Origin of the sequence: Streptomyces sp. 8N114 (assembly GCF_052245835.1) — a bacterium.
Taxonomy (GTDB): Bacteria; Actinomycetota; Actinomycetes; order Streptomycetales; family Streptomycetaceae; genus Streptomyces.
Genome location: NZ_JBQQBT010000030.1, coordinates 1 through 56,326, shown reverse-complemented (window position 1 = coordinate 56,326; position 56,326 = coordinate 1). Strand labels below are relative to the sequence as shown.

The following is a 56,326-nucleotide window of genomic DNA, read 5'->3' as shown; positions in this document are numbered from 1 at the left end:
GTAGCGGCCCAGCGGCACCTGCTTGACGATGTCCTCGCGCTGTTCGTCGGTGAGCGCACGGGTCATGTCGGTGTCGACGAAACCGGGCGCGACGACGTTGCAGGTGATGTTGCGGGAGCCCAGCTCACGGGAGAGCGAGCGGGCGAAGCCCACGAGACCGGCCTTGGACGCCGCGTAGTTGGCCTGACCGGCCTGGCCCATCAGTCCGACGACCGAGGAGATCAGCACGATACGGCCCTTACGGGCGCGCAGCATGCCGCGGGAGGCGCGCTTGACCACCCGGTAGGTGCCGGTGAGGTTGGTGTCGAGGACCGAGGTGAAGTCGTCCTCGGACATCCGCAGCAGCAGCTGGTCGCGGGTGACGCCCGCGTTGGCGACGAGCACCTCGACCGCGCCCTGCTTCTCCTCGATCTCTTTGTACGCCTGCTCCACCTGCTCCGGCTCGGTGATGTCGCACTTGACGCCGAGGAAGCCCTCGGGCGGCTCTCCGGAGCGGTAGGTGACGGCGACCTTGTCGCCTGCCTCGGCGAAGGCACGGGCGATGGCGAGGCCGATGCCGCGGTTCCCTCCGGTCACGAGCACTGAGCGGCTCACTGTGTGACCACCCTTTCTGCTTCTGCTGTCGCGGTCTGTCGCAAAGAGAACCTATCCGGCGCCGCCAGGTCACGAGCACTCGGGCACGGACAGGGGCATCTGCGGCCTCCTGTGGAGTCCCTACAGAAACGCCGGTCCGCAGACCTGCAGACGGCGAGCGGTGGCGATCCGCCGTGGGCGGCCGGTGTCAGTACAGGCGCATAGACTTCCGGTGACCGTATTCAGCAACCACCACACCAGGACAGTGACGTGACACGCCTCGGCGACTCCGTACAGCGCGCCAGTGAGCTGCTGGCCCAGGACCTCTCCTCCGACACCAACGTCGAGCGGCTGCTCGCGGAGACCGGGGCGCGGCGCTATCTGGACCTGAGCGATCTGCCGGCCAAGGAGCAGGCCGAGCTGATCGGGGCGCGGTCTGTGGAACTGCTGCCGTCGGTGGAGAAGCTCGCCGAGCGGATCGAGGAGCGGGCAGCGCAGGGCAAGGGCCTGCACATCAAGCTGGGCATCGACCCGACGGCGGCGGACGTGCACCTGGGGCACGCGGTGCCGGTGATCGTGCTCAGCCGCTTCCAGCGGATGGGCCACGACGTCACGCTGATCATCGGTGACTTCACCGCCAAGATCGGCGACCCCTCGGGCCGTACGGCCGAACGCCCGCCGCTGACCGACGAGGACATCGCGCGGAACCTGTCCGGCTACCAGGAGCAGGTACGGCCCTTCTTCGACTTCGAGAAGGTGCGGTTCGCGCACAACGGCGAGTGGCTGGCCCCGGTCACGCTGCCGAAGCTGCTGGGGCTGCTGGCACAGGTGCCGGTCTCCGCGCTGCTCCAGCGCGAGGACTTCCGCAACCGGCTCTCGGAGGGCTCGGGGCTGACGATGTCCGAGCTGCTCTACCCCGTCGCCCAGGCCCTGGACTCCGTCGAGCTGGCCTGCGACGTGGAGCTGGGCGGTGTCGACCAGCTGCTCAACCTGCAGATGGGCCGCCGGGTGATGGAGGCGTACGGGCAGCAGCCGCAGCTCGTGGTCACCATGCCACTGGTGGAGGGCACGGACGGCTCGGGCGCCAAGATGTCCAAGTCCAAGGGCAACTACGTGGGCCTGGGCAGCGCACCCGACGAGGTGTTCGGCAAGATCATGTCGATCCCGGACCGGCTGATGGCCCCCTACCTGCGCGCCTGGACCGAGTGGACGGACGCGGAGATCGACCAGGTGAAGGGCCGGATCGAGGCGGGTTCGCTGCATCCGATGGACCTGAAGAAGGTCCTGGCGGGCGAGGTCGTCGCGGCGCTGCACGGAGTGCCCGCCGCGATGGCGGCCCGTGCCCACTTCGTGGCCCAGTTCTCCAAGAAGTCCTTCTCCGACGTCGAGACGCTGCCCTCCGTGGAGGTGGCCGAGCACGGCGAGGAGAGCGTCGCCGCAGTGCTGACGAAGGTCCTGGAGTTCACCCCGAGCGCCTCGGCGGCCCGCCGGATCGCGAAGCAGAACGGGCTGCGGCTGATCATCGAGAAGAGCGGTCAGGAGCAGCAGGCAGTGGTGCTCTCCGAGGCGGAGGCGCTGCGCCCGCTGGCCGAGGTCGCCCGGGACGCGGTGGCCACGCAGGAGGGCGGCGCGGCCGACGCGGTGTACCTGAAGGCGGGCCGCAAGGTCGCAGAGATCCGCGGTCTGTGAAGGTGCGCGGCGGATCGGACGGGCCATGCCGTACCCGGCTCTCCGGCCGGGGTACGCAGCCTGTCGGATCCGCCGTGCCGCCGTCGTACGCAGGGCGGCCGGTCCGGTGCGACCAGCGCCCCGATCTCGTAGCGGACGCATCCGAGGCGTACCGTGGAAAACGTCCGGATCTCCGTGCAGAGCCACGGAGAACGGCAGGTGAGCAGGTGGTGAAACGTGATGCGGAAGCAGCACCAGCCGGAGGTTTTCCGGATCACCGGCGCCCGTCAGGGGCTGCAGGATGATGTGCGCGGGAGACAGCGTCGCTATGTGATCTCCATGCTGATCCGCACGGTCGCAGTCCTGCTCACCGTGGTGCTGTGGAACGTCCAGCGTCCGCTGGCAGTGGTGGCGCTGGTGCTCGGACTGACCCTTCCGTACATCGCGGTGGTGATCGCCAACGCGGGCCGGGAGAATGCTCCTTCGGCTCCGCCGACGGTTATTCCTGATCCTCCGCACGAAGCGCTGGAAGCCTCGCGGGTGACCAAAGCGGAGGACGAAACCGCCCCGGAAGGGGCTGAGCCGGACTCGAACGAGGCCACGAGCGACCGCAGTTGATCTGGCTCTTCGCACAAAGCTCAAGAAAACCTCAGATCAATCCTGCGGTTCCGGTGCACTGCGAGCGCTCCCGCATGCCATACTTCAGGTGCGCTCCGCATCCCCCGTCGGAGCGATGGACCGACGCCGGGCGGCTCCCCCCGTGGCTGCCCGGCGTCGCTTAATGTCCGGGGCGTGCGAGAAGATGGAGGGGTGATCCCTTCCGCCTCCCCCTCCTCCGAGGGGCCCGACACCCCGATCTGCTCCGCCAAGGGCTGCCGTGAGCCGGCTGTGTGGGTGCTCGCCTGGAACAATCCGAAGCTGCACACCCCCGACCGCCGCAAGACCTGGCTGGCGTGTGAGGAACACCGCGAATACCTCTCGAAGTTCCTCGGCGTCCGCGGCTTCCTGAAGGACACCGTGCCGCTGGCCGAGTGGGAGTCGGCCCATGGCGGGTAGCGCGGCTCGCTGAGTGCGGACTGGCGCATCGCCGAGCGGCGAGCGGGGGTCGGAGGGCTCGCTGGGTGGGGCCCTCGCGTTGTTGAGCGCGCGCGATCGCCGGCTCGCCGAGCGCGGGGCGTTGACTCGCCCGGCGCGGGGCGCCTCGTTGAGCGGTCGGTCGTAAGGTCAGCCGCCGATTGCCGACATCGGGCGCTGCGGCTGGACGAACGAGGGGTCGTCGATGCCGGCGCCCGCCTTTTTGCCCCACATCGCCTTGCGCCACAGCGCCCCGACCTCCGCGTCGGAGGCGCCGCCGCGCAGTGCGGCACGCAGGTCGGACTCCTCCGTGGCGAACAGGCAGGTGCGCACCTGTCCGTCGGCCGTCAGCCGGGTGCGGTCGCAGGCCCGGCAGAACGGCCGGGTGACCGAGGCGATGACGCCGACCCGCTGCGGGCCCCCGTCCACCAGCCAGCGCTCGGCAGGGGCCGAGCCGCGTTCCTCCTGGCCCTCCGGGGTGAGGGTGAAGCGGGTGCGCAGCGACTCCAATATGTCACCAGCGGTGATCATGCCGTCGCGCTGCCAGCCGTGCTGGGCGTCGAGCGGCATCTGCTCGATGAAGCGGAGCTCATAGCCCTCTTCCAGTGCCCATTCCAGCAGGTCGGGAGCTTCTTGTTCGTTGAGCCCCGGCATCAGCACCGCGTTGACCTTCACCGGCGTCAGGCCCGCCTCCCGTGCTGCGGCCAGGCCGCGCAGCACGTCGGCATGGCGCTTGCGGCGGGTCATGCGCTGAAACGTCTCGGGGTCGAGGGTGTCCAGCGAGACGTTGACCCGGTCCAGGCCCGCCTCGCGCAGCGCCACCGCGGTGCGCTCCAGGCCGATGCCGTTGGTGGTCAGCGACATCCTGGGGCGAGGCTCCAGCTCCGCGCAGCGCGCCACGATGCTGGTCAGGCCCGGGCGCAGGAGGGGCTCGCCGCCTGTGAAGCGGACCTCGGTGACGCCGAGGTCCGTGGTGGCGATGCGGATCAGCCGGACGAGCTCGTCGTCCGTCAGCAGCTCGGGCTTGGCGAGCCACTGCAGCCCTTCTTCCGGCATGCAGTACGTGCAGCGCAGGTTGCAGCGGTCGGTCAGCGAGACGCGCAGGTCGGTGGCGACCCGGCCGTAGGTGTCGAGCAGCATGCTGACGGCCCTCCCAGGTGCGTGATCTGCTTCGCAGCGTAGGTCACGGGTGTGACATTCGACAGCGCCAATTGTTGCGCCCTCGCACCTGAGAGGGCCGCGCCCTCTGGGGGACCGCATACGCGTGAGGGCCGTTGCTTGTGGGGGCACGCGGGCGGGGCCGCCGCTTTGTGAGGCGGCACCCGCCCGCGGAGCCCTCAGTGGGCGCCGACGCCTGTCATGGAGCGCACCTCGAGCTCGGCGTACTTCGCACCGCCGGCGCCCTCATCCTTGGAGAGGAGGGAACCGATCCAGCCGAGCAGGAAGCCCAGCGGGATGGAGATGAGGCCCGGATTCTCCAGGGGGAACCAGGCGAAATCAGCGTCGGGGAACATGGAGGTCTCCTTGCCGGTGACCACCGGCGAGAAGAACACCAGGAACACCGAGGAGAGCAGTCCGCCGTAGATCGACCACAGGGCGCCCGTGGTGGTGAAGCGCTTCCAGAAGAGGCTGTACAGGAGGGTGGGCAGGTTCGCGGAAGCGGCGACCGCGAAGGCCAGGGCCACCAAGCCCGCGACATTGAGCTTGCCCGCGAAGATGCCCAGTCCGATGGCGACTCCACCGATGATGACGGCCGAGATGCGGGCCGCCTTGACCTCCTCCTTCTCGGAGGCCCTGCCCCTGCGGATGACGTTGGCGTACAGGTCGTGGGCGAAGGAGGACGACGAGGCGAGGGTCAGTCCGGCGACGACGGCGAGGATGGTGGCGAAGGCGACCGCGGAGATCATCGCCAGCAGTACGGCGCCGCCGGTCGAGTCCGCGCCGCCGCCGATCTCCTGGGCGAGCAGCGGCGCCGCCGTGTTGCCCGCCTCGTTGGAGTCGGTGATCGTCTTGGGGCTGAGCAGCGCGGCGGCGCCGAAGCCGAGCGCGATGGTCATCAGATAGAAGACGCCGATGATGCCGATGGCCCAGTTGACCGACTTCCGTGCTGCCTTGGCGGTGGGCACGGTGTAGAAGCGGATGAGGATGTGCGGCAGCCCGGCGGTGCCCAGGACGAGTGCGATACCGAGGGAGATGAAGTCGATCTTCGAGGTCGTCGTGACGCCGTATTTCAGCCCGGGTTCCAGGAACGACGCACCCTTTCCGCTGTTCTCGGCGGCAGCGCCGAGGAGGGAGGAAAGGTTGTAGTTGAACTTGTGGAACACCAGGACGGTGATGATGACGGTGCCGCCGATCAGCAGGCACGCCTTGATCATCTGCACCCAGGTGGTGCCCTTCATGCCGCCGATCGTCACGTAGAGGATCATGACGACGCCGACGAAGACGACGATCAGGTTCTTGCCCGTATCGCCGGTGATGCCCAGCAGCAGTGCGACGAGCGCGCCGGCGCCGACCATCTGGGCGAGCAGGTAGAAGATCGAGACGACGATGGTGGAGACACCGGCGGCGGTGCGTACGGGCCGCTGGCGCATCCGGTAGGCCAGTACGTCGCCCATGGTGTAGCGCCCGGAGTTGCGCAGCGGTTCGGCGACCAGGAGGAGGGCGACGAGCCAGGCCACCAGGAAGCCGATGGAGTAGAGGAATCCGTCATATCCGGACAGGGCGATGGCGCCGGCGATGCCGAGGAAGGACGCGGCCGACATGTAGTCGCCGGAGATGGCCAGCCCGTTCTGGAAGCCGGTGAACTGCCGCCCGCCGGCGTAGAAGTCGGTGGCGTCCTTGGTGCGGCGGCCCGCCCAGACGGTGACAGCCAGGGTGGCGACGACGAAGACGGAGAAGAGGGTGATGATCAGCGGGCGGTGCTCGCTCGCCCCTTCGGCGGCCAGCTGCACGGCGGGGGCCGCGAGTGCGTGGGTGGCGCTCATGCGTCGTCCTCCTTGCCGGTGAGCTCGCTCTTGTCCTTGATGAGGCGATCGGCCTGGTGGCCGATCCCTCCACCGGCGGCCCGCTGGAGGTTCTCAGCCTCCAGCCGCGTCTTGAGCGCTTCCGCCTTGGGGTCGAGCTTCGCGGCGGCGAACCGCGAGTACCACCAGGCGATCAGGAAGGTCGTCAGGAACTGCGCGAGTCCGAAGACGAAGGCGACGTTGAGGTTGCCGACGACCTTGTGGCCCATGAACCCGCCCGCGTAGTTGGAGAGCAGGACGTAGAGCAGGTACCAGACGATGAATGCGACGGTGAGCGGGAAGACAAACGAACGGTAGCCGCGCCGCAGTTCACCGAACTCGGCGCTGTGCTGCACGTCCGTGTAGTCCCGGGGCCCCGGTGGGCCGGGGTTCGCGTGCTCTGGGGCGGTGTCCACAGTGACTCCAGACGGAACGTGAGGAACGTGATGGGGGACGGTTCGGACAGAAGGTGTGACCCACGTCTCAATGGACGCACAGTGCGCGCATCGTAGATCGTGACTTGGGCGCTACAACAGGGGTCGGTAGTTGAAACGGATAGGACCGATCACGGTTGTGCACTGCCTTCGGACTTTCTTCATCAATCCATTGCAGTTACCTGGCCCACAGGGATAACTTCCGTCGTCTGTGGACAACTTCAGACGACATGGAGACCCCATGGATTCGAGACCATCCAGACGGCGGCGCGCACTCGCGGTGCCGTTGGGACTGGTACTGACCGCCTCCCTCGGCCTGGCAGGCGCGGCTGCCGCCAACGCGCAGACCACCGAGCGGGCCGCTGCCGCGGCGCCCAAGGCGAAGTCCGGCGAGAAGCTCAGCTACATCGTCAACACCGAAACCGAAGGCGGTACCGTCGAACGGGTCAAGAACGAAATACGCGAGGCTGACGGCAAGGTCGTCGCCACGTACCGGAAAATAGGCGTCATCGTCGCGCACTCCAGCAACCCGGAGTTCGGCAAGACGCTGCGTGCGGTCGACGGCGTCGACTCGGCGGGCGCCACCCGCACCGCCCCGCTGAAGGCCGCCACCACCACCGAGGTGGGCAAGCCCCACTTCGTCAAGGAGCCCAAGGCGAAGTCCACCCTGGCGAAGGCGAAGGCCAAGGAGCAGGAGCCGCTGGAATCCCTCCAGTGGGACAAGCGGGCCATCAAGGCCGACAAGGCGGCCAAGGTCGACGAGGGCAGCAGGAAGGTCACCGTCGGCGTCATCGACACCGGCGTGGACGACACCCACCCGGACCTGAAGCCGAACTTCTCCGCGACGCAGTCCGCGAACTGCGTCGGCGGCAAGGCCGACACCACACCCGGCGCCTGGCGGCCGTACAACCCTGACGGGGACTACCACGGCACTCACGTCGCGGGCATCATCGCCGCCCCTCGCAACGGCGTCGGCATCGCGGGCACCGCTCCCGGTGTGAAGATCGCGTCCCTCAAGGTGAGCGAGCCGGAGACCGCGCTGTTCTACAGCGAGGCCGTCGTCTGCGCGATGGTCTACGCGGCCGACCACGGCATCAAGGTCACCAACAACAGCTACTACGTCGACCCGTGGCTGTACAACTGCGACGACCAGGCCGACCAGAAGGCCATTGCCGAGTCGGTGCAGCGTGCCATCAGGTACGCGCAGGGCAAGGGCGTCACTACGGTCAGCTCTGCGGGCAACTCCTCGCACGACCTGGCGGCATCGGAGATCATGGACGACACCAGCCCGGACGACAGCACTCCGGTCAAGCGCACCATCGATCCGGCCACCTGCCCGGACGTGCCGACCATGCTGAACGGCGCCACCTCGGTCTCGTCGACCGGTCCGGAGAATCTGAAGTCGTACTACTCCAACTACGGCCGGGACCAGATCGACGTCACCGCCCCAGGGGGTGACCGGTCGTTCCAGACGCCGGAGGAGCCCGCCAAGGACGGTGGCGTGCTGTCCACCATGCCGAACGGCGAGTACGCCTACCTCCAGGGCACCTCGATGGCCGGACCGCAGGTCGCGGGCGTGGCGGCGCTGCTCAAGAGCAAGCACCCCAAGTCCAGCCCCCAGGAGATCTCCTGGCTGCTGAAGGCGCAGGCGCAGACCCTGCCGTGCCCGGAGAAGTACGACCCGGGCAACCGCGGCACCTACGCCGCGAAGTGCACCGGTGTGAAGGGCAACAACAGCTTCTACGGCCATGGGCTCGTGGACGCGCTGGCGGCCGTCACGAAGTGATGACCGCGCCGATTGCCCACTGCTGCGAAGCTTGGGCAGTCTGCTCCCCCAGCCTCCGGCCGGGAGGTGCTCCCAGGGGCGCAGGGTGGGCAAGCGCAGCCTCACATGCCGGGTACGAAGAGGCGCCGGACGCGCCCTAGGGAAGTGGCGAGGAGCCGGACCGCACATCCTGCGGTCCGGCTCCTTCCGTTGCGGGCCGCGCTGTGACGGCCGTCGGCCGCCATCCCGGACCGCGGAAGACGCGGCCCGCCCGCTCGCGCCAGCTGCGCGCCGTGCGGAGGTCGCGGGCGATGGCCGCGTACTCGTGGGTGGCGACGCGCAGCGGGTTGTAGGTGTTGATGTTCTTCGTCAGCCCGAAGACGCACGCGTCGGTCTCCGGTACGAACGAGCCGAAGAGCCGGTCCCAGACGATCAGGATGCCGCCGAAGTTGCGGTCCAGATAGCCGCCTTGGGACGCGTGGTGGACCCGGTGGTGCGAGGGCGTGTTGAAGACGAACTCGATCGGCCTGGGCAGCTTCCCGATCCGCTCGGTGTGGATCCAGAACTGGTAGACGAGGTTGGCGGAGGAGCAGAACGCGAGGGCCGCCGGATGGACGCCGCAAGCGATCACCGGGACGTAGAACGGCCACACGGTCCAGGTCGTCCACGGCTGGCGCAGCGCCGTGGTGAGGTTGAACTTCTCGCTGGAGTGGTGCACGACATGGCAGGCCCACAGGATGCGGATCACATGGTGGCCACGGTGCGACCAGTAGTAGAAGAAGTCCTGCGCGAGCAGCATCAGGGGCAAGGTCCACCAGAGGATCGGCACGCGCAGCGGGGTGAGTTCGTAGATCGCCGCGTAGATCGCGACGATCGGTATCTTCCACAGCGCGTCGAACACCAGGCTGCCGAGCCCCATGGTGATGCTGGCCGCGGCGTCCTTCACCTCGTAACCGGCGGAGTCTTCGTCCGGATGCAACCGGTAGCTCACCATTTCGATGACGGTGAGCAGGACGAAGGCGGGGATGGACCAGAGGACGACATCGGGCAGGCTAGACGGCATGTCAGCAAGGTAAAGCCGGTGACGGCGCCGCGCCAGGGGTTGTTACCGCCCGGTATGAAGTTCTTGCCTCACCACACCCGTACGCTCCCTCCCGGGGCGAAGGCCGGGCTGGTGGCGTCGGCCGGGACCTGGGTCAGCGGCTCGGCGATCTCGGCGACCGTGGGGCCGACCCGGGCGGCGATCGCGTCGAGGAACTCCAGGTCGAACCCGTACACCCGGGCCGCGTTGCCGCCCACCATGGCGGCGACCTCCTCCGGCGGCAGCCCCGCGAAGGCGATCCGCAGCCCCTCCCGCGAGTAGGGCTGGGTGCCCTCGTCATGGGGGTAGTCGCTGCCCCACATGATCTTGTCGCGGCCGATGCGCTCCCGCAGCGGCACCTCGTGCGGCCGCATGAAGCTGGCCCCGACATAGCAGTTCTCGCGCCATACCGCGCTGGGGCGCTGCCCCATGGCCTCGGCGAGGCCCGCACCGAACTTGGACTCGGCGGTGGCCGCCGACCGGCCCGCCGCGGAGACCAGCCGCTGATGGTAGTAGTCCAGCATCTCCAGCACGCCGGGGATCCATCCGGACCCCTGCTCGGTCAGCACCAGCCGCAGCGAGGGATGGCGGCGGAAGGCCCCGCCGAAGATCAGATGCCACAGGGCGCGGTGCGAGAACCACGTCGTCTCCACCATGAACACCGCGCGTGCGGCGGGCTCGTCCCCCAGCGGCGGAGAGGCCGAGCCGCCGTGGTGGTTGACGGGAACGTCCAGTTCCGCGCAGACGGCCCACAGCGGGTCGTAGACCTCGGAGTACAGCTCGGGGATACCGGAACCCGGCGGTACGCCCGGCAGCAGTACGCCGCCTGTCAGGCCAGCCTCACGGGTCCGGCGCACCTCACGTACGGCCTCGTCGACGTCGTTGAGGAGAATCTGTGCGACACCGGCCCGCTGTCCCGGCGCCTCGGCGCAGAAGTCGGCGAGCCAGCGATTGTGGGCGCGCAGCCCCGCCCAGCGCCGGTCCAGCTCCTCCGGGGTGGGGACGGGCGCCATCAGGGAGGCGGACGGGAAGAACGGCGGGATGGTGTTGGGGAAGACGACTTCGGCGACGATGCCGTCCGCCTCCATCTCGGCCAGCCGCCGCCCGGAGTTCCAGTTGCGGTCGGCGGTGTCGGCGAGCAGGTCCTCGTACGGGTTGACGTAGTCGGCCGCCCAGGCGTCGAAGTCGTCGTGGTGGCGCTTGGGCAGATAGGGCTTGTAGTCGAGCAGGTCGGCGCCTGCGTGGCAGTCGGCAGAGATGACGGTGTAGCGGCCGGCGGCGCTGTGGTCGGTGCGGGTGCTCATTGCGCGTCCACCCCCGTGAACGGGAAGTCGGCTCCGGTCAGCCAGTGCCGGCCCGTCTCGCGGGCGCGGCGCCAGGACTCCTCCACCGGCCCCTGGTCGGCGGGCTGGCCCAGCTCGGCGGGGGTGGGGCCGATCCGGTGGGCGAGCGGCGCGAGGGCCGCGGTGTCGAAGCCGAAGACCTCGGCCGCCGCCTGGCCCAGCATCCGGCGCGTCTCGGCCACCGGAATGTCGTGGAAGGTGTCGCGCAGCCACTCCCGGGTGCGGGGCCAGGTGCCCTCGGGGTGTGGGAAGTCGCTGCCCCACAGGATGTTGTCGACGCCGATCTCGTAGCGCTGGGCCAGCTCGCGCCGCTTGGTGTTGGTGGCGCAGACGAAGATCTGCCGGTCGAGGTACTCGTGCGGCGGGCGCTGGAGCTCGGCGAACGGGGAGAGCTTCTTGCCGCCGTGCGCGCCCAGGTAGAGCCGGTCCATGAACCACAGCAGATTGGGCAGCCACCAGCAGCCGGACTCGGCGACGCCGAACCGCAGCCCCGGGTGCCGCTCGAACGCGCCGGACCACAGCAGGAACCACAGCGGGCGCGCGGGCCACCAGGTGACTTCGCTGACGTAGATGCCCAGATGATCGCCGTACTCGTGGCGGGGTGCCGCACCCGAATGAGTGACGACCGGCATGGCCGTCTCCGCCGCTGCCGCCCACACTGGGTCGTAACGCCGGTCGTGGTAGGGCGCCTTGTCGACCCACATGGACGGGATCATCAGCGCCCCCAGTCCGGATTCTCGCGCGCGGTGGATCTCGGCGACAACGCGTTTCACCTCACCGGTGACCGGTAAGAGGGCGACGCCGCAGTGCCGTTCGGGATGTACGGAGCAGAACTCGGCCAGCCAGCGGTTGTGTGCCTGTGCGCCGGCCATGCCCAGCTCCGGGTCCTGGTCACCGCTCAGGCCCAGGCCGACGCCGAAGGGCGCGGCGGTACCGCTGTCGACGGCGTCGGCGTCGGGGAAGACCACCTCACCGGCCACCCCGTCGCCGTCGAGCTCCTTGACGCGCTGCGCCGCATCCCAGCCGCCGCGCAGCCCTTCCTCGTTCTCCTCGAACCACTTGCGGGCAAACGTCTCGTTCCGGATGCCGAGGCGGGTGGACTCCTCGATCCGCGCGTCCCGCTGGGCGAGGAAGTCGTCGAACTCCCGGTGATACTTGCTCTCCAGGTAGGGCCGGTACTGCTCGGTGGGCAGTCCGGCGTGGCAGTCGGAGGAGATGATCAGGTACGGGTCGTCGTGGGGTGCACGCATGGCTGGGCCCTCCTCATCCAATACGCTGCGACCCTCCAGGGGACAACCCCCGGACCCCCGGCCGGTCACAACTCGAGCACGCTGCGACCCTCCAGGGGACAACCCCCGGACCCCCGGCCGGTCACAGCTCGAGCACTAATCCAGTACGAAGCTCTCCAGGTAGCCCGGGTCGGTGCGCTCCAGCATGGAGCGGGCACGGGCGCGGATCTGGGCGTCGCTGTGCTCGCTGGGAGGGAGCATCCAGAAGCTGTCGTTCCGGATGCCCGCCACGACGAGTTCGGCGACGTCTTCGACGGGTGTGAAGCGCACCTGCTGCCCGGACTCGCGCATGGCCGCCTCCCACTGGCCGAGCGTGCGGTAGGGGGTCTTGCGCGGGCGGGTCTTGGCGTAACGCGTGGGGCGGTTGCGGTACGACTCCCACAGGCCGGTGCGCAGCATGTGCGGGCCCGGGAAGAGCACCGAGGCGCCGACCGCGGCCGACTCGGCGCGCAGGTGTGCGTAGAGCGACTCGGTCATGGTGACCACGGCGGACTTGGTCACCGCGTACACCGAAGCGGTCGGCAGTGGCGCGATACCGCCGTCACTCGATGAGGTGTTGACGACGTGGCCGGGCTCGCCGGACTCCAGCATGCGGGGCAGGAAGGCCCGGATGCCGTGGAAGACGCCCCAGACGTTGACCGCGAACGCCCACTTCCAGTCGTTGAGTTCGTGCTCCCACATCCGGCCCTCGGCCCCGGAGCCGACGCCCGCGTTGTTGCACAGCACATGGACGCCGCCGAACGTCGCCCAGGCGGCCTCGGCCAGCGCCTCGACGGAGTCGGGTTCGCTGACGTCGGTGAGATGTGCCAGCACCCGCGCCCCGTCGGCGCGCAGTTCACCGGCGGCCTTCTCCAGCGGGCCGCGCTCCACGTCGGCGAGCACGACGCACAGCCCCTCGGCGGCGAACCGGCGCGCCAGGGCGAGACCGATTCCACTGGCGGCACCGGTGACGACGGCCGTCTGCCCTGGTTGCAGCCGCATCAGGAGCTCCCCTCTGACGCCACGCCGGCCGGCTGTGGTGGGGCGTCGAGCACCTGCGCCGCGTCGTCGTAGCGCTGGTGCACGTAGGGCAACAGGGCCTGGGCGCTGACGTGTTCGGCGACACGGCCGCGCTGGTCGCTGGTTTTCTCGCCGAGGGTGATCTCGACCAGCCGCCGCACGGGCAGATCGGCGACCGGGTCGTACGGCGACTCGCGCAGGACGACCTCGCCGGTGACGGACTCCAGCTTGCGGACCTTCTCGTGGCGCAGGCAGTGCACGAGGACGGGGTCGATGTCGAATCCGGTGCCGTCCACACCGGGGAGGAACTTGAAGTAGAAGTCCAGCTTCTCGCCCGGCTCGGGCGGCGGCAGCGCGGGGCCCACCGTGCCGGTCACTTCGACGAAGGTGATGCCGTGCCGGGCGAGCCTTGCCCGGAGCGAACCGTCCGGACTGCGCTCGATCGTGACCTCGCCGAGTTTCTTGGGCTCGCCGAAGACCTCCCGGCCCCCGATGAGCGCCCGCTCATGGGTCATCGGCATCACCAGCGGATACCAGCCGTCGGCGCCGGAGTGCCGGGCCGCCACGGCGACCGAGCCGGCGCCGAGCGGGTAGCCGGGCAGGTCGACCTGGCTGATGTTGGCCCGTACCAGGGGGCGTTCGGCGGGTTCGAGGGGCGGCGGGAGGACGGCGGCCACCACATCGGGGTCGGTCTCCCAGACGGCCACCACGCCTGTGGACCAGATGTCAGGGAGTTGGGCGCCGGCTTCTCTCGCCCGCCTGATCTCGGTCTCGTCGCGCGGGCCGTACCGGACACGTGCCATCTGCGACACCTCCAAGGGACAGTGCTGTAACACCGTTACAGCAGACTCCGCGAAGGGTGAAGACACACGGACCGTCCAGAATGGGGGATCATGACCGGTCTGAACCGCGAGGCGGTGCTGGACGCCGCCGCGGCACTGGTGCGGCAGCACGGCCCGCAGGCGCTCACCATGCGCAAGCTCGCCGCCGAGCTCGGCACCGCGGTGACCTCCATCTACTGGCACGTGGGCAACCGCGAGTCGCTGCTGGAGGCCCTTGTCGAGCGCACCGTACGGGAGTTGGGCGAGATCCAGCCGCGCGGCCGGACCCCGCAGGCCCGCACGGTCTCCATCGCGCGGACGCTGCGGCGCGAACTGCGGGCCCGCCCGCATCTGATCGCGATGGTCCACGAACGGGGCCTGACGGAACGGATGTTCCTGTCCGCACAGCGGGCGCTCGTGAGGGAAGCGCACGCCGCCGGGCTGCGCGGGGCGCGCGCTGCGGAGGCGGTACGCGCCGTGCAGTTCTCGGTCATCGGTCATGTGCTGGTCGAACGCAACCGGGAACGCGCGCCCCTGCAGTATCCCGGCGAACCGGAACTGTGGGAGAGCGACCGGGAGACGGACGACGCGGCGCTGGTACGCGCGCTGGCCACGCCACCGGACGCGGAGAAGGTCTTCACGGCTACGCTGCGGGCGCTGGTCGACGGCCTGCTCGGAGTGCCCGATTCGCCCCCACAGCAGGGGGTTTGACGCTCCTCCGTACTGCCCTGCTCCGAGCTCTGGGCGGATGGCCGGGCGAGCCCCGTCGTCCGCACCGGCGCGGGCGCGGCGTAAGGCACTGTCAGTACCGCCCCGTATTCTCTGTGACCATGCTCGAAGACCAGACGGCACGCATGGACGGGACGTCCACGCGCATTCCCGCGCAGCCCGCCGCCGACGCACAGCCGCCGCTCAGCTGGCCCGCCGGATACCCGGACGGCTATGCGGTGGTGGACGTGGAGACCACGGGCCTCGCGCGGGACGACCGGATAGTGTCCGCAGCCGTCTACCACCTGGACGCACGCGGCGAGGTCCAGGACCACTGGTACACGCCGGTCAACCCGCAGCGCGACCCCGGCCCCACCTGGATCCACGGGCTGACGTCCGAGGCGCTCGCCGACGCGCCGCTCTTCGAGGAGATCGCCGAGGAGTTCGCCGCCCGTCTGGCCGACCGCGTCCTGGTCGCGCACAACGCCATCTTCGACTGGTCGATGATCGCGCGGGAGTACGCGCGGGCCAAGAGCGAGGCCCCGGTGCGCCAGCGGCTGTGCACCATCGCGCTGTCCAAGGAGCTGTCGCTGCCGCTGCCCAACCACAAGCTGGAGTCCCTCGCCGCGCACTACGGCGTGGTCCAGCAGCGGGCGCACCACGCGCTGGACGACGCTCGGGTGCTGGCCGAGGCGTTCCGCCCCAGCCTTCATCTGGCGGCGCGGCAGCAGGTACGGCTGCCGCTGCTGGCGTGCCAGCCGCTCAGCGAGTGGACCGACGCGGTGGTGCCGCGCCGGGCCGGCGGCGGGGCGGGCGCCGGATCCGGGTACGGCTCGTACGGCCGCGGGTACGGCACCTGGCGCCCCTCGCGCAAGCGCCCCGCCTGCCCGTACCCGAACCCGGGGCGGTACGAACCGGAGGGGCGGCTGGTGCAGGGGATGCGGGTGGCCATCTCCGGGGACACCTCCGTGGACCGGGAACTGCTGGAGGACCGTGCCATCGAGGCGGGGCTGCACATCGCGACCAGCGTCTCGCGGCTCACCAGCCTGCTGGTCACCAACGACCCGGACTCCCCTGCGTCGAAGGTGGTGAAGGCCCGCTCCTACGGCACGCCCGTCATCGACGAGGCCGCCTTCACCCAGCTTCTCCAGGACGTGGCCCCCGCGCCGGAGGGCTGAAGGGCGCGGGGTACCGTCGGTAGACGTGTACCGCTTCCTGTTGTCCCGGCAGTGGGTGATCCTCACCCTGCTCGGCCTTGTGCTGATCCCCACCATGATCAAGCTGGGCTTCTGGCAGCTGCACCGCCATGAGGACCGGGTGGCGCGCAACGAGGAAGTGGCCGCGAGCCTGGCGGCACCCACCGTGCCGGTCACCGAACTGACCGGGAAGGGCCGGGAGCCCGCCGACGACGACAAATTCCGTACGGTCACCGCGCGCGGGACGTTCGACACCGCGCACGAGGTCGTCGTCCGGCACCGTACGGGCCCGGACCGCGACACCATCGGCTACTTCGTCGTCACCCCGCTCGTCCTGAAGGACGGCTCGGCAATCCTCGTCAACCGCGGCTGGATCCGCGCCGACCGCGATCTGACCGCCTTCCCCAAGGTGCCCGCGCCGCCGCAGGGCCGGGTCGGCGTCGTCGGGCGGCTGATGCCCGACGAGACCACCGAGGCCAGCGGCATCAAGGACACCAAGGGCCTGCCCGACCGCCAGGTCATGATGATCAACAGCCACAAGCAGGCCGAAGAGGCGGGTCGGCCGCTGCTGAGCGGCTTCATCCAAATGGTCAAGACCTCCCCCAAGCCCGCGGGCAAACAGCCCGAGGTGCTGCCCGAGCCCGACCACAGCGGCATCGGCCCGCACATGGCCTACGCCGTCCAGTGGTGGCTGTTCACCGCCGCGGTACCCGTCGGCTGGGTCATCCTCGTCCGCCGCGAGGCCGCGGAGCGGCGGGGTTCGTCGGACGTGGTGGCTGAGGCCGCCTGATTTTCCGCCGGACCCTCGCCCTCGTGGTTGCTCGCCATTGCGGCGGAAAGGGTTACGAGGGCTCCGCCCCCGTAACCCCATCGCGCGGGCTTCCGCCCCCACACCCCCGTCGCGGCGGACAGATGTGGCTGATGGCTCTGCCTCCGCGCCCCAGGGGGCGAAGCCCGAACGGGGGCCGGGGCAAAGCCCGACCGGGGGATCGGGGGCGGAGCCCCCGAACTTTTCCCGCCGCGACGGCGAGCAACCACGAGGGCGAGGGTCCGGCGGAATAGGCGGACTCCGCAACCACAGCGTCCGCAGCCGTCAGGCAAACTGCAGGGCATGGACCTTGGACTATCAGAGCGCGTCTATGTCATCACCGGCGGCACCCGGGGGCTCGGGTTCGCCACTGCTGCTCAACTGCTCGCCGAGGGGGCACGTGTCGTCGTGACCGGCCGGTCGGAGAAGTCGGCCGAGGAGGCGGCGGCGCAGCTCGGGGTGGAGGCGTCGGGAGCCGAAGGCCGGGCGCTCGGCGTTGCCGCTGACAACGCCGACCCGGAGACCCCGGGGCGGGTGATCGCGGCGGCCCGGGAGCGGTTCGGGCGATTCGACGGCATCCTCGTCAGCGTCGGCGGCCCGCAGGCGGGCGTGCCCGCGGACCAGCTCACCGACGAGCAGTGGCAGACGGCCTTCGACAATGTCTTCCTCGGCGCCGTTCGGCTGGCGCGCGCGGCGGCGGGCGAGCTTGGCGAGGGCGGGGTGATCGGCTTCGTACTCTCCGGCTCCGTACGCGAACCGATCCCCGGGCTGACCCTCTCCAACGGACTGCGCCCCGGCCTGGCGGGGTTCGCCAAGACCCTCGCAGGCGAGCTGGGCCCGCGCGGCATCCGGGTGCTGGGGCTGATGCCCGGCCGGATCGGGACCGAGCGGATGCAGTACCTCGACTCCCTCTCCGGCGACGGGGACGCCGCCCGCGAACGCAATTCTGCGGGCATCCCGCTGCGCCGCTACGGCACCCCGGAGGAGTTCGGCCGCACGGCGGCCTTCGTGCTCTCCCCCGCCGCCTCGTATCTGACCGGGGTGATGCTTCCGGTGGACGGCGGGGCACTGCACGGCCTCTGATCGCGGCGCCGGCCGCCGGTTTCCTCGGCCGTCAGCTCACGCGCTCCGCGCGGTGGCGGGCGGCGCGCATTCTGACCTCGGCCGGGAGGGCTTCCAGTCCGGCCGAGGTCACCGCATGGGCGATTGCCTCACGGCGGAGCTGGTGCACGGCGGGTCCCGGCTTGGCGTACGCGGCCAGCACCAGTCCGATACGGGCCCTGGGCTGGTGGCGCCGCCCCGTCAGCACGACACGCGCCCGGTCGATACCCGGCTGCGATTCCGCCTCGGCCCCGATGACGTCCTCCACGGCACGCCCGCGCAGCACCGCGCCCTCGCCGTCCCGGCTGTCGACCAGTACCTCGTTCAGTCGCTGCTGCCGCAACTGCGCCAGTAGCCACCACATGCACAGAAGGAAGAGCGCAGCCAGGACGGCGAGGGCTACCGGCCACCACCAGCCCTCGTCGGTCCACCGGGTGCGGTCGGCATCGCTGAGCACCACGTCCCGGGGCCGGTCCCACGGCCAGCCGGACGGCATGGTGACCCCCCAGCGGCGGGGCAGGTCCAGCCCCGCGAAGAGCACGGCCAGGCCGAGCGCGAGCAGCGCCAGCCCGATCAGCGCGGTCAGCACCCGGTTCACGGTCCGCAGCATCGCCCTCGCCTCACCGTCGTTTCGCCGGCCGTCGTACGTGTACGGACAGATCGGGCCGACTGGCCAGGCCCAGCTGTCCGATGCCTTCGCGCAGCGCGCCGTCCAGGTCGCTGCGTACCTCGTCCAGGTCGCGGAAGTGCGCTGCCGCCCGGGCGCGGACCTTGCGGCGGGTGACGGTGACCCGCACCGACTGCACGCCCGAGATCTCCATCGCCCTGTCCCGCAGCACCAGCGCCGCAGCCGACCGCTCCAGCCCGGCGCGCACCTGCGGAACATCCGGCCGCATCATCAGCAGCGACCGCTTCCCAGGCGTGAGGGCCAGCACCAGCAGCCACAGCCCGAGCACGGCGACCACCGCGGCGCCCGCCAGCATGTAGGTGTCATCGAGCCGTCGGCCTGCCAGCTCGTCGGTGAGGGTGCGGCGCCAGACCATGCCCGGACGGTCGGCGCGAACGGAGGCCACGTCGTACAGCAGAATGCCGACCCCGGCGAAAAGCAACAGTGCGACGATTCCGGCCGGCATCCTGCGTACCGACCAGAACCGCCCCGCCTTCCCCTCGCCCGGCCCGCCGTCCGCGCCGGGGGGCGCCGCCTCGGCCCTGGGGTGCTCGGGGGTGGGCGGCTCCGGTGGCTCGGGAGTCCCGGGGGTCTGGGGGGTCTCAGGGGTCTCGGGGGTCTCAGGGGTCTCGGGGGTCTCAGGGGTCTCGGGGGTCTCGGGGGTCTGGGAGGGCTTCTCCATCGTGGAGCCCGGTCCGTGCCCATGCCCCTGCTTCCGCGCGGCCGGGCGGGGGTCGCCGGTATCGCTTTCCCGGGTCACGTCACCCTCCCGGAGCTGTCGCCCTTCAACTGCGCCGAGTGGAGGCGTTCGATGTCCAGGGCCACGTCCGGTACGTCCATGCCGACCAGTTCACCCACCCGCGAGATCACGCGCCGGCGCACCGCGCCGCACTGCGCGCCGATGTCCGAGGGGTAGCCCAGCTCCAGCCCGATCCGCACCCGTGCCGTCCGCTCCCGGACCGTGACCCCCGTACGTCGGACCGGCCGGCGCACGGGCGGCCCGCCCGTCGGCCGGCCGTCCTCTTCCCGGGCCCCGCGCAGCGCCTCCCGCGCCGCCTGGGCCGCGACCTTGGCGACCACGCGGTCGGCGATCCGGATCGCCCCGCGCTCACCCGCGGAAACCTGCGTATCCGTCACGGAGTCACCTGCGGCGCTCGCTGCCCCGGCCACGGAAGAACTCCCCCGCGTCCATATCCCCGTCGAAGAATCTGCCCACCAGGAAGCCGACGGCCCCCAGCGCCGCCACCAGCACGAAGGCTCCGAAACCGCCGAAGTACCCGGCGAAGCCCAGCGCCAGGCCGGCGATCAAGCCGACAAAGGCCATGCTCATCGTGCGCTCCTTCGCTCGGCACCGCGGCGGGGCGCGCGGCGCGCGATCACTTCGCCAGGGGCGCCGCTAGCGCTCACCGCGGCGCTGCTGTTCATTGCGTTGCTCACTGCAAGTGCTCATTGCACGGTCAAGTTCTCATTGCAGGCGGGGGCGTTCCTGCTCCTCTTCTTCCTCTTCCTCCTCGTCCGGCAGCTTGACGTCGCTCACCGCGATGTTGACCTCGACCACCTCGAGGCTCGTCATCCGCTCGACGGCCGAGATCACGTTCTCCCGCACGGAGCGCGCCACGTCCGAGATCGACACGCCGTAGTCGATGACGATCTCCAGATCGAGCGCCGTCTGTACCTCGCCGACCTCGGCCTTGACGCCGCGGGTGACGGACCGGCCGCCGCCGGGCACCCGGTCGCGGACGGCGCCGAACGTACGGGCCATGCCGCCGCCCATCGCATGGACGCCGACCACGTCGCGGGCCGCCATGCCCGCGATCTTCTCGACCACACCGTCGGAGATGGTGGTGCGGCCGCGGGAGCCCGCGGGCGCCAGCCCGCCGATCCGGCGCGGCTGCTCGGTCGTGCCACCGGCGGGCTGGTTGGCCGTGCGCGCGGTGCGGCTGTCGGAGCGGGCGGACGAACTGGTCTCGGACATCTCTGCGCCCCTTTCGGAGGTTCGAAGCGGCCTGCCGCTCCGCTGCTCACCGTAAGCACGACCCGGTGTGCACCGCTCGCGCAGATCCGGGGCGCGCCGCCGACCGGGTGACAACGGCCCCCGTACGCAGTGCGGTGCGCGAGGGGGCACCGCCGACGCGGCAGGTTCTCCTTGCGGCAAGCAGCAGGATGCGGAAAGGGAGTGCGCACCATGACGGCGGAACGGCTGACCCAGGCGGTACGCCAACAGCTCGGTCTGGGGCGGCTCCTGCCGCTGGGCGAGGCGACGGACGGCGCCTGGGTGACGGAGGAGGCAGCGCTCGCCGTACTCGGCCGGTCGGTACGGCCGGTACCGGGCGTACGACTGAGCGCGATGCGGGTGGAGCTCACCACTCCGCGGGCTGCCGTCGAACCCGCCGTCCCCCCGCCGCCCAGCGCCATGCCGCCCGGTCCGCTGACGCTGACCGCCGAACTGGCGGCCCCCGCCGACCGGCCCGTACCCGCTGCCGCTGACGATGTACGACGCACGCTGCTGGCCGCCGCCGAGCAAGAGCTGGGGCTCGCGCTGGAGAGCGTGGATCTGCGGGTCACCGAGCTCGTGGAGGCGGGGATCACCGACTCGGCCGAGGGCGGCGGGCCCAGGCCCGGACGGGCACCGGAGGCGGAGGAAGCCCGGATGTCGGGCTCGGCCGGCTCCGCCGGGGCAGCCCACCGTGCCGCCGCCGACCGCGTCACCCGCGCCGTGCTCGCCGTGGACGGTGTGGCCCGGCTCGCCCCCGTGACAGGCCCGGCCCTCTCCCGCGTCGCCGCCGGTCCGGCGGTCAGCGCCGTCAAGATCGAGGGCGACCCGGAAGAAGGCCGCTGTCACGTCCTGCTCCAATTGGGGCTCTCGCCCACCCGCCGCGCCCTCGACACGGCTCGCGCCGCCGGAGCCGCAGCGCGCGACGCGCTCGGCGCCTCCGGCAAGGTGACCGTCGCCATCGTGGTGACCGCCATCGACCGAGTGTGACCCCGCGCGGCGGCGGATCTTGCGTACCCGGCATGAAGGGCTGCGCCCCGTCAGGGGCGCGGGGAACTGCGCGACCAGCCATAACCAGCCCGCAGCCCGCAAGCGTCCGGCAGGGGCACCCCGTACCCGGAACAACGGAGGGGCGAACCAAAAGGCGCCGGGCAAGCCTCAATCGCCGAACCCCGCGAGGTCGCGGAGACGGCGGGCCTGGGCGGCCCGCTCCGCGGCGCGCTGTTCCTCGTACGTACGCGTACCGGCTCCGGCGAGCAGCGCCTTGGTCTCGACCACCGCGTTGCGGGGAGCGGCGAGGAGGGCTGCGGTCAGATCGGTGACGGCGCCGTCGAGCTCCTCGGCGGGCACGACCAGATTGGCGAGCCCGACGCGCTCGGCCTCCTCGGCGTGGACGAAGCGGCCGGTGGCGCATATCTCGAGAGCGCGCGCATAGCCGACCAGTCCCACCAGGGGGTGGGTACCGGTCAGGTCGGGTACCAGTCCGAGGCTGGTCTCCCGCATGGCGAACTGCACGTCCTGCGCACACACCCGCAGGTCACAGGCGAGTGCGAGCTGGAACCCGGCGCCGATGGCATGGCCCTGGACTGCTGCGATGCTGATCAGGTCGGGGCGGCGCCACCAGGTGAACGCCTGCTGGTACTCCGCGATGGCGGCGTCCAGTTGCTCGTCGGTGTCACGCGCGAGCTCCAGGAAGGACCGCTCGCCCTCGAAGCCGTCCGGCTCGAACGCCTGGCGGTCGAGCCCCGCGGAGAAGGACTTGCCTTCGCCGCGCAGCACGACGACCCGGACCGTCCCCGGCAGCACGCGTCCCGCCTCGGCCAGTGCTCGCCACATGGCGGGCGTCTGCGCATTGCGCTTGGCCGGGTTGGTGAGGGTGACCGCGGCCACCTCACCGTCGGCGGCGACGTGCACGCCGTCCTGGTTGAGCAGGGTCATCGAGGTTCCTCCGGTGGTTACCCAGCAGTATGTCCAACCGAAGAGTAACCACCGGAGGGAACGCCCGAAAGCCTCCTCAGGAGGAGCTCGACTTCTTGCCTCGGGTCGCTCCGCCGCGTCCGCGCAGGTTCACACCCGACTCGCTGAGCATCCGGTGCACAAACCCGTAGGAACGGCCCGTCTCTTCGGCCAGCGCCCTGATGCTCGCTCCGGAGTCGTACTTTTTCTTGAGGTCTGCCGCGAGCTTTTCGCGCGCGGCGCCGGTCACCCGGCTGCCCTTCTTCAGAGTCTCGGCCACCCGTGCCTCCTCATGGGAAGTGCGCTCTGTGACTCTCATGATCACCCCTCCCCCCACTTCTGGCCACCCATTCGGCAAGGTCTTCGTGAGCAGCTTGGGAACTTGTGCACACCACGCTTGCCCTGGAGCAATCGATTCCGTCCTCATGCAGATGCACGTGCACGACCCATACCGAGCCGGAACAATGGGGAAACCCGCAGGTCAGCAGCGTGCCCGCGAAATGAGCGCGGCCCGTCGACGGCTCCTGCCACGAAGACCCGGCGCAGCCGCGGGGCCGCGCCGGGGTACGAGCCGCACTCACTCAGATGAAGGATCAACCGTCGGCCGAATGATCCATCTCAGATGGATCAAGCAAGGGCGACGAGGTCCGCGTACTCCTCGCCCCACAGGTCCTCGACACCGTCCGGCAGCATGATGATGCGCTCCGGCTGGAGCGCCTCGACGGCGCCCTCGTCGTGGGTGACCAGCACGACGGCGCCGGTGAAGGTGTGCAGGGCTCCGAGGATCTCCTCGCGGCTGGCCGGGTCGAGGTTGTTGGTCGGCTCGTCCAGCAGCAGCACATTGGCCGAGGAGACCACGAGGGTGGCCAGGGCCAGCCGGGTCTTCTCGCCGCCGGAGAGCACCCCGGCGGGCTTGTCGACGTCGTCGCCGGAGAAGAGGAAGGAGCCCAGCGTCTTACGGATGGCGACCAGGTCCATGTCGGGCGCTGCCGAGCGCATGTTCTCCAGCACCGTGCGGTCCGGGTCCAGCGTCTCGTGCTCCTGCGCGTAGTAGCCGAGCTTGAGGCCGTGGCCGGGGACGACCTTGCCGGTGTCGGGCTCCTCGATGCCGGCCAGCAGCCGCAGCAGCGTCGTCTTGCCCGCGCCGTTGAGGCCGAGGATGACGACGCGTGAGCCGCGGTCGATTGCCAGGTCGACGCCGGTGAAGATCTCCAGCGAGCCGTAGGACTTGGACAGGTCCTCGGCCATCAGCGGCGTCCTGCCGCAGGGCGCCGGGTCGGGGAAGCGCAGCTTGGCGACCTTGTCGGCCTGGCGCTCGCCCTCCAGCCCGGACAGCAGCTTCTCGGCGCGGCGCGCCATGTTCTTGGCGGCCACCGCCTTGGTGGCCTTGGCGCGCATCTTGTCGGCCTGCGAGTTGAGCGCGGCTGCCTTCTTCTCGGCGTTGGCCCGCTCCCGGCGGCGCCGCTTCTCGTCGTCCTCGCGCTGGGTGAGGTACTGCTTCCAGCCCATGTTGTAGATGTCGATGGCCGATCGGTTGGCGTCCAGGCAGAACACCTTGTTGACCACCGTCTCCACGAGATCGGCGTCGTGGGAGATGACGATGAGACCGCCGCGGTAGGTCTTGAGGAAGTCGCGCAGCCACACGATCGAGTCGGCGTCCAGGTGGTTGGTCGGCTCGTCCAGCAGCAGGATGTCGGCGTCCGAGAAGAGGATGCGGGCCAGCTCGACGCGGCGCCGCTGACCGCCGGAGAGGGTGCGCAGCGGCTGGCCGAGCACCCGGTCGGGCAGGCCGAGGCTCGCGGCGATGGTGGCGGCCTCCGCCTCGGCCGCGTAACCGCCCTTGGTGAGGAACTCGGTCTCCAGGCGCTCGTACTTCTTCATCGCCTTCTCGCGGGTGGCGCCCTTGCCGTTCGCGATGCGCTCCTCGTTCTCCTGCATCCTGCGCAGCACCACGTCCAGACCGCGTGCGGAGAGGATGCGGTCGCGGGCGAGCACATCGAGGTCGCCGGTGCGCGGGTCCTGCGGGAGGTAGCCGACCTCGCCGCTGCTGGTGATGGTGCCGGCCGCGGGCGTGCCCTCGCCCGCGAGGCATTTGGTGAGGGTGGTCTTGCCGGCGCCGTTGCGGCCCACGAGGCCGATGCGGTCGCCCCTGGCGACGCGGAAGGTGGCCGACTCGATGAGGACGCGGGCTCCGGCGCGCAGCTCAAGACCGGTGGCGGTGATCACTGGAGAACTCCAAGGCAGGACTGTGGACGTGCGTACGGCAGAAGTGCGGAAGCGGCGTACGCACGCCTAATGCACGAGGAGATGAGGCATGAGAGCCAGTCTACCGGCGGCGGGCAAACGCTTTTCCGGTCTGCGGCCGGACGCTCGACAGCACCGGCAGCACGCCTGGGGGGACGCCGGCCGGCGACGCCCGTCACTCCCCGCCGGTGTGCACCTGGAAGGCGGCCCGCCGTACGGCCTTGGCCAGCGCGGGGTCCGGATGGGCCGCGGCGAGTGCGACGAGGACCTGGACGGTGCGCGGGTGGCCGGTGGCGCGGACCTCTTCCAGCAGCTTGGGCACCGAGCCCTGTACGGCGGTGCCCAGGTGGTCGACCAGCAGCCGCTCCTCGCCGTGGTCGGTGACGGCCGCCGCGGTGTCCACCCACAGCCAGGTCGCCTCCTGCCGGGTGAGGACGCCGGGTGCCCCGCCCGCCAGATCCTCCGGGTCCGTGCCCGCCTGCTCGGCCAGCCACAGCAGCGCGTACGGCCGCAGGGTGGGCTCCTCCGCGGCCTCCTGTACGGCATCCTCCGCGGGCGCGCCCACCACTCGCAGCGCCTCGAAGGCGAGCCCGCGGATGAGCGCGTCCTCGCCCCGGGCCGCCTCCAGAAGTTCGGTGACGGCCGGTCCGGTGGGGCGCGCGGCGAGCCAGGCGCGGTACTCGTCGCGGGCCGGGCCTGGGGTCATCCGGGCGCAGCCACGCAGCATCTCCTCGGCGGACTGCTCGATGTTCCCGGCCGGGCTCTGCGCCGCGACGCAGATCTGCTCCAGCTTGGTCCACACCGCCCAGTTGCCGAGCGGTGTCAGGACGGCGGAGCCCTGCCGTACGCCGGTCTCCTCGGCGGGATCCTCGTCCGGGCAGCGGGTCAGCGCCCCCACCGCGGAGAGCCCGTCCAGTGCCCAGTCGAGCAGCCCCGGCAGGGCGACGCCGACCATCGCGCGGCTCGTCGCGTGCTGGTTGGCGTGCCGCTCGGCCCGCAACTCGGCGATGCGCTGGGCGAGCAGGTCATGCAGCAGCGAGAAGGTGACGGGGCCGCCGGAAAGGTGCATCACGGAGAGGAACTGCGGCACCGCCTCGACGATCTCCGCCACCAGGCTCTGCTCGTGCGGCAGCGGCGCGGGGTGGGCCAGCGACCAGGCGTCGAAGAGGGCGACCCAGCCACGCAGCACGGCGCTGTCGTCACGGTCCCAGGCCCGCAGCCGCCAGCCGGCGCGGGCGGTGTCCCCGTGGAGTTCGATCAGGCCGGCCAGCTTGGCCCGGTCCCAGTGGGTGCGTACCAGCGGGACGGTCATCCGCAGCGCTTCGGCCGCCTGTTCCGCCTCGGGGCCGGGCTGCGGAGAGCGGCCGGTCTCGGCAGCCCAGCGGGCCACGCGGACGGCGTCTGCGAGGCAGGCACGCGCGTGCCGGGCAAGCTGGTCGCGGGGCAGCACACCGTCCGGGGGCGGTGGCGTCCTGGCGGAGCGCCTGGTCGTCACAGTGCGCCGGGCGGCGGCGACGGGCTGTCGGGGGACGAGGCGGAGCCTGTTGTCCCCCGGGGTACGGGACGTCGTCACAGGAGCAGTCTTCACGCTGTGCCGTTGAAACCCAAACCTGGGGTGCCGTTTCCGGTCGTTCACCTTCTCCGGCCAGGTGTATACGGGCGCTTGAAAAGGGCTCAGCGTGACATGGCCTCACATGGTCGCCCGTATGGCGGCCTCACATGAAGGGCGTGATGAAGCGGCGCAGCTTCTCCTCGTAGCCGTGCGGGTCGGCGTTCCACATCGCGGCGTGCGGGGCGTGCGGGATCTTGTGGAGGGAGACGAGTTTCGGGCGGTGCGCGGCCAGTGCGCGGGAGCTGTCCCAGGAGGCGATGGTGTCCGCGGGGCCGTGCACCAGCAGGGTGGGCACGGCCAGCTTCGCGGGGTCGACCAGCGTGGCGTCGCGCCCCTCGGGCAGTCCGGCCCGGCCCTGGACGGCGCGGACCACCAGCGGCAGCAGCGCACGGGGGGTGCCCCGGGAGAGCGCCAGCGCCCGCACGGTGTGCGACCAGTCGAGCACCGGCGAGTCCAGCACGAGCCCTGCCACCCGGTCCCGCAGCGGGGAGTTGGCGGCGGCGTGCAGGGCCATGGTGGCGCCGCTGGACCAGCCGTGCAGGATCAGCCGTTGGGCGCCGTGCTGGACGGCGTAACGGATGGCGGCGTCCAGGTCCCGCCATTCGGAGCTGCCCAGGTGGCCGATGCCGTCGAGCGGCGGGGGCGCGCCGGTGTCGCCCCGGTAGGCGATGTCGAGCACCGGGACGCTGTAGCGCCGGTAGAACGGGAGCAGCGTCAGCGGATGCTCGCGGGTGGCGCCGAGGCCGTGCACGGTGATGACCCAGGCGTTGCGGTCGCCGGGCACGAACCAGGCGGGCAGCGGCCCGAGTTCGCCGGGGATCTCGACGTCGGTGTACTCAGCGCCGAGGGCCTCGCCGGGGTTGCCGACGTACACCTGCGGGGTGAGGCGGACGGTGGCACCGGCGCTGAGCCGGCCCCGGTCGATACGGCGCAGTTCCCGTACGACGGCGTGCGGACGGGGCTCCGCGGCCGTCGCATCCTCCAGCACCGGCCCGACGACGGCGTGGATGCCGCGCCCGGTCAGTCCGTAGACACCGGGCAGCCGGGCGGCCAGGGAGCGGGTGATGGCGATCCGGCCCTCGTCGTGGGAGTGCACGGTCAGCCGGGTGCCCTCGAACCCCGCGGTGGCCCTGCTGCCGCCGTCGCTCCGGGGACGCGGCGGGCGCAGCGCTGCGTCGGCGGCGTACCGTCCGGCCGCCAGGGTGGCCGCGCCGGTACCGAGCACGGAGGTGGCGGCCAGTGCTGCCGCGGTTCGCAGACGCATCCTTGTCAGTGTTGACACGATCGGGCGTGCGAAACCAGCGGAGCGGGCCGGGAGGGTGACGCCTGGTCGGCGGAGCCGGGGCCCGGCGGCGGGTCGTACCGGCGCGTCGGCCGGCACGGCAACTGGCTGGGCGCCGCGTCGTGTTGGCGGCCGGGAGACATCTGGCGTCGGCACCCGGACGTGCCTTGCTTGGCCCCGAGGAGCCCTCGGCCTACGGTGTGATCTGGCCCACACAACAGGCTTCAGGGGGCGACACTTCGATGCCTGCCTCAGTTCACCTTCCGTTCACTCGCCGTCTTTACGTTCACGACGTCATTGCCCCTCGAACTGATTGTGCCTGGTGAATGGAACACATCACGCTTCTCATCGGGATCGTGATCGTCACGGCCTTGGTGTTCGACTTCACGAACGGCTTCCACGACACGGCCAACGCCATGGCCACAACCATCTCCACCGGGGCACTGGCTCCTCGGGCGGCGGTGGCCATGTCCGCGGTCCTCAACCTCCTCGGGGCCTTCCTGTCCATCGAGGTGGCCAAGACCATATCTTCAGGAATCATCGATGAAGGTTCCGGCATCCAGCCCGAAGTGATCTTCGCGGGGCTGGTGGGCGCGATCATCTGGAACCTGCTGACCTGGCTCGCCGGGCTGCCCTCCAGCTCCTCGCACGCGCTGATGGGCGGACTGATCGGCGCGACGCTCGCTGCCGTCGGCACGGGCGCGGTCAACGGCGACGTCGTCGTCATGAAGGTCCTCATCCCGGCGCTCGCCGCGCCCCTGGTCGCGGGCATCGCCTCCGTGTGCGCCACCCGGCTGACCTACCGGGTCGCCCGGCACGCCGACGAGGAGCGCACCGCGAAGGGCTACCGCGCCGGGCAGATCACCTCGGCCGCGCTGGTCTCCCTCGCCCACGGCACCAACGACGCGCAGAAGACCATGGGTGTCATCACGCTGGCCCTGGTCACCGGCGGCGCCCTGGCGCCCGGCTCCGACCCGCCGGTGTGGGTCATCGCCGCCGCCGGGCTCGCCATCGCACTGGGCACCTACCTCGGCGGCTGGCGCATCATCCGCACGATGGGCAAGGGCATCACCGACATCCAGCCCCCGCAGGGCTTCGCAGCCCAGACCAGCGCGGCGGCCACCATCCTGGCCTCCTCGCACATCGGCTTCTCCCTCTCCACCACGCACGTGTGCTCCGGCGCCGTGATGGGTTCAGGGCTCGGCCGCAAGGGCGGCGTCGTGCGGTGGGGAACGGCGGGCCGCATGGTCATCGGCTGGGCGCTGACCCTCCCCGCAGCCGGCGGCGTCGCGGCCGGGGCCGCGCTGCTGGCCCAGCAGGGCGACTGGGGCGTCACGACAGTCGCCGTCCTCGCCCTCGTGCTCTGCGGCGCCATCTGGCTCCGCTCCCGGCGCGCGCCGGTGGACCACACCAACGTCAACGAGGTCGAGCCCGCCTCGGCCCCGGAGACAACGGGGATCCCGAGCCCGGCCGGAGAGCCGGAGCCCGCGGGGCCCGAGTCCGAGCCCGTCGGGGTGGTCACCACCGCCATTCGGGCCGTCTCTCCGCCCCCGCCGCCGGCGGGAGTGAGCTCCGCCGCCTCGGCCGCCTCCGCCGCCTCCGCCGAGGAGACGAAGGCGGCCGAGACCCCGCATCCGACCGGCCGCCCCGCTTCGGCGAGCAGCCTCCGCTAGGCAGAAGGGACGACCGCATGAACATCGACTGGGCCGCACTCGGCCAGGTCTTCGGCGTCAGCCTGGTGGCGACGGTGGGACTCGTCGGCGTCTTCACCCTCGGCATCGTCGCCGGCTCGCCCCGCACCGCGGGCTCCGCGCCTTCGCCGCTGGCCCGCACCGGTGCGTACGTCTGCTACGCCCTGTGCGTGGCGGCAGTGGCGTACGGGATCTATCTGATCGCGGCGTAGCCGTTCCACGACGGGGGTTCGCCCCCGGTCTCCGACGCCAGGAACCATGTGTGGGGCTTCGCCTCCCGACCCCCGGCTCCACAGGGGGTGTAGGGGCGAAGCCCTCACGCTTTTTCCCGCCGCGACGGCCGTAACCAGCACGTTCGAGTTGCCCCCCGCAGGGGCGACGTGGTGGACTGCCGGGTGCCAAACGGCGGCATGGGGAGGAAGCCGGTGCGAATCCGGCGCGGTCCCGCCACTGTCACCGGGGAGCGCCTCCCTCAACGAAGCCACGGCCCACGCGGGCTGGAAGGCGGGGGCGGTGTGGATCCGGGAGCCAGGAGACTCTCGCCGCCGGTCGAGTCGAGCCAGGGCGAGGACCCTGAGTGAGGACACCGCCATGCGTGGCCCCGTCGCCATAGCTGTTGCTGCCGTATCTCTTGCCGAGGTGCCTGCTGCCTTCCCCTTGGAGCATCCCCGGGGACTCCGGCCGGGAGCACCCCCGACTGCCGCCGTCGTGGATGCGTGTGCCGGAACCGTCGTCTGATGCGGGCCCGTGACGTCCATGTCCGCGGCACTCTGCTGGGGTTCGCCGCCGACGCGCTGCTCGGTGATCCGCGGCGCGGCCACCCGGTCGCTGCCTTCGGGCGGGCGGCCGCCGCACTGGAGCGCCGAATGTGGCGCGACCACCGGGGCGCGGGGGCGCTCTATGTCGCTCTCTGCGCGGGGGGCGCGGTCGCCGCGGCGGGCGCGCTGAAGACGGTCGGTGCCGCACCCGGCCCCTCCCCCGCCGCGGGCCGCTCCCCGGCGCCCGGCATCGCGCTGACGGCCGTCACCGCGTGGGCCGTGCTCGGGGGTACGTCGCTGACCCGCGAGGCACGGGCCGTGGGCGCCGCGCTGGAGGCGGGAGACCTGGAGCTGGCACGCGAACGGCTGCCCGCGCTGTGCGGGCGCGACCCGCAGCGGCTGGGCGCGCCGGAAGTGGCCCGCGCCGTGGTCGAGTCGGTCGCGGAGAACACCTCCGACGCCGTGGTGGGAGCACTGGTGTGGGGGGCGCTGGCGGGCGTTCCGGGGCTGGTGGGCTTCCGCGCGGTCAACACGCTGGACGCGATGGTCGGGCACACCTCCCCGCGGCACCGCCGGTTCGGCTGGGCCGCCGCGCGGCTGGACGACGTGGCGGGCTGGCCGGGGGCACGGCTGACCGCCGTACTGGCCGCGTTCGCCGGGCCGGACCCGCGCGGTGCCGTACGCGCCTGGCGCGCCGACGCGCACCGCCACCCCAGCCCCAACGCGGGCCCCGTAGAGGCGTCGTTCGCGGGCGCACTGGGCGTGCGGCTGGGCGGGACGCTGTCGTACGGGGGGCGGGTGGAGCACCGGCCCGTCCTCAACGCGCCCGGCCGGGCCGTCCGAACGGCGGACATCGAGCGCGCTGTGCGGCTGTCGCGGCGGGTAGGACTGTTGGCGCTGGCCACAAGTTGTCTGGTGGGCACGGCAGTACGCCGCTTCGGGCGTGGCCGCGGGGAGGGAGGGGTGCGGTGAGCGCGCGTACGGGAGGCGGACTGCTGGTCGCCGGGACGACCTCGGACGCCGGCAAGAGCGTGGTGACGGCGGGCATCTGCCGCTGGCTGGCCCGCAAGGGGATGCGGGTGGCGCCGTTCAAGGCGCAGAACATGTCGCTGAACTCGTTCGTCACCCTCGACGGCGCCGAGATCGGCCGCGCGCAGGCCATGCAGGCGGCTGCCGCGCGGGTCGAGCCGAGCGCGCTGATGAACCCGGTGCTGCTGAAGCCGGGCAGCGACCGCACCAGCCAGGTCGTACTGCTGGGCAAGGCGGTCGGCGAGATGTCGGCACGGGGATACTTCGGCCGCCACACGGAAGGCGACGACAGCGGCTGTGGCGACGGCGTACGGCACGGGCGGCGCGAGGAGCTGCTGGAGACGGTCGCGGGCTGTCTCGAGGAGCTGCGGCGCAGCCATGACGCGGTCATCTGCGAGGGCGCGGGCAGCCCTGCGGAGATCAATCTGCGGCGCAGCGACATCGTCAACATGGGGCTGGCGCGCGCCTGTCGGCTGCCGGTGCTGGTGGTCGGCGACATCGACCGGGGCGGGGTGTTCGCCTCGCTCTTCGGTACGACGGCACTGCTGGCCCCCGAGGACCAGGCGCTGCTGGCAGGCTACATGGTCAACAAGTTCCGCGGCGACGTCACACTGCTGGAGCCCGGCCTGGAGATGCTGCACGGGCTGACCGGGCGGCCCACGCTGGGCGTACTGCCGTTCCAGCACGGGCTGGGCATCGACGAGGAGGACGGGCTGAGGGTCTCGCTGCGCGGCACCGTACGCGAGTCCACTGTCGCGCCCCCCTACGGGGCGGATGTGCTGCGGGTCGCCGTGCTGCCGGTGCCGTTGATGTCCAACTTCACCGATGTGGACGCACTGGCTGCCGAACCCGGTGTGGTGGTGCGGTTCTGCGACCGGCCGGAGGAACTGGCCGACGCCGACCTGGTGGTGGTGCCGGGCACCCGGGGCACGGTCAAGGCGCTGGAGTGGATACGTGAACGGGGCCTGGCCGGAGCGCTGGCGCGGCGTGCGGCCGAGGGGCGGCCCGTGCTGGGTGTCTGCGGCGGCTACCAACTGCTGGGCGAGCAGATCGAGGACGAGGTCGAGTCACGTGCGGGTGTGGTGGACGGACTCTCACTGCTGCCGGTGCGGGTGCGGTTCGACCGGGACAAGACGCTGGCCCGGCCGCACGGGATCGCGCTGGGTGAGCCGGTGGAGGGCTACGAGATCCACCACGGGGTGGCGGACGTGCACGGTGGTGAGCCGTTCCTGAGCGGCCCCGAGGGTGCTCCGCTGGACGGCTGCCGGGTGGGGAGCGTGTGGGGCACCCACTGGCACGGCTCGCTGGAGTCGGACGGCTTCCGCCGCGCCTTCCTGCGCCGGGTGGCCGCCGACGCGGGCCGCGCCTTCGAACCGGCGCCCGACACCCGGTTCGCCGCACTGCGCGAGGAACAGCTCGACCGGCTGGGCGACCTGATCGAGGAGCACGCGGATACGGCGGCGCTGCTGCGGCTCATCGAGGACGGCGTGCCCGAGGGGCTGCCGTTCGTACCGCCGGGGGCGCCGTCGTGACCGGCCCGCGGTCCGCCGCCTCTGATCCACCCAAGCCACTCGAAGGAGTGACAGTCGCGTGACGACCCCCTATCCCTTCACCGCCCTCGTCGGCCAGGCGGACCTCCAGCTCTCCCTGCTGCTGAACGCCGTCTCCCCCGCCATCGGCGGCGTCCTGGTACGGGGCGAGAAAGGAACGGCGAAGAGCACGGCCGTCAGAGCACTCACAGCGCTGCTGCCCGGCGTCGAGGTCGTGCCGGGCTGCCGCTTCTCCTGTGCCCCCGCCGCACCCGACCCCGCCTGCCCGGACGGCCCGCACGAGGGCGCCGGGGCTGTGGAGTCCCGCCCCGCGCGCATGGTGGAGCTGCCCGTCGGTGCCTCCGAGGACCGGCTGGTGGGCGCACTGGACATCGAGCGGGCGCTCTCGGAGGGAGTGAAGGCGTTCGAGCCGGGGCTGCTGGCGGACGCGCACCGGGGCGTGCTGTACGTGGACGAAGTCAACTTGCTCCATGACCACTTGGTCGACCTGCTGCTGGACGCCGCCGCCATGGGTGCCTCCTATGTGGAGCGAGAGGGCGTCTCCGTACGGCACGCCTCGCGGTTCCTGCTGGTCGGGACGATGAACCCGGAGGAGGGCGAGCTGCGCCCGCAGTTGCTCGACCGGTTCGGGCTGACGGTCGAGGTGGCCGCATCCCGCGAGACGGACGAGCGGGTGGAGGTCGTACGGCGGCGGCTCGCCTACGACGACGACCCGGAGGGCTTCGCGGCGCGCTGGGCGGACGACGAGCGGAAACTGCGTGAGCGGATTGCCGCAGCGCGGGAACTGCTGCCCCGGGTACGGCTCGGTGACGCGGCGCTCCGGCAGATCGCCGCGACCTGCGCGGCGTTCGAGGTGGACGGCATGCGCGCCGACCTCGTGATGGCCCGTACGGCGACGGCGATGGCCGCCTGGGCGGGGCGTACCGAGGTGGAGTCGGCGGACGTACGGCAGGCCGCGCTGCTGGCCCTCCCGCACCGTCGGCGGAGGGCGCCCTTCGACGCCCCCGGCCTCGACGAGGACAAGCTGGACCAGACGCTGGAGGAGAACAGCGGCCAGGACGAGGGCGGCCCGGACCCGGAGGGGCCGGACGACAACGGGCCCGACGACGACGGACCTGACGGCGGCCCGGAGGGCGGCGGGCTGCCGTCGCAGGGCGCTCCGCAGGACGATGCCCCGCACGAAGGTGCCCCGCACGAGCCCTTCCTCCCCGAGCAGACCGACCGGTCGGTCCCCGAAACCCCCTCCCCCGGTCAGCCCGAGCCCGACCCGCAGGCCCCCGCTGCCGCCCATCAACCCACCGCTCCCTCCGGCGAGCCGTTCAAGGCGCGCACGCTCACCGTCCCCGGGCTCGGCGAGGGCGCGGCCGGGCGGCGCTCGCGGGCCCGCACGGCGCACGGCCGTACGACAGGGGCGCGCCGCCCGCAGGGGGCGCTGGGCAGGCTGCATCTGGCGGCGACGGTGCAGGCGGCGGCTCCGTACCAGCACGCGCGTGGCCGTCGCGGCAGTGGCCTGGTGGTGCGCAGGGACGATCTGCGGGAGGCCGTGCGGGAGGGCCGCGAGGGCAATCTGGTGCTGTTCGTGGTGGACGCCTCCGGTTCCATGGCGGCGCGGCAGCGGATGAGTGCCGTCAAGGGCGCGGTGCTGTCGCTGCTGCTGGACGCCTATCAACGGCGGGACAAGGTCGGCATGGTGACCTTCCGGCGCGGCGAGGCGGAGGTGGTGCTGCCGCCCACCTCGTCGGTGGACGCGGCGGCGGCCCGGCTGGAGTCGCTGCCGACCGGGGGGCGTACTCCGCTGGCGGCGGGGCTGTTGCGGGCACGCGAGGTGCTGCGGGTCGAGCGGCTGCGGGACCCGGCGCGGCGGCCGCTGCTGGTCACCGTCACGGACGGGCGCGCCACCGGCGGCGCGGAGCCGCTGGTACGGGCCCGGCAGGCGGCGCGGCTGCTGGCGGCGGACGGTGCCGCTTCGGTGGTCGTGGACTGCGAGGCGGGGCACGTGCGGCTCGGGCTGGCCCGCGAGCTGGCCGCCGAGCTGGGCGGCAGCGCCGTCACGCTGGACGAGCTGCGCGCCGACGCCGTCACCGAACTCGTCCGGCGGACAACGGACTCACACAACTCGCGCGCTGCACAGCAGGCAGCCGGGCAGGCAGGGAGGGCGGCGTAATGCCGAAGGGACAGCCGAGCGTCGTACCGCAGGACGGTCTCACCACTCGTCAGCGGCGCAACAGGCCGCTGGTTGCGGTCCATACGGGTATCGGCAAGGGCAAGTCGACGGCCGCGTTCGGGCTGGCGCTGCGCGCGTGGAACCAGGGCTGGCCGATCGGGGTGTTCCAGTTCGTCAAGTCCGCCAAGTGGAAGGTCGGCGAGGAGCGCGCGCTCAAGGTGCTCGGCGACTCCGGCGAGGGCGGCAGCGTGACCTGGCACAAGATGGGCGAGGGCTGGTCGTGGATCCAGCGCAACGTCCAGGACGGTGAGCTGAGCAGCGAGGCGGCGGCCCGCGAGGGCTGGGAGCAGGTCAAGCGCGATCTTGCCGCGGAGACCTACCGGCTGCTGGTGCTGGACGAGTTCGCCTACCCGATGCACTGGGGCTGGGTGGACGTGCAGGAGGTGGTCGCCGTACTGCGGGAGAGGCCCGGTAGCCAGCATGTGGTCATCACCGGACGGAACGCACCGCAGCAGCTGATCGACGCGGCCGATCTGGTCACCGAGATGTCCAAGGTCAAGCACCCGATGGACGCGGGCCAGAAGGGACAGAAGGGCATCGAGTGGTGACGACTGCCACCGGTGCGCACGACTGGAGGGACGCCGCGTGATCCGGGTACCGCGGCTGGTGGTCGCCGCGCCGTCCTCCGGGAGCGGCAAGACGACGGTGGCGACGGGGCTGATGGCCGCCTTCGCCGACCGCGGGCTGACCGTCTCCCCGCACAAGGTCGGCCCCGACTACATCGATCCCGGCTACCACGCGCTGGCGACCGGCCGTCCGGGCCGCAATCTGGACGCGTATCTGTGCGGTCCCGAGCGGATCGCACCGCTGCTGGGCCACGCCGCACAGGGGGCGGATCTCGCGGTGGTCGAGGGCGTGATGGGGCTGTACGACGGTGCTGCCGGGCAGGGCGAGCTGGCGTCGACCGCACACGTCGCCAAGCTGTTGCGCGCCCCGGTGGTGCTGGTGGTGGACGCCTCGTCGCAGTCGCGCTCGGTGGCCGCGCTCGTGCACGGTTTCGCCTCCTGGGACCCTCAGGTGCGGGTCGCAGGCGTGGTCCTCAACAAGGTGGGCTCCGACCGCCACGAGGAGTTGCTGCGCGAGGCGCTGGACGGCTCGGGGGTGCCGGTGCTGGGCGCGCTGCGCCGTACGAAGGTGGTGCGGGCGCCCTCCCGGCATCTGGGTCTGGTGCCGGTGGCCGAACGGCGCGCGGAGGCCGTGGAGTCGGTGGCGGCGCTGGCGGAACGGGTGCGCGAGGGGTGCGACCTGGAGGCGCTGCTGGCGCTGGCGCGGCAGGCTCCGCCGCTGCCGGAGGAGTTGTGGGACCCGGCCGCCGAGGTGGGTGCGGAGCCGGTGGCCCGGGCGCCGCGGGTGGCGCTGGCCGGCGGTGAGGCGTTCACCTTCTCGTACGCCGAGCACGCGGAGCTGTTGCGGGCTGCGGGCGCGGAGGTCGTCGGATTCGACCCACTGCGGGACGAGGCGCTGCCGCACGGCACGGCGGGGCTCGTGATCGGCGGCGGCTTTCCGGAGGTATACGCTCCGGAGTTGGCCGAAAATCGACCCCTGCGGCAGCAGATCGCGGCCTTCGAAGGGCCGGTCGCGGCCGAGTGCGCCGGGCTGCTGTATCTGGCCCGGGAGTTGGACGGCAAGCCGATGTGCGGCGTGCTCGACGCGCACGGGCGGATGGCGGAGCGGCTGACGCTGGGCTACCGCGAGGCGGTGGCCGTCGCGGACAGCGTGCTCGCCGAGACGGGCACCCGGGTGCGGGGACACGAGTTCCACCGCACGGAACTGCTGCCGGGCGCGGGGCAGGTACCCGCCTGGGGACTGGTGCGGCCCGAGCGGCGCCCGGACGGGTTCGTCCAGGGCAATGTGCACGCCTCCTATCTGCATGTGCACTGGGCGGCGGCGCCGCGGATGGCGGCCCGGTTCGTGGCCCGCTGCGCGGCACGGTGGGAAACGGGAAACGGAGCCGGGGGCCAAGCGGGCGACGGAGCGGGGAACGCAGCATGAGCCCGTTCGGCGCCGGCACGGGGCCGGGACCCCGCCTGGTCACCGTCGGCGTGGGCACCTGCGCCGGTGTGACGTCCGAAGAGGTGCTGGATCTGGTGCGGAGCGTGCTGACCGCCGCGGGGCTCGCAGAAGGCGAAGCGGCGGCGCTGGCGACCGTCCAGGCGCGGGCCGAGGAGCCGGGACTGCTGACGGCGGCACGGAAGCTGGGCCTGCCGCTGATCGCCTACGACGCACGGACACTGGCCCGCGTACGGGTGCCGCACCCCTCGGACTTCGCCCGTACGGCAATCGGCACGCCCTCCGTCGCCGAGGCGGCGGCGCTGCTGGCCTGCGGCGGAGGCAGCCAGGGAGGCAGCGGATCGGCCGTGCGGGGAGGGGCGCCGATGCTGCTGGTGCCGAAGACCAAGGCGCGAGCGACGGCCGGGGCTCCGGTGCGCGTCACCGCCGCCGTGGCCGCCGTCGTCGTGCCGGGGGCCGTGGCCGCCGTCGCCGTGCCGGGGAGAGAGCCGTGAGCGCAGACGGAACCGCCCTGGGCGACGCCCTGCGGCACCATGGGGACGCGGAAGTACGGGGCGCCGGAAGCGGGTTGACCGATCTCGCCGTCAACGTCCGTACCGGCACTCCCCCGGCGTGGCTGCGGGAGCGGCTGGCGGCCTCGCTGACGACGCTGGCCGCCTACCCGGACAGCACTCCGGCGCGCAGTGCGGTGGCCGAGCGGCACGGGCTGCCGGAGGACCAGGTGCTGCTGACTGCGGGCGCGGCAGAGGCGTTCGTCCTGCTCGCACGGGCCCTCTCCGCGCGCCGACCGGTCGTGGTGCACCCGCAGTTCACCGAACCGGAGGCCGCGCTGCGGGATGCGGGGCACCGGGTGGAGCGGGTACTGCTGCGGCCCAGGAACGGCTTCCGGCTGGAGACGGATTCCGTACCGCCCGAGGCAGACCTGGTGGTGGTGGGCAACCCCACCAACCCGACCTCCGTGCTGCACCCCGCAGCGGCCCTGGCCGGGCTCGCCCGTGCGGGGCGCACGCTGGTCGTAGACGAGGCGTTCGTGGACGCGGTACCGGACGAGCGGGAGTCGCTGGTCCCGCTGTTGGGGCAACTGCCCGGACGGACGGTCGTACTGCGCAGCCTCACCAAGACCTGGGGGCTGGCCGGACTGCGCGTCGGCTATGTGCTGAGCGATCCTGAGACGGTGCGTGCACTGGCACACCAGCAGCCGCTGTGGCCCGTCTCGGCCCCGGCGCTGGTGGCGGCCCAGGCGTGCAGCAGGCCGGAGGCACTGGCCGAAGCCCAGCAGGCGGCCCGGCAGTTCGCGGCGGACCGCGGCTATCTGCGGGACCGGCTGGCGCCGCTGCGCGCGGCCGGTCTGCGCGAGGCGACGCCCACGCCGGAGGGACCCTTCCTGCTGGTGGAGCACCCGCACGCGGCGACGCTGCGCGAGCGCCTGCGCGAACTTGGCTTCGCCGTACGGCGCGGGGACACCTTCCCCGGGCTCGGCCAGAAGTGGCTCCGGATGGCGGTACGGGACCGGGCGACGACCGACCGGTTCATGGAAGCCCTGCACAAGGCACTGGAGACGCTGGACGTTACGGGCGAGAACTGAGCGGAACCGCCGCTCCTTGCCCCAGAAGGAGGACTGGATGACTGCCGCCCTGCTGAACCACAGCACCGTGCTGACCGACCATGTCTTCGCCGTACCACTGGACCACTCCCGTCCGGACGGCGAACAGATCGAGGTGTTCGCGCGTGAGGTGGTCGCGGCCGGCCGGGAGGGCGCGGAGCTGCCATGGCTGCTGTTCCTCCAGGGCGGGCCCGGAAGCGGTTCACCCCGCCCGATCGGACAGGACGCCTGGCTCGGCGTCGCGCTGCGCCACTACCGGGTGCTGCTCCTCGACCAGCGCGGCACCGGCCGCTCCACGCCCGCCAACCGGCAGTCCCTCGAGGCGCGCGGCACAGCGGCACAACAGGCCGCGTATCTGGCGCACTTCCGCGCGGACGCGATCGTGCGTGACGCGGAGCTCGTACGCAGGCGGCTGCTGGGCGAGGGCACACAGTGGTCGACGCTGGGGCAGAGCTTCGGCGGCTTCTGCACGCTGACCTATCTCTCGTTCGCGCCCGAGGGCATCCGGGAGGCGTTCGTAACGGGCGGACTGCCGGGACTGCGCACCCGGGTGGAGGACATCTACCGCACGGCCTACCCCCGGGTCGCCCGCAAGAACGCGGCACACTATGCGCGCTGTCCGCAGGACGTGGCGACGGTGCAGCAGATCGCCGAACACCTCGCGGAGCACAGGGTGCGGCTGCCGGACGGGAGCCCGCTGACGGTGGAGCGGTTCCAGTACCTCGGCATGCTGTTGGGGCAGGGCGCGGGCTCCCAGAAGCTGCACTATCTGCTGGAGAGCCCATGGATCCGGTCAGCTGCCGGGCCGGAGCTCTCGGACACCTTCCTGGAGGGCGTACGGGCGCAGGTCTCGCTGGCGTCCAACCCGCTCTTCGCCGCGCTGCTGGAACCGATCTACGCACAGCGCTCGGTCAGCACCGAGGGCACCCGGTGGGCAGCGCAACGGTTGCGGGGCGAGTTCCCGGAGTTCGACGCGGAGCAAGCGCTGGAGGCGGGCCGACCGGTGCTGTTCACCGGCGAGATGATCTACCCCTCGATGTTCGACCTCGACCCGGCGCTGGTGCCGCTCCGCGAAGCGGCGCATCTGCTGGCCGAACGGGGCGACTGGCCCGACCTGTACGACACGGAACGACTGGCCGGCAACGAGGTACCGGTCTACGCGGCCGTCTACGACGACGACATGTATGTCGACCGCGACCACTCACTCGCCACCGCACACACGGTGCCCCGTATCCGCACCTGGGTCACCGGTGAGTGGGAGCACGACGCCCTGCGCGTCAGCGACGGCCAGGTGCTGGAGCACCTCTTCGCGATGGCACGCGGCGAGGTGTGAGGAACCCTGGTGACCGGTCAACACGTCGGCTTCAGCCGCGCTCCCGGCGCGCCGAGCGCCACTGCCGTACGGCGCTCTCCACGTCGAAGGGGACGAGGCGATGGGGTGGGCCCTCCAGGGGGTGGCGGATGGCCTCGTCGATCTTCGCGTTGATCTCCGTCAGGATCGAGTGCACCTCGGCCTCGGACCGCGCCTTGGCCGCGCGGTCCCGGGCTTCCTGTGCCTCCTTGCGGAGCGCGAGGGAGGGCGGCAGGTAGGAGAGGTTCTCGTCGCGCATCTTGCGCTCGACCCACCACTGTTCGGTGTACGGCTTGTCGAGGCCGGGGAGCGGTTTCCCGGCGCCGGGGAGGTCTGCGAATTCGCCGCGCTCCTCGGCCTCACGGATCTGCCGGTCCGCCCAGCTCTCGAAGCTGACTCCTGGGGGCTTGCGTTCGGTCACGGCACGTCCTCCGTGCGGTGTGCGGGCACGTCGCACGTCCCATCGTCACATGCCGCTCCGCCGTGCGGTCCGGGTGCGCCGGATCCGGCCGCCACCACCTGCACGGGTCCGCCCGCCGCCGCGTACGCCTGCTCCAGCGCCTGGGTGAACACCTCGGCGGGCTGGCCGCCGGAGACACCGAAGCGGCGGTCCAGCACGAAGAACGGCACTCCGGTGGCGCCGAGGGCTGCCGCCTCGCGCTCGTCGCTGCGTACGTCCGCGGCGTAGGCGTCCTCGTCGGCCAGGACGCGGCGTACCTCCGCCTCGTCCAGCCCGGCGCCGGTGGCGACGGAGACGACGGTCTCCGGGTCGCCGAGGGGCAGCAGCTCGGCGAAGTTGGCACGGTAGAGGGCGTCCAGCAGCGCGGTGTGCACGGCCGGGCCCTGCCGCTTGGCGTGGTGCAGCAGTCGGTGCAGTGCGAAGGTGGAGCCGTTCATCAGTCGGCCGGACGCGTAGCCGAGACCCTCGCCGTGCGCGGTCTCGGCAACCCGTGCCTCGGCGGCCTCGGCCTGCTCGGGCGTCAGACCGTACTTGTCCGCCAGGAGCCTGGTGACCGGCAGCCCGGTCGGCGCGCCCGCATCCGGATCGAGCTCGAAGGAGCGGTGGACCACCTCCACCTCGTCCCGGTGGGCGAAGGCCGCCAGGCCCTTCTCGAAGCGGGCCTTGCCTATGTAGCACCAGGGGCAGGCGATGTCCGACCAGATCTCTACGCGCATGTCCGGTCGAACCGCTGCCGCGCACCGGCTATTCCCCGTCGGCCGGCGTGCCCGTGACGCCGCGCACCGTTCCCTTGACGCCGGGTGTCCCGGCCGTCCCGTGCGCCGTCTCCACCACGCCTCGGGCGACGCCGAGTTCGACGGCGTCCTGGGGGCGCAGCCGCAGCTCCTCGGCGGTCTGCGGCACCTGCTCGGAGCCGCGCTTGAGGATCGCGGCGGCCAGCTCGGGGGCGATGACGGAGAAGTAGCTGTCCGGGGTGACCCACAGCCTGCCGGGAGCTGCCATCGCGAGGGCGCCGCCCGAGCCGCCCTCGCCGATCAGCAGCGAGGTGACCGGCACGGTGGCCTCCGCGACGGCGGCGAACACCTCGGAAATGGCGGGCCCCGCACCGCTGCGCTCGTCCTCCGGCCCGTTGGCGGCACCGGGCGTGTCGATCAGGGTCAGGACGGGGATGTGCAGCCGCCCGGCCATCCGGATGAGCCGCGCGACGGTGCGGTAGCCGGCCGGCCGGGTCGGGGTGCCGCACTGTGCCGCGTAGGCGACCGTACGTCCGTCGTGCAGCCCGAACCCGCACAGCACGCCCTCGTCGGCGCCCGAGCAGCGGTCGCCGCTGATCTCCTGGCGGTCCGCGAAGTAGGCGTCCAGGTAGGCGGCGGCGCGCGGTCGGCCCGCGGCGCGGGCGCGCGCGACGGCTTCCGTACCGCTGTCGGGCAGCCGGCCGCAGGCGGTCGGACCGGGCAGCGCGTACGGCACCGGTGCGGGCGCCGGCCTGGCTCGACCGGTGCCCGGCCCGGCAAGCAGGGCGAGCCAGCGGGCGAGGGTGGTCGGGAGTTCCGCTTCCGGCACGATCCGGTCGAGGTGGCCGGCCGCGTGCTGGGCCTCCACGGTGTACGCGGCGGGGTCGGCGCCGCGGGGCCGTACGCGCGAGCCGGCGAACGCGGCCTGGGCGCCGGGCAGGGCGAGCACCACATCGGCGCCCGCGGCGAGGGTGGCCCAGCCGCCGCCGGTCGTCGGGTCGCGGACGACCGCGAGCTGCGGCAGTCCGGCAGCACGGGTCAGCGCGGTCTGCCGGGCCACGCGCTGGAGCTGTACGAGGGCGCGCATGCCCTCCTGCATCCGGCTGCCTCCGGTGGCCACCAGCGTCACGAGAGGCAGCCGCCCCGCGCGTGCCCGGACGTGGGCCGCCTCGATGCGGTCGCCCGTGCGCTCCCCCAGCGAGCCGCCGAGGTAGCCGAACTCGAAGCAGAGCAGTACGGCCTCGACGCCGCCGAGCCGGCCCGTGCCGTACACCACGGATTCGTGCTCCCCCGTACGCTGCTGCGCCCTCGCGCGCATCTCGTCGTATCCGGGCCAGCCCAACGGCCCGTCCGCCGCGGGGCGGCCCTCCGGGCCCCTCGGGGGGTGAAGCTCCGTAAAATCCCCCGCCACCTGGGCGAGCAGCGAACGCGCGGTGATCCTCATGCATCCAGGCTGCGCTACGGAGGCTGCCATGCGCACCAGTGCGTGCCCAGGAACGCTTGCGTACCCAGCACGGGGGCTGCGCTTGCCCACCCTGCGCCCCTGGCGCAGACTGCCCAAGCTTGCGGGGTACCAAGTAAGGGGCGCAAGGAACTGCGCGACCAGCCACAACACAACCCGCAGCCTGCGAAGCACAGACAGGGGCACCCCCTCCCCAGCAGGTCAGCGCACCACGCGGCCCCGCAGTACGACATGGCTCGGCGCTTCCAGCACGCGAACATCGGCACGCGGATCGGCCTCGTAGACAACGAGGTCCGCGGGGGCGCCCTCGGCCAGGCCGGGCCGACCAAGCCACCCGCGGGCACCCCAGGTGCCCGCGGAGAGCGCGTCCAGCACCGGTATCCCCGCCTTGACCAGTTCGCCGATCTCCTGGCCGACGAGTCCGTGTGCGAGGGAGCCGCCCGCATCGGTACCGGTGAAGACGGGGATGCCCGCCTCCCAGGCGGCCCGCACGGTGTCGTAGCGGCGGGCGTGCAGCTCGCGCATATGCGCTGCCCAGCGCGGGAACTTGGCCTCGCCGCCCGCGGCGAGGTCCGGGAAGGTGGCGATGTTGACCAGGGTGGGCACGATGGCGACGCCGCGCTCGGCGAAGAGCGGAATGGTCTCCTCGGTCAGCCCGGTGGCGTGCTCGATGCAGTCGATACCCGCCTCCACCAGGTCCTGCAGCGACTCCTCCGCGAAGCAGTGCGCGGTGACGCGGGCGCCCTCCTCGTGGGCCGCCGCGATGGCTTCCTCGACCGCCCAGCGGGGCCAGCAGGAGCTCAGATCGCCCTTGTCGCGGTCGATCCAGTCGCCGACGAGCTTGACCCAGCCGTCGCCGCGCCGTGCCTCACGGCGTACGTACGCGGTCAGGTCGCCGGGCTCGATCTCGTGGGCGTAGTTACGGATGTAGCGGCGTGTACGGGCGATATGGCGGCCGGCCCGGATGATGCGGGGCAGATCGTCCCGGTGGTCGATCCAGCGGGTGTCGGAGGCCGACCCGGCGTCGCGCAGCAGCAGAGCGCCCGCTTCCCGGTCGGTGAGCGCCTGCTTCTCGCTGGTCGAGTCGTCGACGGGGCCGTGCGCATCCAGTCCGACATGGCAGTGCGCGTCCACCAGGCCCGGCAGCACCCAGCCGGTCAGCACGGCGGGCTCGGCACCGCCGCGGGGCCCGGACGGCCGCTCGTAGGTGACGTGTCCGTCCACCACCCACAGCTCGTCCCGTACCTCCTCGGGCCCGACCAGCACCCGCCCCTTGATATACAGACTCGCGCACTCGCTCATGCCCGCACTGTACGAGTGCCCGCCATGGCGGCGTCCAGGGCGCATCCCCGGGCCGGCGGACCTGCGGACGGCTGCCGCGTGAACATTGCCGGGACCGAAAGCGAAGAAAGAGATCCACGAAAAGGCAGACAGGCCCTAAGCTCCGGCTTTACGATGCAATCCAGACCGCATTTCCGGTACAGGTGCCCGTATTCTTCTGCCCGCTCTTCGCCAGCTCAAACGCTAAGATTTCGTTAGCTTCATCGCAGCTTCAGCGGACTAATCACCGGCAGATCTCGCGGACGTTATCGGACTGTGACGCACCCAACAAGTCGCCTGCTATACCGGGACATATCCCCTTAAGCAGGGGCGCAACACGGCGATCCAGCGCGCCCGCTCGCCCGCGCGCGATAACACAGGACCATCCCTTCGCGTAACCCCTCACCCCCGTGCAGTTTCGGATTCTGCTGGGTAAGTTGAATTCACATGACCGCCGCACAAGCAGACCATGCACGTGCCCATAGAGGATTTCTCGAAATGCCGGAGGGACTGAAGCTCGACACACCCCGTGTGGACGACGGAGCCGCGATCTGGCGCATCGCCCGCGACTCGAAGACCCTCGACCTGAACTCCTCGTACAGCTACCTGCTGTGGTGCCGCGACTTCGCCGCCACCTCGGTCGTCGCCCGCAACGACGCCGGCGAGCCGGTCGGCTTCATCACCGGCTACGTACGACCCGAGCAGTCGCGCACCCTCCTCGTCTGGCAGGTCGCCGTGGACGAGGCCGCCCGCGGTCGCGGACTCGCCGCCGCGATGCTGGACGGACTGACGCTCCGCGTTGCCGAGGAGTACGGCATCGACACCGTCGAGACCACGGTCACCCCGGACAACACCCCCTCCAACCGGCTGTTCACCTCCTACGCGCAGCGCCATTCGGCCGCGGTCGCGCAGGACGTGCTGTTCGACGCCGCTCTCTTCCCGGAGGACGGCCACTTGCCGGAAGTGCTGTACCGGATCGGCCCGGTCGTGTTTCCCGGCGCATCGAAGCGCTGACGTATACGGCCGCACACCTGCGGGTAGGCACCGTCGCCGACCGCCCATCCGCCCATAACCAGACTTTCTTCTCACGCGACTCACTCCCTGGAGCAAGCTGTGACCATCACCCAGCCGGACCTCAGCGTCTTCGAAACCGTGGAGTCGGAGGTTCGCAGCTACTGCCGTGGCTGGCCGACCATCTTCGACCGGGCGCAGGGCGCGCACATGTACGACGAGGACGGCCACACCTACCTCGACTTCTTCGCCGGAGCAGGCACTCTCAACTACGGCCACAACAACCCCGTGCTCAAACGCGCCCTGCTGGACTACCTCGAGCGCGACGGCGTGGTGCACGGACTGGACATGTCCACCAGCGCGAAGCGCTCGTTCCTGGAGACGTTCCAGGAACTGGTCCTCAAGCCCCGCGACATGAACCACAAGGTGATGTTCCCGGGGCCGACCGGCACCAACGCCGTTGAAGCGGCGCTGAAGCTGGCCCGTAAGGTCAAGGGCCGCGAGTCGATCGTCTCGTTCACCAACGCCTTCCACGGCATGTCGCTGGGCTCGCTCGCCGTCACCGGCAACGCCTTCAAGCGCGCCGGCGCCGGCATCCCGCTGGTGCACGGCACCCCGATGCCGTTCGACGACTACCTCAACGGCACCACCGAGGACTTCGTCTGGTTCGAGCGGCTGCTGGAGGACCAGGGCTCCGGTCTCAACAAGCCCGCGGCCGTCATCGTCGAGACGGTGCAGGGCGAGGGCGGCATCAACGTCGCCCGCGCCGAGTGGCTGCGCGCCCTCGCCGACCTGTGCGAGCGGCACGACATGCTGCTGATCGTCGACGACATCCAGATGGGCTGCGGCCGCACCGGCGCCTTCTTCTCCTTCGAGGAGGCGGGCATCAAGCCGGACATCATCACGCTGTCGAAGTCCATCGGCGGCTACGGGATGCCGCTGGCGCTCACCCTGTTCAAGCCGGAGCTGGACATCTGGGAGCCGGGCGAGCACAACGGCACCTTCCGCGGCAACAACCCGGCCTTCGTCACCGCGACCGCGGCGCTCCAGACCTACTGGGCCGACGGTCAGATGGAGAAGCAGACGGTCTCCCGCGGTGAGCAGGTCGAGGCCGTGCTCAAGGCGATCGCCGAGGAGCACTCCGAGGAGGTCGCCGACCACCGCGGCCGTGGCCTGGTGTGGGGCCTGGAGTTCCACAACAAGAGCCGCGCCACCGCCATCGCCCGGCGCGCCTTCGAGCTGGGGCTGCTCATCGAGACCTCGGGTCCGGAGAGCGAGGTCGTCAAACTGCTGCCCTCGCTGACCATCACCCCCGAGGAACTGGACGAGGGGCTGCGCATCCTGGCGCGGGCTGTCCGCGAGACCGTCTGACCCGAACAACATGGCCCGTCCCGGCTTTTCCCGCCGGGACGGGCCATGTCCGTAATGAGCAAGGGCCGTGATGGCCACAGTTGGAACGGACTTCGTCCGAAATGGACAACAAAAAGCCCCTTCCATAAGGAACACAGAGAAAGGCACCATCGCACCGTGATCGTTCGTTCCTTCAAGGACATCGAGAACACCGACCGACACGTCAAGGCGGCGTCGGGCACCTGGGAGAGCAAGCGCATCGTTCTCGCTAAGGAGAAGGTGGGCTTCTCCCTGCACGAAACGGTCCTCTACGCGGGCACCGAGACCTCGATGTGGTACGCCAACCACATAGAGGCCGTGCTGTGCGTCGAGGGCGAGGCGGAACTGACCAACGACGAGACCGGCGAGAAGCACTGGATCACTCCCGGCACGATGTATCTGCTCGACGGGCACGAGAAGCACACGATGCGCCCGAAGACCGACTTCCGGTGCGTGTGCGTCTTCAACCCGCCGGTCACCGGCCGCGAGGATCACGACGAGAACGGCGTCTATCCGCTGCTCACCGAGCCCGACGACGACTGAGCCGAAGGCTGAGCGGCGACGCGCCGCAGCACCGCCGCGCCGAAGCGTCGACGTGCTGACACGCTGAGGCAGCAAGCCCTTCGTGACTGGGGACCGTTCGCCGGTCCACTTCGGCCGTCCCGGCCGTTTCGCCAACTGAACAGGGCCGTACGAGAGGAGAGGAAGGCACATCCATGACCACCGCACCCGAGCGCACCGCCGACCTGTACCCGACTCGCGGAACCACCGAGGTGGCCATCCCGCGGATGGACCCCGTCGTGTGGTCCGAACCGGGTACGCCGGGGCCCATCGAGGCCGCGGATCTGGCGGGCTTCGAGCGGGACGGGTTCCTCGCCATCGACCAGCTCATCGGACCGGACGAGGTCGATGTGCTGCGCGCGGAACTGGAACGGCTCACCTCGGCTCCGGAGATGCGTGCCGACGAACGCTCGATCGTCGAGCCGAAGTCGCAGGAGATCCGGTCCGTGTTCGAGGTGCACAAGATCAGCGAGGTCTTCGCACGGCTGGTGCGCGACCCGCGCATCGTGGGCAGGGCACGGCAGATCCTGGGCTCGGACGTCTATGTCCACCAGTCCCGGATCAACGTCAAGCCGGGCTTCGGCGCCACGGGGTTCTACTGGCATTCAGACTTCGAGACCTGGCACGCGGAGGACGGTCTGCCCCGGATGCGGACCGTGTCGGTCTCGATCGCGCTGACGGAGAACTACCACACCAACGGCGGCTTGATGATCATGCCGGGGTCGCACAAGACCTTCCTCGGCTGCGCAGGCGCGACGCCGAAGGACAACTACAAGAAGTCGCTGCAGATGCAGGACGCAGGGACCCCGACCGACGAGTCCCTGACCAAGTTCGCCGAAGCACACGGCATCAAGCTGTTCACCGGAAAGCCGGGCTCGGCAACCTGGTTCGACTGCAACTGCATGCACGGAAGCGGTGACAACATCACTCCGTTCCCGCGGAGCAACGTGTTCATCGTCTTCAACAGCGTCGAGAACCAGGCGGAGGAACCCTTCGCCGCGCCGGTCCGCCGCCCCGAGTTCATCGGAGCGCGGGACTTCACGCCTGTGAAGTGACCCTGCCGGTGACCTGCTGATGCGGGGGCGGGCGCACACAGTCCCGCCCCCGTGTCGTACGTGCTCAGCCCGCCAGCAGGTTGAGCAGCCGGTCCACGTCCTCCTCGGTGTTGTAGAGGTGGAAGGCCGCACGCAGATTGCCTTCCCGGTCCGACACCGCCACCCCGGCCGCCGCCAGCCTGCCCACGGCATGCCCCAGACCGGGCACCGCGACGATCGCCGAGTCCCCCGGCACCGGTTCGTACCCGCGGCCCAGCCCCGCGATCCCCTTGCGGAACCGTGCGGCAAGCGCCCTGTCGTGCGCCCCGACCGCCTCCGGCCCGCCCAGCTCCTCGACCAGTTCGAGGGAGCGCACGGCACCCAGATACGGCAGGAACCCCACCGACTCCTGATACGCCCGCGCATCCGGAGCGAGCCGTGCGATGGGGCCGTAGCAGTCGTCCCAGGGCGAGGCCCCCGCCACCCATCCCGCATGCAGCGGCAGCAGCGCCCGTTCCCGCTGCGCCTCGGGCGAGACGACCAGGAACGAGACACCGCGCGGGCACAGCAGCCACTTGAACGCGGCGCACACCACGTAGTCGTAGTCGTCGGCGCTGAAGGGCAGCCAGCCCGCCGCCTGCGTCGCATCGAGCAGGACCCGCGCACCGGCGGCACGGGCGGCGGCCCGGACGGCGGGCAGATCGGCGATCCGGCCGTCCGCCGACTGCACGGCGCTGAGGGCCACCAGCGTGGTGGAGGGTTCCACCGCCGCCGGGAGCTGGCCGAGGGGCACGGTGCGCAGGGTGATGTCGTCGCGCACCGTGAACGGGTTGACCACGGAGCTGAAGTCGCCCTCCGGCGCCAGGACTTCGGCACCGGAGGGGAGGGAGGCGGCAATCAGTCCGGTGTGCGTGGCCACCGCGCTGCCCGCCGCCACCCGGGCCGTGGACGTGCCGGCGATCCGCGCGAACGCCGCGCGTGCCTTGTCGACCTCCGCGTAGTAGGCCGCCTGGTCGATGCGGCCTACGGACATCCCGGTGACGGCCTCGGTGATCTCCGCTGCCGCGCGGGCGGGGAGCAGGCCGTGGGAGGCGGTGTTGAAGTAGGTGACCTCGGGCTTGAACTCGGCGGCGAGCACGCGTTGATCCATCACGCCAGTGTCGCGGGGCGGCTGCCACCGGTCCACCGGGTTACGTCACCCCCGGATGCCGTCCACCCTGCGCGGCAGACCCAGCGGGTTGCCGTCCCGCAGCTCGGGCGGGAGCAGGGCCTCCGGCGTGTCCTGGAAGGCGACCGGCCGCAGCCAGCGCTCGATGGCGGTGGCCCCCACGGAGGTGGAGGTCGACGTGGTGGCCGGGTACGGCCCCCCGTGATGCTGGGCCGGAGCGACGGCGACCCCGGTGGGCCACCCGTTCACCAGCACCCTCCCCGCGACCGCGGTGAGCCGCGCGACCAGCGAGGCCGCGCCCTCGTCGCCCGCCGCCTCGCCCGCACCGAGGTGCACGGTGGCGGTGAGGCTGCCGGGTACCCGCGCCAGCACGGCTTCGGCCTCCGCCTCGTCCGCGTACCGGACGGCGACGGTCACCGGGCCGAAGCACTCCTCCAGCAACAGCTCGTGCTCCTCGCCCAGTTCACCGGCCGCGACGGTGAACACCCCGGGGCGCACGGTCCGCTCGTCGTCGCCGGCCCCGGCGACGACCGGCGCCTCGACCCGTTGCAGCGCCGCCCGTGCGGTGACGCCCGCCAGGAACGCGTCCCGCATCCGGTCGTCCAGCAGATGGCCGGGGGCCGTGCCGCGCAGGGTCTCGGAAAGTTTGTCGAGCATCCGGTCGCCGTCCTGGCCCTCCGGGACGAGGACGAGGCCGGGCTTCACGCAGAACTGGCCGGTGCCCAGGGTCATGGAGCCGCCGAGTCCCTCGCCGATCTGCTCGGCGCGCTCGGCGACGGCCTCGCGCGTGATCACCACCGGGTTGAGGGAGCCGAGCTCACCGTGGAACGGGATGGGCCGGGGCCGGGCGGCAGCCGCGTCGAAGAGGGCGCGGCCGCCCTTGACCGAGCCGGTGAACCCGGCTGCCGACACCAGCGGGTGCCGCACCAGTTCGACGCCCGCCTCGAATCCGTACACGACGGAGACGACATCCTCGGGCACTCCCGAGTCCACGGCGGCGGCCCGCAGCGCGGCTCCGCACAGCGCTGAGGTGGCGGGGTGGTCGGGGTGCGCCTTGACCACGACGGGGCAGCCGGCGGCGAGCGCGCTGGCGGTGTCGCCGCCGGGAACGGAGAAGGCCAGCGGGAAGTTGGAGGCGGCGTAGACGGCGACGACGCCGATCGGCAGCTTGTAGCGGCGCAGATCGGGGCGGGGCGGGGTGAGCGTGGGGTCGGCGTGGTCGATGACGATGTCGAGGTAGCCGCCGTCCTCGATCTCGTCGGCGAAGGCCCGCAGCTGTCCTGTCGTACGGGCGAGTTCGCCGGTCAGCCGGGGGGTGCCCAGGGCGCTCTCGGCGTCGGCTGTCGCCACGATCCGCTCGCCGTCGGCTTCGAGGCGCTTCGCGGCGGCGCGCAGGAAGGCCGCGCGGACCACGCGGTCGGCGAGTGCGGGAAGCGCCTCGTGCGCGGCCCGTACGGCGCTGTCCACGTCGGCCGCCGTGGCCTCGTCGGCGACCTGTTCCCGCTGCTTTCCGGTACGGGGGTCGACGCTCCACACTGGTACTGCTGCTGCCACCGGGGTCCTCCTGGTCCTGCGGATCTGCTCTCCTGCAGGCGTCCCGCACGGCCCTCTCGGCCTGCGGAGCCGTCTTGTTCGGTATGCTGAACAATATCCCTGTAGGTGAATTCCTTTGGGACTGTAGGTCTGCGCGAACAGAGGGGTCAAGGTCGATGTCGGGTACCGAGGCGGGGGGTTCGCAGGTCAAGTCGGCCGTGCGGACGGTGGAGCTGCTGGAGTTCTTCGCGGGGCGGCCCGGGATGCATACGCTGGCCGCCGTCCAGGAGGCGGTCGGCTATCCCAAGTCGAGCCTCTACATGCTGCTGCGCACACTGGTCGATCTCGGCTGGGTGGAGACGGACGCCACCGGCACCCGGTACGGGATCGGGGTGCGGGCGCTGCTGGTGGGGACGTCGTACATCGACGGTGACGAGGTGGTGGCCGCGGCCAAGCCCACTTTGGACCGGCTCTCGGACGACACCACGGAGACCATCCACCTGGCGCGGCTGGACGGCACCAACGTCGTCTACCTCGCCACCCGCCAGTCGCAGCACTATCTGCGCCCGTTCACCCGCGTCGGGCGGCGGCTGCCCGCGCACTCGACCTCGCTGGGCAAGGCGCTGCTGGCGACGTACTCGGACGAGCAGGTGCGCACAATGCTGCCCGAGACGCTGGCCCAGCTCACCGAGCACACCCTCACCGACCGGGAGCAGCTGATCGAGGAGCTGCAACTGGTGCGCGAGCAGGGGTACGCCGTGGACCGCGAGGAGAACACGCTGGGGCTGCGCTGCTTCGGCGTCGCCGTCCCGTACCGCACCCCGGCCCGGGACGCCATCAGCTGCTCGGTGCCGGTGGCCCGGCTGACGCCCGCACACGAGCAGATGATCAAGGACGCGCTGTTCGACGCGCGGGACCGGCTGATGCACGCCACGCGCACGCTCTGACCCTCCGCCGCACGGCGGCATCTCCCCCCTCCCTGAGGGCGGAAGCCTCCGCCGCGCGGCGGAGGTGGTTCGTCGCAGGGCAGGACGTCCGTACCCGGGTGCGGCCGGGAGCGTGTTCTCCATGGAGAGAACGAGAAAGATCCTCGCGCCGCTCACCGTGGCCGCCTGCCTGCCCTACCTCACCTTGAAGGTGCTCTGGCTCTCGGGGAGCCACATCGGCATCCCCGAGGGCAGCCGCCTGCTCGACGGCGGCGCCACGCTGTGGATCGTCAACGCGCTGACCGTCGCCATGGACGGTGCCGTCATCCTGCTGGTGCTGACCCTCACCCGTCCCTGGGGACGACGGGTCCCCGGCCCGCTGCTGGCCCTGCCCATGTGGATCGCCTGCGGCCTGCTCGGCCCGATCGTGGTCGCCTTCCCGCTGCAGACCGTGTACACGGTACTGACGGGAGATTCGGCCGCCGGCGGGGGCGGTGACGGTGGAGCCGACGAGCTGCTGGACAGCTGGGTGTGGACGCTCGTCTACACCGGCTTCCTGGCGCAGGCCATCACCTTGAGCGTGCTGTCCGTGCTGTATGTGCGTGACCGCTGGGGCCCGTTGCTGCGCTCACCGCTCCACCCCCGGGCGGACGGCACGGGGGCCGCGGCGAGATGGGGGCTCGCCGGAGCGTCGCTCGTGGTGCTGCCCGCTCTGGTGGCACACACGCTGTGGGCTGCCGGCTCGGAGGCCGGCTTGACCGCGGAGCACTCCGGCAACGCCAGCCGGATCACGGACGCCACATTCGTGCTGTACGTGGTCATCGCCTTCGTCGGAGTCGGACGGCTGCTGCCCCGGGGCAGCCGGAAGGGGCACTCGGATGCACGGCTGTGGCCGACGCTTACCGCGGCCTGGGTCGGTTCGGGAGTGCTCGCGTGCTGGGGCGGCTGGCTGCTCATGGGGGCGCTCTCCAGCGGATCGCTGGGCGAGAATGCAACCGCCACGATGTTGCTCGCCTACGCTTGCCAGGCACTCGCCGGGCTGCTTCTCGCGGCGCTGGGCGCGCAGCAACTGCGCCGCCGGGCGCGAGTGCCGGCGTCCCGCCCTGTGCCCGGTGCGGCAGTGCGGCAGAACGCCTGAGCAGGTACACACAGCGGGGGGACGGCATGACAGAACGGCTGCCGGGCCGCGGCAGGGTGCGGACCCTGGCGCTGCGCTGGGTGCATCTGCTCCAGGGCGGTGCGCTGCTGATGCCGTTCTACCTGCTGGTGAATGTCGGTATCGGCGTCGTACGTCCCGACATGTCCCAGTTCCTCAACACCCGGCCCGGCCCGCAGTTCCTGGCGTACGGGCTCTCCCTCCCGCTGGTCGCGGCTGCCGGGCTGATCCCGGTGCTGCGGGCGCTGGAGTCCGCCGCAGCCCGCACCCTGTGCGAACTGCCCGGCGGCACGCTCGCCCTGGGACCCGCCGACTCGTGGGCGGCCCGGCGCCGCTCTGCGGTCTGGTTCACGCTGCACGTGGGCCTCGGCGGGCTGCTGAGCGGGGCTTCGCTGGCGGTACCGCCGATGGCCGTCGTCCTGCTGGCCTTCCCGCTCTTCCCGGCCCTGCGCGGCAAGCACTGGGCCTGGCCGTGGGACCACGCGGGCAGCGCACTGTGGACGGCCCCGGTGGCCGGATTCGCGCTGCTGGCGGCCTTGGTGGCGGCCGTGTACGGAGCCGGGGCGCTGCTGGCGCGCTGTGCGCCCGTGCTGCTGGGCCCTACGCCTGCCGACCGGCTCGCCGCCGCCGAGCGCCGCGCCGCCGACCTGGCGGTCCGCAACCGGCTGGCGCGCGAGCTGCACGACTCGGTCGGGCACGCGCTCAGCGCGGTCTCGCTCCAGGCGGGCGCCGCACGCCGGGTGCTGGACGGCGACCCGGAGTTCGTACGGCAAGCGCTGGCCGCGATCGAGGAGACCAGCCGGGACGCCGTTGCGGAGCTGGACGCGGTGCTCGGAGTGCTGCGGGAGGGGGAGAGCGCCCCGGCGACCGGCCCCAGCCTGGCGGCAGACCTGGACGCCCTGGTCGCCCGCACCCGCGCCACCGGCACCGAGGTCCGGCTGCGGGTGGACGAAGCGCTCGGCCCGCTCGCACTGCTGGACGCTCAGGTGTCCGCCGAGTCCTTCCGCGTGGTGCAGGAAGGGCTGAGCAACGCGCTGCGGCACGCGCCCGGCGCCGCCGTGGACGTCCGGCTGGAGCGGCAACGCTCCCCGCAGGGCGAGCTGCTCGCGGTCACGGTCGAGAACGCGGCGAGCGGGGCAGCAGTCACCCGGGCCTCGGGCGGGCGGGGCCTCGCCGGGATCGCCGAACGTGCCGCGCTGCTGGGCGGCACCGCACGAGCGGGCGGCGAGGACGGCGTATGGCGGCTGACGGCCCGCCTGCCGCTGGCCCCGGCAGAACGAGAGGCCAGCAGGCCGCAAAGAGCGGTACGGGAAAGCACGAGACAGGAGAGCACCCCATGACAGCGGCGCCCTTGCGGGTCCTTCTCGCGGACGACGAGCGCATGGTCCGTACGGCACTGCGCGCGATCCTGGCGAGCGAGCCCGGGATCGAGCTGGTGGGCGAGGCGGCGGACGGCGACGAGGCGGTCTCCGCGGTACGCGAGCTGCGCCCGGACGTGGTGCTGATGGATGTCCGCATGCCGCGTGTCGACGGCATCCGCGCCACGGAGCATCTGGTGCGGACGATGGGCGAGGAGGCGCCGCGCATCCTGATCCTGACCACATTCGAGAACGACAGCTATGTCTACGACGCGCTGCGGGCCGGCGCGCACGGATTCCTGCTGAAGCGTGCGACGGCCGAGGATCTGATCGCCGGTGTCCGGCTGGTGACGCGCGGCGAGTCGCTGCTGTTCCCCGCCGCCGTCCGCGCCCTGGCCGCCCATCACGCGCGGGACCGCCGCGCCGAGACGCTCACCGCGCGGCTCACCGACCGGGAGGCAGCGGTTCTGCGGCTGATGGCCCAGGGGCTGACCAATGCGGAGATCGCCAAGCAGCTCGCCGTCAGCATGGCGACCGCGAAGACGCACGTCGCCGGCGTGCTGGCCAAGCTGGGCGCCCGGGACCGCACCCAGGCGGTCATCCTGGCGTACGAGAACGGTGTCGTCACCCCGGGCTGAGCGGGCCGTCGTCCGGGCGGGAAGCCGTCACCGGGTGCGGAGCCGTCACCGGGCAGGGAGATGAAAATGTCCTGAGAAGTCCCTCCGGCGGGAACCCGCGCCGACACCGGCCGCGTTCTCATGCGGGATGAACAGGACGATCAGGCGTGCGGGCACCGTCACGCTGCTGCTGGTGATGGCACTGCTGCTGCGGCTCACCTGGATGCAGCTGGCGGACGGCCAAGCCCTCGCGGACAGCGAACAGAACCCACGGAACACGATCGAGCAGTACGCGCAGCCGTTCGGGGACATCTACGTGGGCGGCGAGCCGGTCACCGGCTCCGAACGCTCCAAGGACGGCGGTGATCTGCGCTATCAGCGCACCTACACCGACGGCCCGCTCCACGCGCCCGTCACGGGCTTCGCCTCGCAGGTGCGGGGTGCGACCCAGCTCGAGGGCATCTATCAGGACGTGCTCGACGGCACCGACGACCGGCTCAAGAACCCGCTGGACCTGCTGACCGGGAAGCAGGCCAAGCCGGGCAACGTCCTCACCACCATCGACCCGCGCGTGCAGCGCGCCGGGTTCGACGCGCTGGGCGACAAGAAGGGCGCAGCGGTGGCGATCGACCCGGACAGCGGCGAGATCCTCGGCGCCGTCAGCACTCCCTCGTTCGACCCCTCGACGATCAGCGGCAGCGGCGCGGACGACGCCGCTGCCTGGAAGAAGCTGACGGCGCGCAGCGGCAGCGAGAAGACCGACGACCAGCCCACGCTGAACCGCGCGCTGCGCCAGGCCGTGCCGCCGGGCTCGACGTTCAAGCTGGTGGTGGCCGCGGCGGCGCTGGAGGACGGGCGGTACTCGTCGGTGGACGAGCCGACCGACAGCCCCGACCCGTACACCCTCAAGGGCACCTCCACGGTCCTGGAGAACGAGAACAGGTCGGCGCCCTGCGAGAACGCCTCCTTGCGGACGGCGCTGCGCTACTCGTGCAACAACGTCTTCGCCAAGCTGGCGACCGACCTGGGCGCCGGGAAGCTCCGCGAGCAGGCCGAGAAGTTCGGCTTCAACGACAAGAAGCAGGACGTACCCGTCCGCGCCGCCAAGAGCAACTTCCCCGCCAAGATGGACGAGGCGCAGACCGGACTGTCCGGCATCGGGCAGTTCGACGTCACCGCGACACCGCTCCAGATGGCGATGGTCTCGCAGGCCATCGCACACGACGGCGAGCTCGTCGACCCGCACATGGTCTCCCGGGTGCAGGACGCGAGCGGACACACCCTCCAGTCGTACGAGGACCCCGGCTCGCACCGCGTGATGAGCGAGCGCACCGCCCAACAGCTGCGATCCGCGATGGAGACGGTGGTGGACAAGGGCACCGGCAGCAACGCGAAGATCGACGGCATCACGGTGGGCGGCAAGACCGGAACGGCCCAGCACGGCGTCGACAACAGCGGTACGCCGTACGCCTGGTTCACCTCCTACGGCGAGACGGACTCCGGCAAGAAGGTCGCCGTCGCAGTCGTGGTGGAGGACTCGGACGCGGCCCGCGCCGAGGTCAGCGGCAACGGGCTGGCGGCCCCCATCGCCAAGAAGATGATGGAGGCGGCGCTGCGGTGAGGCTGCCGCCGGGCTTGGGCTTGTCCGGCGGAACTTGCCGCGTCCCTCCCGTGTGCCGGCTAGGGGGTGCCCCTGCCCGACGCCCGCAGGCTGCGGGCACGTTGTGGCTGGTGGGGGCACCTCCCGGCCGGAGTCCCCCAGCCC

Annotated in this window: 53 protein-coding genes and 1 riboswitch (1 of these 54 cut by a window edge); of the genes, 28 read left to right on the top strand and 25 right to left on the bottom strand. The window is 71.5% G+C overall.

Annotation, left to right across the window (positions count from 1 at the left end; genetic code table 11):
• Positions 1-594, bottom strand: partial view of a 3-oxoacyl-[acyl-carrier-protein] reductase gene (fabG, locus tag ACTWQF_RS33295; RefSeq protein WP_443283474.1) — the 5' portion only. It extends 111 nt beyond the left edge of the window; the window shows 594 of its 705 coding nt (coding positions 1-594); its start codon is at positions 592-594; its stop codon lies beyond the left edge, outside the window.
• Positions 595-843: 249 nt separating this feature from the next.
• Between fabG and tyrS the strand changes: the two genes are divergently transcribed.
• The 3 genes from tyrS (at position 844) to ACTWQF_RS33280 (ending at position 3,297) form a co-directional block, all read left to right on the top strand.
• Complete coding sequence (gene tyrS / locus ACTWQF_RS33290; protein WP_443283473.1) at positions 844-2,262, top strand: tyrosine--tRNA ligase; 1,419 nt, start codon at positions 844-846, stop codon at positions 2,260-2,262.
• A gap of 219 nt (positions 2,263-2,481) precedes the next feature.
• A complete protein-coding gene (locus ACTWQF_RS33285) occupies positions 2,482-2,859 on the top strand; it encodes a DUF3099 domain-containing protein (protein ID WP_443283499.1) in 378 nt (125 codons plus the stop codon).
• A gap of 192 nt (positions 2,860-3,051) precedes the next feature.
• Positions 3,052-3,297 carry a hypothetical protein gene (locus ACTWQF_RS33280; protein WP_443283498.1) on the top strand — a complete coding sequence of 82 codons (246 nt, stop codon included), beginning with the start codon at positions 3,052-3,054 and terminating at the stop codon, positions 3,295-3,297.
• Between the two features lie 168 nt (positions 3,298-3,465).
• Here ACTWQF_RS33280 and moaA read toward each other — a convergent pair whose 3' ends face one another.
• The 3 genes from moaA to ACTWQF_RS33265 form a co-directional block, all read right to left on the bottom strand.
• Positions 3,466-4,455 carry a GTP 3',8-cyclase MoaA gene (gene moaA, locus ACTWQF_RS33275; RefSeq protein ID WP_443283472.1) on the bottom strand — a complete coding sequence of 330 codons (990 nt, stop codon included), beginning with the start codon at positions 4,453-4,455 and terminating at the stop codon, positions 3,466-3,468.
• A 197-nt stretch (positions 4,456-4,652) separates the two neighbouring features.
• Complete coding sequence (locus ACTWQF_RS33270; RefSeq protein ID WP_443283471.1) at positions 4,653-6,299, bottom strand: solute symporter family protein; 1,647 nt, start codon at positions 6,297-6,299, stop codon at positions 4,653-4,655.
• Positions 6,296-6,733: a DUF485 domain-containing protein gene (locus tag ACTWQF_RS33265; RefSeq protein ID WP_443283470.1), complete on the bottom strand. Its 438-nt coding sequence runs from the start codon at positions 6,731-6,733 to the stop codon at positions 6,296-6,298. The genes ACTWQF_RS33270 and ACTWQF_RS33265 overlap by 4 nt, the downstream gene beginning before the upstream one ends.
• Positions 6,734-6,992: 259 nt before the next feature.
• Here ACTWQF_RS33265 and ACTWQF_RS33260 point away from each other — a divergent pair, with 259 nt between their 5' ends.
• A complete protein-coding gene (locus ACTWQF_RS33260; protein ID WP_443283469.1) occupies positions 6,993-8,537 on the top strand; it encodes a S8 family peptidase in 1,545 nt (514 codons plus the stop codon).
• A 136-nt stretch (positions 8,538-8,673) separates the two neighbouring features.
• Here the strand turns inward: ACTWQF_RS33260 and ACTWQF_RS33255 are convergent, their stop codons facing one another.
• The 5 genes from ACTWQF_RS33255 to ACTWQF_RS33235 form a co-directional block, all read right to left on the bottom strand.
• The gene (locus ACTWQF_RS33255) at positions 8,674-9,579 is read right to left on the bottom strand and encodes a sterol desaturase family protein (protein WP_443283468.1); all 906 of its coding nucleotides are present in this window, start codon (positions 9,577-9,579) and stop codon (positions 8,674-8,676) included.
• A 68-nt stretch (positions 9,580-9,647) separates the two neighbouring features.
• A complete protein-coding gene (locus ACTWQF_RS33250) occupies positions 9,648-10,901 on the bottom strand; it encodes an amidohydrolase family protein (protein WP_443283467.1) in 1,254 nt (417 codons plus the stop codon).
• Entirely contained in the window at positions 10,898-12,190 is a 1,293-nt protein-coding gene (locus tag ACTWQF_RS33245; RefSeq protein WP_443283466.1) for an amidohydrolase family protein, read from the bottom strand. The genes ACTWQF_RS33250 and ACTWQF_RS33245 overlap by 4 nt, the downstream gene beginning before the upstream one ends.
• A 135-nt stretch (positions 12,191-12,325) precedes the next feature.
• Complete coding sequence (locus ACTWQF_RS33240; protein WP_443283465.1) at positions 12,326-13,210, bottom strand: SDR family NAD(P)-dependent oxidoreductase; 885 nt, start codon at positions 13,208-13,210, stop codon at positions 12,326-12,328.
• The gene (locus tag ACTWQF_RS33235; RefSeq protein WP_443283464.1) at positions 13,210-14,031 is read right to left on the bottom strand and encodes an acetoacetate decarboxylase family protein; all 822 of its coding nucleotides are present in this window, start codon (positions 14,029-14,031) and stop codon (positions 13,210-13,212) included. Before ACTWQF_RS33235 ends, ACTWQF_RS33240 begins: the two co-directional genes overlap by 1 nt.
• 90 nt (positions 14,032-14,121) lie before the next feature.
• On the opposite strand from ACTWQF_RS33235, the gene ACTWQF_RS33230 reads away from it, so the two are divergent.
• The 4 genes from ACTWQF_RS33230 (at position 14,122) to ACTWQF_RS33215 (ending at position 17,844) form a co-directional block, all read left to right on the top strand.
• Positions 14,122-14,760: a TetR/AcrR family transcriptional regulator gene (locus ACTWQF_RS33230; RefSeq protein ID WP_443283463.1), complete on the top strand. Its 639-nt coding sequence runs from the start codon at positions 14,122-14,124 to the stop codon at positions 14,758-14,760.
• A 143-nt stretch (positions 14,761-14,903) separates the two neighbouring features.
• On the top strand, positions 14,904-15,935 hold the full coding sequence (locus tag ACTWQF_RS33225) for a DEDDh family exonuclease (RefSeq protein ID WP_443283497.1): 1,032 nt from the start codon (positions 14,904-14,906) through the stop codon (positions 15,933-15,935).
• Positions 15,936-15,960: 25 nt separating this feature from the next.
• Positions 15,961-16,743, top strand: a complete 783-nt coding sequence (locus ACTWQF_RS33220; RefSeq protein ID WP_443283462.1) for an SURF1 family cytochrome oxidase biogenesis protein — start codon at positions 15,961-15,963, stop codon at positions 16,741-16,743.
• Between the two features lie 321 nt (positions 16,744-17,064).
• Positions 17,065-17,844, top strand: a complete 780-nt coding sequence (locus ACTWQF_RS33215) for an SDR family oxidoreductase (protein WP_443283461.1) — start codon at positions 17,065-17,067, stop codon at positions 17,842-17,844.
• A gap of 31 nt (positions 17,845-17,875) precedes the next feature.
• Here the strand turns inward: ACTWQF_RS33215 and amaP are convergent, their stop codons facing one another.
• The 5 genes from amaP to ACTWQF_RS33190 form a co-directional block, all read right to left on the bottom strand.
• On the bottom strand, positions 17,876-18,472 hold the full coding sequence (amaP, locus tag ACTWQF_RS33210) for an alkaline shock response membrane anchor protein AmaP (protein WP_443283460.1): 597 nt from the start codon (positions 18,470-18,472) through the stop codon (positions 17,876-17,878).
• Between the two features lie 10 nt (positions 18,473-18,482).
• Positions 18,483-19,289: a DUF6286 domain-containing protein gene (locus ACTWQF_RS33205; protein ID WP_443283459.1), complete on the bottom strand. Its 807-nt coding sequence runs from the start codon at positions 19,287-19,289 to the stop codon at positions 18,483-18,485.
• Positions 19,286-19,666, bottom strand: a complete 381-nt coding sequence (locus ACTWQF_RS33200) for an Asp23/Gls24 family envelope stress response protein (protein WP_443283458.1) — start codon at positions 19,664-19,666, stop codon at positions 19,286-19,288. The genes ACTWQF_RS33205 and ACTWQF_RS33200 overlap by 4 nt, the downstream gene beginning before the upstream one ends.
• 4 nt (positions 19,667-19,670) lie before the next feature.
• A complete protein-coding gene (locus ACTWQF_RS33195; RefSeq protein ID WP_443283457.1) occupies positions 19,671-19,859 on the bottom strand; it encodes a hypothetical protein in 189 nt (62 codons plus the stop codon).
• Positions 19,860-19,994: 135 nt separating this feature from the next.
• Positions 19,995-20,504 (bottom strand): Asp23/Gls24 family envelope stress response protein, encoded by a 510-nt coding sequence (locus ACTWQF_RS33190; protein WP_443283456.1) that lies wholly within the window; start codon positions 20,502-20,504, stop codon positions 19,995-19,997.
• Between the two features lie 210 nt (positions 20,505-20,714).
• Here ACTWQF_RS33190 and ACTWQF_RS33185 point away from each other — a divergent pair, with 210 nt between their 5' ends.
• On the top strand, positions 20,715-21,512 hold the full coding sequence (locus ACTWQF_RS33185; RefSeq protein WP_443283455.1) for a hypothetical protein: 798 nt from the start codon (positions 20,715-20,717) through the stop codon (positions 21,510-21,512).
• 168 nt (positions 21,513-21,680) lie between these two features.
• Here the strand turns inward: ACTWQF_RS33185 and ACTWQF_RS33180 are convergent, their stop codons facing one another.
• From ACTWQF_RS33180 to ACTWQF_RS33160, 5 genes are all read right to left on the bottom strand, one after another.
• Positions 21,681-22,460: an enoyl-CoA hydratase/isomerase family protein gene (locus ACTWQF_RS33180; protein WP_443283454.1), complete on the bottom strand. Its 780-nt coding sequence runs from the start codon at positions 22,458-22,460 to the stop codon at positions 21,681-21,683.
• A gap of 76 nt (positions 22,461-22,536) precedes the next feature.
• A complete protein-coding gene (locus ACTWQF_RS33175) occupies positions 22,537-22,758 on the bottom strand; it encodes a helix-turn-helix domain-containing protein (RefSeq protein ID WP_443246685.1) in 222 nt (73 codons plus the stop codon).
• A 347-nt stretch (positions 22,759-23,105) separates the two neighbouring features.
• Positions 23,106-24,704, bottom strand: a complete 1,599-nt coding sequence (locus ACTWQF_RS33170; protein WP_443283453.1) for an ABC-F family ATP-binding cassette domain-containing protein — start codon at positions 24,702-24,704, stop codon at positions 23,106-23,108.
• A gap of 193 nt (positions 24,705-24,897) precedes the next feature.
• Positions 24,898-26,172, bottom strand: coding sequence for a hypothetical protein (locus tag ACTWQF_RS33165; protein WP_443283496.1), 1,275 nt, complete (start codon positions 26,170-26,172; stop codon positions 24,898-24,900).
• A 265-nt stretch (positions 26,173-26,437) separates the two neighbouring features.
• Entirely contained in the window at positions 26,438-27,598 is a 1,161-nt protein-coding gene (locus tag ACTWQF_RS33160) for an alpha/beta hydrolase (protein WP_443283452.1), read from the bottom strand.
• A 344-nt stretch (positions 27,599-27,942) separates the two neighbouring features.
• Between ACTWQF_RS33160 and ACTWQF_RS33155 the strand changes: the two genes are divergently transcribed.
• From ACTWQF_RS33155 to ACTWQF_RS33110, 10 genes are all read left to right on the top strand, one after another.
• On the top strand, positions 27,943-29,289 hold the full coding sequence (locus tag ACTWQF_RS33155; RefSeq protein WP_443283451.1) for an inorganic phosphate transporter: 1,347 nt from the start codon (positions 27,943-27,945) through the stop codon (positions 29,287-29,289).
• A gap of 17 nt (positions 29,290-29,306) precedes the next feature.
• Positions 29,307-29,519 carry a hypothetical protein gene (locus ACTWQF_RS33150; RefSeq protein ID WP_443283450.1) on the top strand — a complete coding sequence of 71 codons (213 nt, stop codon included), beginning with the start codon at positions 29,307-29,309 and terminating at the stop codon, positions 29,517-29,519.
• 204 nt (positions 29,520-29,723) lie between these two features.
• Positions 29,724-29,845, top strand: a riboswitch (cobalamin riboswitch).
• A 199-nt stretch (positions 29,846-30,044) separates the two neighbouring features.
• Positions 30,045-31,037 carry a cobalamin biosynthesis protein gene (locus tag ACTWQF_RS33145; protein WP_443283449.1) on the top strand — a complete coding sequence of 331 codons (993 nt, stop codon included), beginning with the start codon at positions 30,045-30,047 and terminating at the stop codon, positions 31,035-31,037.
• Positions 31,034-32,626: a cobyric acid synthase gene (locus tag ACTWQF_RS33140; protein WP_443283448.1), complete on the top strand. Its 1,593-nt coding sequence runs from the start codon at positions 31,034-31,036 to the stop codon at positions 32,624-32,626. The genes ACTWQF_RS33145 and ACTWQF_RS33140 overlap by 4 nt, the downstream gene beginning before the upstream one ends.
• Before the next feature lie 58 nt (positions 32,627-32,684).
• A complete protein-coding gene (locus ACTWQF_RS33135; protein ID WP_443283447.1) occupies positions 32,685-34,808 on the top strand; it encodes a putative cobaltochelatase in 2,124 nt (707 codons plus the stop codon).
• Positions 34,808-35,416: a cob(I)yrinic acid a,c-diamide adenosyltransferase gene (cobO, locus tag ACTWQF_RS33130; protein ID WP_443283446.1), complete on the top strand. Its 609-nt coding sequence runs from the start codon at positions 34,808-34,810 to the stop codon at positions 35,414-35,416. Before ACTWQF_RS33135 ends, cobO begins: the two co-directional genes overlap by 1 nt.
• Positions 35,417-35,453: 37 nt before the next feature.
• Positions 35,454-36,860 carry a cobyrinate a,c-diamide synthase gene (locus tag ACTWQF_RS33125; RefSeq protein WP_443283445.1) on the top strand — a complete coding sequence of 469 codons (1,407 nt, stop codon included), beginning with the start codon at positions 35,454-35,456 and terminating at the stop codon, positions 36,858-36,860.
• A complete protein-coding gene (locus ACTWQF_RS33120) occupies positions 36,857-37,372 on the top strand; it encodes a cobalamin biosynthesis protein (RefSeq protein ID WP_443283444.1) in 516 nt (171 codons plus the stop codon). Before ACTWQF_RS33125 ends, ACTWQF_RS33120 begins: the two co-directional genes overlap by 4 nt.
• Positions 37,369-38,463, top strand: a complete 1,095-nt coding sequence (cobC, locus tag ACTWQF_RS33115; RefSeq protein WP_443283443.1) for an Rv2231c family pyridoxal phosphate-dependent protein CobC — start codon at positions 37,369-37,371, stop codon at positions 38,461-38,463. Before ACTWQF_RS33120 ends, cobC begins: the two co-directional genes overlap by 4 nt.
• Before the next feature lie 37 nt (positions 38,464-38,500).
• A complete protein-coding gene (locus tag ACTWQF_RS33110; RefSeq protein WP_443283442.1) occupies positions 38,501-39,814 on the top strand; it encodes an alpha/beta fold hydrolase in 1,314 nt (437 codons plus the stop codon).
• Between the two features lie 31 nt (positions 39,815-39,845).
• On the opposite strand, the gene ACTWQF_RS33105 is transcribed toward ACTWQF_RS33110, so the two are convergent.
• The 4 genes from ACTWQF_RS33105 to ACTWQF_RS33090 all read right to left on the bottom strand — a co-directional run bounded on the left by ACTWQF_RS33105 (position 39,846) and on the right by ACTWQF_RS33090 (position 43,790).
• Entirely contained in the window at positions 39,846-40,253 is a 408-nt protein-coding gene (locus ACTWQF_RS33105; RefSeq protein WP_443283441.1) for a J-domain-containing protein, read from the bottom strand.
• Positions 40,250-41,008 carry a DsbA family oxidoreductase gene (locus ACTWQF_RS33100; RefSeq protein WP_443283440.1) on the bottom strand — a complete coding sequence of 253 codons (759 nt, stop codon included), beginning with the start codon at positions 41,006-41,008 and terminating at the stop codon, positions 40,250-40,252. The genes ACTWQF_RS33105 and ACTWQF_RS33100 overlap by 4 nt, the downstream gene beginning before the upstream one ends.
• Positions 41,009-41,036: 28 nt before the next feature.
• Complete coding sequence (locus ACTWQF_RS33095) at positions 41,037-42,470, bottom strand: carboxyl transferase domain-containing protein (RefSeq protein WP_443283439.1); 1,434 nt, start codon at positions 42,468-42,470, stop codon at positions 41,037-41,039.
• 219 nt (positions 42,471-42,689) lie between these two features.
• Positions 42,690-43,790: an amidohydrolase family protein gene (locus ACTWQF_RS33090; RefSeq protein ID WP_443283438.1), complete on the bottom strand. Its 1,101-nt coding sequence runs from the start codon at positions 43,788-43,790 to the stop codon at positions 42,690-42,692.
• Between the two features lie 516 nt (positions 43,791-44,306).
• Between ACTWQF_RS33090 and ectA the strand changes: the two genes are divergently transcribed.
• From ectA to thpD, 4 genes are all read left to right on the top strand, one after another.
• Entirely contained in the window at positions 44,307-44,822 is a 516-nt protein-coding gene (ectA, locus tag ACTWQF_RS33085) for a diaminobutyrate acetyltransferase (protein WP_443283437.1), read from the top strand.
• Positions 44,823-44,921: 99 nt separating this feature from the next.
• On the top strand, positions 44,922-46,190 hold the full coding sequence (gene ectB, locus ACTWQF_RS33080) for a diaminobutyrate--2-oxoglutarate transaminase (RefSeq protein WP_443283436.1): 1,269 nt from the start codon (positions 44,922-44,924) through the stop codon (positions 46,188-46,190).
• 156 nt (positions 46,191-46,346) lie between these two features.
• Entirely contained in the window at positions 46,347-46,751 is a 405-nt protein-coding gene (locus ACTWQF_RS33075; RefSeq protein WP_443246666.1) for an ectoine synthase, read from the top strand.
• A gap of 173 nt (positions 46,752-46,924) precedes the next feature.
• Complete coding sequence (thpD, locus tag ACTWQF_RS33070) at positions 46,925-47,824, top strand: ectoine hydroxylase (RefSeq protein WP_443283435.1); 900 nt, start codon at positions 46,925-46,927, stop codon at positions 47,822-47,824.
• Positions 47,825-47,888: 64 nt separating this feature from the next.
• Here the strand turns inward: thpD and ACTWQF_RS33065 are convergent, their stop codons facing one another.
• Both ACTWQF_RS33065 and ACTWQF_RS33060 read right to left on the bottom strand, forming a co-directional pair.
• Entirely contained in the window at positions 47,889-48,953 is a 1,065-nt protein-coding gene (locus ACTWQF_RS33065; RefSeq protein ID WP_443283434.1) for an aminotransferase class V-fold PLP-dependent enzyme, read from the bottom strand.
• Positions 48,954-48,998: 45 nt separating this feature from the next.
• Positions 48,999-50,507, bottom strand: coding sequence for an aldehyde dehydrogenase (NADP(+)) (locus tag ACTWQF_RS33060; RefSeq protein ID WP_443283495.1), 1,509 nt, complete (start codon positions 50,505-50,507; stop codon positions 48,999-49,001).
• A gap of 173 nt (positions 50,508-50,680) precedes the next feature.
• Here ACTWQF_RS33060 and ACTWQF_RS33055 point away from each other — a divergent pair, with 173 nt between their 5' ends.
• The 5 genes from ACTWQF_RS33055 to ACTWQF_RS33035 all read left to right on the top strand — a co-directional run bounded on the left by ACTWQF_RS33055 (position 50,681) and on the right by ACTWQF_RS33035 (position 56,182).
• Positions 50,681-51,451 carry an IclR family transcriptional regulator gene (locus ACTWQF_RS33055; RefSeq protein WP_443246663.1) on the top strand — a complete coding sequence of 257 codons (771 nt, stop codon included), beginning with the start codon at positions 50,681-50,683 and terminating at the stop codon, positions 51,449-51,451.
• Positions 51,452-51,572: 121 nt separating this feature from the next.
• Positions 51,573-52,568 carry a hypothetical protein gene (locus tag ACTWQF_RS33050; protein ID WP_443283433.1) on the top strand — a complete coding sequence of 332 codons (996 nt, stop codon included), beginning with the start codon at positions 51,573-51,575 and terminating at the stop codon, positions 52,566-52,568.
• A gap of 26 nt (positions 52,569-52,594) precedes the next feature.
• Entirely contained in the window at positions 52,595-53,926 is a 1,332-nt protein-coding gene (locus ACTWQF_RS33045; protein WP_443283432.1) for a sensor histidine kinase, read from the top strand.
• Positions 53,923-54,582: a response regulator gene (locus ACTWQF_RS33040; protein WP_443283431.1), complete on the top strand. Its 660-nt coding sequence runs from the start codon at positions 53,923-53,925 to the stop codon at positions 54,580-54,582. Before ACTWQF_RS33045 ends, ACTWQF_RS33040 begins: the two co-directional genes overlap by 4 nt.
• Positions 54,583-54,709: 127 nt before the next feature.
• Positions 54,710-56,182, top strand: coding sequence for a peptidoglycan D,D-transpeptidase FtsI family protein (locus ACTWQF_RS33035; RefSeq protein WP_443283430.1), 1,473 nt, complete (start codon positions 54,710-54,712; stop codon positions 56,180-56,182).
• Positions 56,183-56,326: the final 144 nt, after the last annotated feature.

Excerpts from the sequence above, each read along its gene's own strand:
- ACTWQF_RS33055 (WP_443246663.1), top strand. The coding sequence starts at position 50,681 with ATGTCGGGTACCGAGGCGGGGGGTTCGCAGGTCAAGTCGGCCGTGCGG.
- ACTWQF_RS33035 (WP_443283430.1), top strand. The coding sequence starts at position 54,710 with ATGAACAGGACGATCAGGCGTGCGGGCACCGTCACGCTGCTGCTGGTG.
- ACTWQF_RS33235 (WP_443283464.1), bottom strand. The coding sequence starts at position 14,031 with ATGGCACGTGTCCGGTACGGCCCGCGCGACGAGACCGAGATCAGGCGG.
- ACTWQF_RS33250 (WP_443283467.1), bottom strand. The coding sequence starts at position 10,901 with ATGAGCACCCGCACCGACCACAGCGCCGCCGGCCGCTACACCGTCATC.
- thpD (WP_443283435.1), top strand. The coding sequence starts at position 46,925 with ATGACCACCGCACCCGAGCGCACCGCCGACCTGTACCCGACTCGCGGA.
- ACTWQF_RS33260 (WP_443283469.1), top strand. The coding sequence starts at position 6,993 with ATGGATTCGAGACCATCCAGACGGCGGCGCGCACTCGCGGTGCCGTTG.
- ACTWQF_RS33090 (WP_443283438.1), bottom strand. The coding sequence starts at position 43,790 with ATGAGCGAGTGCGCGAGTCTGTATATCAAGGGGCGGGTGCTGGTCGGG.
- ACTWQF_RS33045 (WP_443283432.1), top strand. The coding sequence starts at position 52,595 with ATGACAGAACGGCTGCCGGGCCGCGGCAGGGTGCGGACCCTGGCGCTG.
- ACTWQF_RS33110 (WP_443283442.1), top strand. The coding sequence starts at position 38,501 with ATGACTGCCGCCCTGCTGAACCACAGCACCGTGCTGACCGACCATGTC.
- ACTWQF_RS33245 (WP_443283466.1), bottom strand. The coding sequence starts at position 12,190 with ATGCGTGCACCCCACGACGACCCGTACCTGATCATCTCCTCCGACTGC.
- ectA (WP_443283437.1), top strand. The coding sequence starts at position 44,307 with ATGCCGGAGGGACTGAAGCTCGACACACCCCGTGTGGACGACGGAGCC.
- ACTWQF_RS33255 (WP_443283468.1), bottom strand. The coding sequence starts at position 9,579 with ATGCCGTCTAGCCTGCCCGATGTCGTCCTCTGGTCCATCCCCGCCTTC.
- moaA (WP_443283472.1), bottom strand. The coding sequence starts at position 4,455 with ATGCTGCTCGACACCTACGGCCGGGTCGCCACCGACCTGCGCGTCTCG.
- cobO (WP_443283446.1), top strand. The coding sequence starts at position 34,808 with ATGCCGAAGGGACAGCCGAGCGTCGTACCGCAGGACGGTCTCACCACT.
- ACTWQF_RS33100 (WP_443283440.1), bottom strand. The coding sequence starts at position 41,008 with ATGCGCGTAGAGATCTGGTCGGACATCGCCTGCCCCTGGTGCTACATA.
- amaP (WP_443283460.1), bottom strand. The coding sequence starts at position 18,472 with ATGCTGCGGACCGTGAACCGGGTGCTGACCGCGCTGATCGGGCTGGCG.
- ACTWQF_RS33095 (WP_443283439.1), bottom strand. The coding sequence starts at position 42,470 with ATGAGGATCACCGCGCGTTCGCTGCTCGCCCAGGTGGCGGGGGATTTT.
- ACTWQF_RS33160 (WP_443283452.1), bottom strand. The coding sequence starts at position 27,598 with ATGCGTCTGCGAACCGCGGCAGCACTGGCCGCCACCTCCGTGCTCGGT.
- ACTWQF_RS33270 (WP_443283471.1), bottom strand. The coding sequence starts at position 6,299 with ATGAGCGCCACCCACGCACTCGCGGCCCCCGCCGTGCAGCTGGCCGCC.
- ACTWQF_RS33145 (WP_443283449.1), top strand. The coding sequence starts at position 30,045 with ATGCGGGCCCGTGACGTCCATGTCCGCGGCACTCTGCTGGGGTTCGCC.
- ACTWQF_RS33185 (WP_443283455.1), top strand. The coding sequence starts at position 20,715 with ATGACGGCGGAACGGCTGACCCAGGCGGTACGCCAACAGCTCGGTCTG.
- ACTWQF_RS33065 (WP_443283434.1), bottom strand. The coding sequence starts at position 48,953 with ATGGATCAACGCGTGCTCGCCGCCGAGTTCAAGCCCGAGGTCACCTAC.
- ACTWQF_RS33155 (WP_443283451.1), top strand. The coding sequence starts at position 27,943 with ATGGAACACATCACGCTTCTCATCGGGATCGTGATCGTCACGGCCTTG.
- ACTWQF_RS33230 (WP_443283463.1), top strand. The coding sequence starts at position 14,122 with ATGACCGGTCTGAACCGCGAGGCGGTGCTGGACGCCGCCGCGGCACTG.
- ACTWQF_RS33120 (WP_443283444.1), top strand. The coding sequence starts at position 36,857 with ATGAGCCCGTTCGGCGCCGGCACGGGGCCGGGACCCCGCCTGGTCACC.
- ACTWQF_RS33225 (WP_443283497.1), top strand. The coding sequence starts at position 14,904 with ATGGACGGGACGTCCACGCGCATTCCCGCGCAGCCCGCCGCCGACGCA.
- ACTWQF_RS33215 (WP_443283461.1), top strand. The coding sequence starts at position 17,065 with ATGGACCTTGGACTATCAGAGCGCGTCTATGTCATCACCGGCGGCACC.
- ACTWQF_RS33190 (WP_443283456.1), bottom strand. The coding sequence starts at position 20,504 with ATGTCCGAGACCAGTTCGTCCGCCCGCTCCGACAGCCGCACCGCGCGC.
- ACTWQF_RS33285 (WP_443283499.1), top strand. The coding sequence starts at position 2,482 with ATGCGGAAGCAGCACCAGCCGGAGGTTTTCCGGATCACCGGCGCCCGT.
- ACTWQF_RS33050 (WP_443283433.1), top strand. The coding sequence starts at position 51,573 with ATGGAGAGAACGAGAAAGATCCTCGCGCCGCTCACCGTGGCCGCCTGC.
- ACTWQF_RS33240 (WP_443283465.1), bottom strand. The coding sequence starts at position 13,210 with ATGCGGCTGCAACCAGGGCAGACGGCCGTCGTCACCGGTGCCGCCAGT.
- ACTWQF_RS33040 (WP_443283431.1), top strand. The coding sequence starts at position 53,923 with ATGACAGCGGCGCCCTTGCGGGTCCTTCTCGCGGACGACGAGCGCATG.
- ACTWQF_RS33195 (WP_443283457.1), bottom strand. The coding sequence starts at position 19,859 with ATGAGCATGGCCTTTGTCGGCTTGATCGCCGGCCTGGCGCTGGGCTTC.
- ACTWQF_RS33180 (WP_443283454.1), bottom strand. The coding sequence starts at position 22,460 with ATGACCCTGCTCAACCAGGACGGCGTGCACGTCGCCGCCGACGGTGAG.
- ACTWQF_RS33150 (WP_443283450.1), top strand. The coding sequence starts at position 29,307 with ATGAACATCGACTGGGCCGCACTCGGCCAGGTCTTCGGCGTCAGCCTG.